General features: G+C 72.6%; 54 protein-coding genes and 4 tRNA genes (2 of these 58 cut by a window edge). 34 read left to right on the top strand and 24 right to left on the bottom strand.

All coding sequences use genetic code 11. The features are described from left to right. The 4 genes from SCAB_RS17950 to SCAB_RS17935 form a co-directional block, all read left to right on the top strand. Positions 1-773, top strand: the 3' portion of a protein-coding gene (locus tag SCAB_RS17950; RefSeq protein ID WP_013001494.1) for a polyprenyl synthetase family protein. It extends 238 nt beyond the left edge of the window; only the last 773 of its 1,011 coding nucleotides appear in the window; its start codon lies beyond the left edge, outside the window; its stop codon occupies positions 771-773. A 1,287-nt stretch (positions 774-2,060) separates the two neighbouring features. Further along, positions 2,061-3,443 (top strand): LolA family protein, encoded by a 1,383-nt coding sequence (locus SCAB_RS17945; RefSeq protein WP_013001493.1) that lies wholly within the window; start codon positions 2,061-2,063, stop codon positions 3,441-3,443. A 69-nt stretch (positions 3,444-3,512) separates the two neighbouring features. Continuing rightward, positions 3,513-4,460, top strand: a complete 948-nt coding sequence (locus SCAB_RS17940; RefSeq protein ID WP_013001492.1) for an ABC transporter ATP-binding protein — start codon at positions 3,513-3,515, stop codon at positions 4,458-4,460. Then, positions 4,447-5,433 carry an ABC transporter permease gene (locus SCAB_RS17935; RefSeq protein WP_106437268.1) on the top strand — a complete coding sequence of 329 codons (987 nt, stop codon included), beginning with the start codon at positions 4,447-4,449 and terminating at the stop codon, positions 5,431-5,433. The genes SCAB_RS17940 and SCAB_RS17935 overlap by 14 nt, the downstream gene beginning before the upstream one ends. 7 nt (positions 5,434-5,440) lie before the next feature. On the opposite strand, the gene SCAB_RS17930 is transcribed toward SCAB_RS17935, so the two are convergent. The 10 genes from SCAB_RS17930 to SCAB_RS17885 all read right to left on the bottom strand — a co-directional run bounded on the left by SCAB_RS17930 (position 5,441) and on the right by SCAB_RS17885 (position 15,380). After that, positions 5,441-6,043: a flavodoxin family protein gene (locus SCAB_RS17930; protein WP_013001490.1), complete on the bottom strand. Its 603-nt coding sequence runs from the start codon at positions 6,041-6,043 to the stop codon at positions 5,441-5,443. 200 nt (positions 6,044-6,243) lie between these two features. Continuing rightward, positions 6,244-6,795 (bottom strand): NUDIX domain-containing protein, encoded by a 552-nt coding sequence (locus SCAB_RS17925; RefSeq protein WP_013001489.1) that lies wholly within the window; start codon positions 6,793-6,795, stop codon positions 6,244-6,246. Then, a complete protein-coding gene (locus SCAB_RS17920; protein WP_013001488.1) occupies positions 6,792-7,997 on the bottom strand; it encodes an amidase in 1,206 nt (401 codons plus the stop codon). The genes SCAB_RS17925 and SCAB_RS17920 overlap by 4 nt, the downstream gene beginning before the upstream one ends. A gap of 184 nt (positions 7,998-8,181) precedes the next feature. After that, a complete protein-coding gene (locus tag SCAB_RS17915; RefSeq protein WP_013001487.1) occupies positions 8,182-9,660 on the bottom strand; it encodes an ATP/GTP-binding protein in 1,479 nt (492 codons plus the stop codon). After that, positions 9,657-11,150, bottom strand: a complete 1,494-nt coding sequence (locus SCAB_RS17910; RefSeq protein ID WP_013001486.1) for an SCO6880 family protein — start codon at positions 11,148-11,150, stop codon at positions 9,657-9,659. Before SCAB_RS17910 ends, SCAB_RS17915 begins: the two co-directional genes overlap by 4 nt. Before the next feature lie 115 nt (positions 11,151-11,265). Beyond that, positions 11,266-12,450, bottom strand: a complete 1,185-nt coding sequence (locus SCAB_RS17905) for a hypothetical protein (RefSeq protein WP_013001485.1) — start codon at positions 12,448-12,450, stop codon at positions 11,266-11,268. Between the two features lies 1 nt (position 12,451). Further along, the gene (locus tag SCAB_RS17900; protein WP_013001484.1) at positions 12,452-13,240 is read right to left on the bottom strand and encodes a hypothetical protein; all 789 of its coding nucleotides are present in this window, start codon (positions 13,238-13,240) and stop codon (positions 12,452-12,454) included. Positions 13,241-13,271: 31 nt separating this feature from the next. After that, entirely contained in the window at positions 13,272-13,568 is a 297-nt protein-coding gene (locus SCAB_RS17895) for a hypothetical protein (RefSeq protein ID WP_013001483.1), read from the bottom strand. 1,009 nt (positions 13,569-14,577) lie between these two features. Further along, a complete protein-coding gene (locus SCAB_RS17890) occupies positions 14,578-14,838 on the bottom strand; it encodes a hypothetical protein (protein WP_013001481.1) in 261 nt (86 codons plus the stop codon). Beyond that, a complete protein-coding gene (locus SCAB_RS17885; protein ID WP_013001480.1) occupies positions 14,835-15,380 on the bottom strand; it encodes a DUF6668 family protein in 546 nt (181 codons plus the stop codon). The genes SCAB_RS17890 and SCAB_RS17885 overlap by 4 nt, the downstream gene beginning before the upstream one ends. Before the next feature lie 277 nt (positions 15,381-15,657). On the opposite strand from SCAB_RS17885, the gene SCAB_RS17880 reads away from it, so the two are divergent. The 4 genes from SCAB_RS17880 (at position 15,658) to SCAB_RS17865 (ending at position 20,473) form a co-directional block, all read left to right on the top strand. Continuing rightward, positions 15,658-16,692: a peptidoglycan DD-metalloendopeptidase family protein gene (locus SCAB_RS17880; protein ID WP_013001479.1), complete on the top strand. Its 1,035-nt coding sequence runs from the start codon at positions 15,658-15,660 to the stop codon at positions 16,690-16,692. A gap of 122 nt (positions 16,693-16,814) precedes the next feature. Further along, a complete protein-coding gene (locus tag SCAB_RS17875) occupies positions 16,815-17,594 on the top strand; it encodes a hypothetical protein (RefSeq protein ID WP_037723914.1) in 780 nt (259 codons plus the stop codon). Between the two features lie 7 nt (positions 17,595-17,601). Then, complete coding sequence (locus SCAB_RS48510; protein ID WP_013001477.1) at positions 17,602-19,752, top strand: hypothetical protein; 2,151 nt, start codon at positions 17,602-17,604, stop codon at positions 19,750-19,752. A gap of 73 nt (positions 19,753-19,825) precedes the next feature. Continuing rightward, positions 19,826-20,473, top strand: coding sequence for a hypothetical protein (locus SCAB_RS17865; protein ID WP_013001476.1), 648 nt, complete (start codon positions 19,826-19,828; stop codon positions 20,471-20,473). Between the two features lie 156 nt (positions 20,474-20,629). On the opposite strand, the gene SCAB_RS17860 is transcribed toward SCAB_RS17865, so the two are convergent. From SCAB_RS17860 to SCAB_RS17850, 3 genes are all read right to left on the bottom strand, one after another. After that, a complete protein-coding gene (locus SCAB_RS17860; RefSeq protein ID WP_041669334.1) occupies positions 20,630-21,589 on the bottom strand; it encodes a M28 family metallopeptidase in 960 nt (319 codons plus the stop codon). Positions 21,590-21,706: 117 nt separating this feature from the next. Then, entirely contained in the window at positions 21,707-22,666 is a 960-nt protein-coding gene (gene rarD / locus SCAB_RS17855) for an EamA family transporter RarD (protein ID WP_013001474.1), read from the bottom strand. A gap of 143 nt (positions 22,667-22,809) precedes the next feature. After that, positions 22,810-23,664 (bottom strand): SDR family oxidoreductase, encoded by an 855-nt coding sequence (locus SCAB_RS17850; protein ID WP_013001473.1) that lies wholly within the window; start codon positions 23,662-23,664, stop codon positions 22,810-22,812. Between the two features lie 115 nt (positions 23,665-23,779). Here SCAB_RS17850 and SCAB_RS17845 point away from each other — a divergent pair, with 115 nt between their 5' ends. Beyond that, positions 23,780-24,184 carry a winged helix-turn-helix transcriptional regulator gene (locus SCAB_RS17845; RefSeq protein ID WP_037723909.1) on the top strand — a complete coding sequence of 135 codons (405 nt, stop codon included), beginning with the start codon at positions 23,780-23,782 and terminating at the stop codon, positions 24,182-24,184. A 49-nt stretch (positions 24,185-24,233) separates the two neighbouring features. Here SCAB_RS17845 and SCAB_RS17840 read toward each other — a convergent pair whose 3' ends face one another. The 5 genes from SCAB_RS17840 to SCAB_RS17820 form a co-directional block, all read right to left on the bottom strand. Continuing rightward, entirely contained in the window at positions 24,234-25,295 is a 1,062-nt protein-coding gene (locus tag SCAB_RS17840) for a 2-oxoacid:ferredoxin oxidoreductase subunit beta (RefSeq protein ID WP_013001471.1), read from the bottom strand. Continuing rightward, on the bottom strand, positions 25,288-27,225 hold the full coding sequence (locus tag SCAB_RS17835; RefSeq protein ID WP_013001470.1) for a 2-oxoacid:acceptor oxidoreductase subunit alpha: 1,938 nt from the start codon (positions 27,223-27,225) through the stop codon (positions 25,288-25,290). Before SCAB_RS17835 ends, SCAB_RS17840 begins: the two co-directional genes overlap by 8 nt. Positions 27,226-27,541: 316 nt before the next feature. Continuing rightward, the gene (locus tag SCAB_RS17830) at positions 27,542-28,201 is read right to left on the bottom strand and encodes a response regulator transcription factor (protein ID WP_037726489.1); all 660 of its coding nucleotides are present in this window, start codon (positions 28,199-28,201) and stop codon (positions 27,542-27,544) included. Positions 28,202-28,553: 352 nt separating this feature from the next. Then, a complete protein-coding gene (locus tag SCAB_RS17825; protein WP_037726490.1) occupies positions 28,554-29,885 on the bottom strand; it encodes a sensor histidine kinase in 1,332 nt (443 codons plus the stop codon). 201 nt (positions 29,886-30,086) lie between these two features. Continuing rightward, positions 30,087-31,307 (bottom strand): sensor histidine kinase, encoded by a 1,221-nt coding sequence (locus SCAB_RS17820; protein ID WP_041669331.1) that lies wholly within the window; start codon positions 31,305-31,307, stop codon positions 30,087-30,089. Between the two features lie 289 nt (positions 31,308-31,596). Between SCAB_RS17820 and SCAB_RS17815 the strand changes: the two genes are divergently transcribed. The 12 genes from SCAB_RS17815 to SCAB_RS17760 all read left to right on the top strand — a co-directional run bounded on the left by SCAB_RS17815 (position 31,597) and on the right by SCAB_RS17760 (position 43,437). Further along, positions 31,597-32,016: an NADH-quinone oxidoreductase subunit A gene (locus SCAB_RS17815; RefSeq protein ID WP_013001466.1), complete on the top strand. Its 420-nt coding sequence runs from the start codon at positions 31,597-31,599 to the stop codon at positions 32,014-32,016. After that, positions 32,007-32,687 (top strand): NADH-quinone oxidoreductase subunit B, encoded by a 681-nt coding sequence (locus SCAB_RS17810; RefSeq protein WP_013001465.1) that lies wholly within the window; start codon positions 32,007-32,009, stop codon positions 32,685-32,687. Before SCAB_RS17815 ends, SCAB_RS17810 begins: the two co-directional genes overlap by 10 nt. Continuing rightward, positions 32,684-34,231, top strand: a complete 1,548-nt coding sequence (locus SCAB_RS17805) for an NADH-quinone oxidoreductase subunit C (RefSeq protein ID WP_013001464.1) — start codon at positions 32,684-32,686, stop codon at positions 34,229-34,231. Before SCAB_RS17810 ends, SCAB_RS17805 begins: the two co-directional genes overlap by 4 nt. Then, positions 34,228-35,196: a complex I subunit 1/NuoH family protein gene (locus SCAB_RS17800; RefSeq protein WP_013001463.1), complete on the top strand. Its 969-nt coding sequence runs from the start codon at positions 34,228-34,230 to the stop codon at positions 35,194-35,196. The genes SCAB_RS17805 and SCAB_RS17800 overlap by 4 nt, the downstream gene beginning before the upstream one ends. Positions 35,197-35,198: 2 nt before the next feature. Next, positions 35,199-35,777: a NuoI/complex I 23 kDa subunit family protein gene (locus tag SCAB_RS17795; RefSeq protein WP_013001462.1), complete on the top strand. Its 579-nt coding sequence runs from the start codon at positions 35,199-35,201 to the stop codon at positions 35,775-35,777. Then, positions 35,774-36,427, top strand: coding sequence for an NADH-quinone oxidoreductase subunit J family protein (locus SCAB_RS17790; protein ID WP_013001461.1), 654 nt, complete (start codon positions 35,774-35,776; stop codon positions 36,425-36,427). The genes SCAB_RS17795 and SCAB_RS17790 overlap by 4 nt, the downstream gene beginning before the upstream one ends. Beyond that, on the top strand, positions 36,427-36,840 hold the full coding sequence (gene nuoK, locus SCAB_RS17785) for an NADH-quinone oxidoreductase subunit NuoK (RefSeq protein ID WP_013001460.1): 414 nt from the start codon (positions 36,427-36,429) through the stop codon (positions 36,838-36,840). The genes SCAB_RS17790 and nuoK overlap by 1 nt, the downstream gene beginning before the upstream one ends. Then, entirely contained in the window at positions 36,837-38,831 is a 1,995-nt protein-coding gene (locus SCAB_RS17780) for an NADH-quinone oxidoreductase subunit 5 family protein (RefSeq protein ID WP_013001459.1), read from the top strand. Before nuoK ends, SCAB_RS17780 begins: the two co-directional genes overlap by 4 nt. A gap of 6 nt (positions 38,832-38,837) precedes the next feature. After that, the gene (locus SCAB_RS17775; protein WP_013001458.1) at positions 38,838-40,421 is read left to right on the top strand and encodes a complex I subunit 4 family protein; all 1,584 of its coding nucleotides are present in this window, start codon (positions 38,838-38,840) and stop codon (positions 40,419-40,421) included. Beyond that, complete coding sequence (locus SCAB_RS17770; RefSeq protein ID WP_013001457.1) at positions 40,418-42,004, top strand: NADH-quinone oxidoreductase subunit N; 1,587 nt, start codon at positions 40,418-40,420, stop codon at positions 42,002-42,004. The genes SCAB_RS17775 and SCAB_RS17770 overlap by 4 nt, the downstream gene beginning before the upstream one ends. Positions 42,005-42,178: 174 nt before the next feature. Further along, complete coding sequence (gene htpX / locus SCAB_RS17765) at positions 42,179-43,042, top strand: zinc metalloprotease HtpX (protein ID WP_013001456.1); 864 nt, start codon at positions 42,179-42,181, stop codon at positions 43,040-43,042. Then, the gene (locus SCAB_RS17760; RefSeq protein WP_013001455.1) at positions 43,039-43,437 is read left to right on the top strand and encodes a YccF domain-containing protein; all 399 of its coding nucleotides are present in this window, start codon (positions 43,039-43,041) and stop codon (positions 43,435-43,437) included. Before htpX ends, SCAB_RS17760 begins: the two co-directional genes overlap by 4 nt. 39 nt (positions 43,438-43,476) lie before the next feature. On the opposite strand, the gene SCAB_RS17755 is transcribed toward SCAB_RS17760, so the two are convergent. Then, entirely contained in the window at positions 43,477-44,733 is a 1,257-nt protein-coding gene (locus SCAB_RS17755; RefSeq protein WP_037725103.1) for an APC family permease, read from the bottom strand. Positions 44,734-44,885: 152 nt separating this feature from the next. Between SCAB_RS17755 and SCAB_RS17750 the strand changes: the two genes are divergently transcribed. Next, positions 44,886-45,152: a GlsB/YeaQ/YmgE family stress response membrane protein gene (locus SCAB_RS17750; RefSeq protein ID WP_020113843.1), complete on the top strand. Its 267-nt coding sequence runs from the start codon at positions 44,886-44,888 to the stop codon at positions 45,150-45,152. 52 nt (positions 45,153-45,204) lie between these two features. On the opposite strand, the gene SCAB_RS17745 is transcribed toward SCAB_RS17750, so the two are convergent. Continuing rightward, positions 45,205-45,693, bottom strand: coding sequence for a YajQ family cyclic di-GMP-binding protein (locus tag SCAB_RS17745; protein ID WP_013001452.1), 489 nt, complete (start codon positions 45,691-45,693; stop codon positions 45,205-45,207). Positions 45,694-45,860: 167 nt separating this feature from the next. On the opposite strand from SCAB_RS17745, the gene SCAB_RS17740 reads away from it, so the two are divergent. Together SCAB_RS17740 and SCAB_RS17735 are read left to right on the top strand one after the other, a co-directional pair. Beyond that, positions 45,861-45,942, top strand: a tRNA-Tyr gene (locus tag SCAB_RS17740). A gap of 101 nt (positions 45,943-46,043) precedes the next feature. Further along, positions 46,044-46,250: a hypothetical protein gene (locus tag SCAB_RS17735; protein WP_037725104.1), complete on the top strand. Its 207-nt coding sequence runs from the start codon at positions 46,044-46,046 to the stop codon at positions 46,248-46,250. Positions 46,251-46,275: 25 nt separating this feature from the next. Here the strand turns inward: SCAB_RS17735 and SCAB_RS17730 are convergent, their stop codons facing one another. Beyond that, the gene (locus SCAB_RS17730; protein WP_013001450.1) at positions 46,276-46,932 is read right to left on the bottom strand and encodes an SDR family oxidoreductase; all 657 of its coding nucleotides are present in this window, start codon (positions 46,930-46,932) and stop codon (positions 46,276-46,278) included. Between the two features lie 120 nt (positions 46,933-47,052). On the opposite strand from SCAB_RS17730, the gene SCAB_RS17725 reads away from it, so the two are divergent. Further along, positions 47,053-48,081 (top strand): hypothetical protein, encoded by a 1,029-nt coding sequence (locus SCAB_RS17725; protein ID WP_013001449.1) that lies wholly within the window; start codon positions 47,053-47,055, stop codon positions 48,079-48,081. A gap of 131 nt (positions 48,082-48,212) precedes the next feature. Here the strand turns inward: SCAB_RS17725 and SCAB_RS17720 are convergent, their stop codons facing one another. After that, the gene (locus tag SCAB_RS17720; RefSeq protein ID WP_013001448.1) at positions 48,213-49,490 is read right to left on the bottom strand and encodes an amidohydrolase family protein; all 1,278 of its coding nucleotides are present in this window, start codon (positions 49,488-49,490) and stop codon (positions 48,213-48,215) included. A 306-nt stretch (positions 49,491-49,796) separates the two neighbouring features. Between SCAB_RS17720 and SCAB_RS17715 the strand changes: the two genes are divergently transcribed. The 6 genes from SCAB_RS17715 (at position 49,797) to SCAB_RS17690 (ending at position 52,412) form a co-directional block, all read left to right on the top strand. Further along, positions 49,797-49,869 (top strand) — tRNA-Thr (locus tag SCAB_RS17715). A gap of 46 nt (positions 49,870-49,915) precedes the next feature. Continuing rightward, positions 49,916-49,988: transfer RNA gene (locus SCAB_RS17710), tRNA-Met, on the top strand. 91 nt (positions 49,989-50,079) lie between these two features. Next, the gene (rpmG, locus tag SCAB_RS17705; protein ID WP_003948671.1) at positions 50,080-50,244 is read left to right on the top strand and encodes a 50S ribosomal protein L33; all 165 of its coding nucleotides are present in this window, start codon (positions 50,080-50,082) and stop codon (positions 50,242-50,244) included. Positions 50,245-50,393: 149 nt separating this feature from the next. Beyond that, positions 50,394-50,846 (top strand): MaoC family dehydratase N-terminal domain-containing protein, encoded by a 453-nt coding sequence (locus tag SCAB_RS17700; protein WP_013001447.1) that lies wholly within the window; start codon positions 50,394-50,396, stop codon positions 50,844-50,846. 7 nt (positions 50,847-50,853) lie between these two features. Next, a complete protein-coding gene (locus tag SCAB_RS17695; RefSeq protein ID WP_013001446.1) occupies positions 50,854-51,282 on the top strand; it encodes a MaoC family dehydratase in 429 nt (142 codons plus the stop codon). Between the two features lie 74 nt (positions 51,283-51,356). Further along, the gene (locus SCAB_RS17690; protein ID WP_013001445.1) at positions 51,357-52,412 is read left to right on the top strand and encodes a UDP-N-acetylmuramate dehydrogenase; all 1,056 of its coding nucleotides are present in this window, start codon (positions 51,357-51,359) and stop codon (positions 52,410-52,412) included. A gap of 9 nt (positions 52,413-52,421) precedes the next feature. Here the strand turns inward: SCAB_RS17690 and SCAB_RS17685 are convergent, their stop codons facing one another. Further along, a complete protein-coding gene (locus SCAB_RS17685) occupies positions 52,422-53,465 on the bottom strand; it encodes an adenosine deaminase (RefSeq protein ID WP_013001444.1) in 1,044 nt (347 codons plus the stop codon). 120 nt (positions 53,466-53,585) lie between these two features. After that, on the bottom strand, positions 53,586-54,812 hold the full coding sequence (locus SCAB_RS17680; RefSeq protein ID WP_013001443.1) for a pyridoxal phosphate-dependent aminotransferase: 1,227 nt from the start codon (positions 54,810-54,812) through the stop codon (positions 53,586-53,588). Between the two features lie 251 nt (positions 54,813-55,063). Between SCAB_RS17680 and SCAB_RS17675 the strand changes: the two genes are divergently transcribed. The 3 genes from SCAB_RS17675 to nusG form a co-directional block, all read left to right on the top strand. Then, a tRNA-Trp gene (locus SCAB_RS17675) sits at positions 55,064-55,136 on the top strand. Positions 55,137-55,250: 114 nt separating this feature from the next. Next, the gene (gene secE, locus SCAB_RS17670) at positions 55,251-55,541 is read left to right on the top strand and encodes a preprotein translocase subunit SecE (RefSeq protein WP_013001442.1); all 291 of its coding nucleotides are present in this window, start codon (positions 55,251-55,253) and stop codon (positions 55,539-55,541) included. 77 nt (positions 55,542-55,618) lie between these two features. Continuing rightward, on the top strand, positions 55,619-56,182 hold the 5' portion of the coding sequence (gene nusG / locus SCAB_RS17665) for a transcription termination/antitermination protein NusG (protein WP_013001441.1). The gene runs 321 nt beyond the window's last position; 564 of the gene's 885 nt are visible here — the first part of the coding sequence; its start codon is at positions 55,619-55,621; its stop codon lies beyond the right edge, outside the window.

The raw sequence follows: 56,182 nt of genomic DNA, 5'->3' as shown, positions 1-56,182 counted from the left end.
CGGTGGTGGTCGAGCTGACCCATCTCGCCACGCTGTACCACGACGACGTGATGGACGAGGCCGAGGTCCGCCGGGGCGTGCCGAGCGCCAACGCCCGCTGGGACAACTCCCTCGCCGTCCTCACCGGCGACTTCCTCTTCGCCCGCGCCTCGCACGTCCTCGCCGACCTCGGTCCCGATGCCGTCCGTATCCAGGCCGAGGCGTTCGAGCGGCTGGTCACCGGGCAGATCCTGGAGACCGCCGGGCCGCGCGACGGGCGCGACCCGATCGACCACTACCTCGACGTGCTCGGCGGCAAGACCGGCTCGCTGGTCGCGGTCGCCGGACGGCTCGGCGCGCTGATGGCGGGCGCCGACGAGACCGTGGTCGACGTGCTGACCCAGTACGGGGAACGCCTCGGGGTGGCCTTCCAGCTCGCGGACGACGTGCTCGATGTCGCCTCCGACTCCCACGAGTCCGGCAAGACGCCCGGCACGGACCTCCGGGAGCATGTGCCGACCATGCCGGTGCTGCGGCTGCGCGAGCGGGCGGGGCGGCTGGGGCTGCCGGAGGACATCGCCCTGTGCGAACTGCTCGACTCCGACCTGACCGACGACGCCCGCCTCGCCGAGGCCCTGTCCCGCCTCCGCGTCCACCCCGCGCTGGAGCAGGCCCGCCGCGACACGGTCCGCTACGCCGAGGAGGCCCGGTCCGCCCTGTCGCCGCTCCCGGAGTGCGACGCGAAAGCGGCCCTGGTGGAACTGTGCGACGCGGTGGTGCACCGGGCGGGTTAGCCCCGCCGCAGGTCACCGCGCCGGTTGGCCCCGCTGCGGGTCACGGGGCGGGTTGGCCTCGCTGTGGGTCACGGGGCGGGTTGGCCCCGCTGCGGGTCACGGGGCGGGTTGGCCCCGCTGTGGGTCACGGGGCGGGTTGGCCTCGCTGCCGGCCTGCGCGAAGGCGGGGCCTGTCGCGGCCGGCTCCGGTGGGGTGCGGCGGTCGTCGCCGGTCCCCGGTCCCGGTTCGCGGTATGGGCGGTGGCCGGGCGCCCGGACCCGTACCGGTCGGCCGCCGGCTGCCGACGCTCCTGACGGACGTCCGCGGTTGACCACCCCAGGCTCCCGGCCGCCCGGCGTTCCGGTCGCCGACGGTCCCAGAGATGTTTGCGGTTGGCCAGCCGGGCTCCTGGTCGCAAGGCGTTCCGGTCGCCGACGGGCCCGAGAGACGTGCGCGGTTGACCACGCCGGGCCCCTGGTCGCACGGCGTTCCGGCCGCCCGGTCCCTGTGCCTTCTGTCTTCCGGCGGGATCGGTCTCCCTACCCTCCGACCCTTCGACCCTCCGGCAGCCTCGGCCTTTCCGCCCCTTGGCCGCCCGAGTCCCTCCGCCCCTGGTCGCCCGAGAAGCTCCGCCCCTGGTCGCCCGAGTCCCTCCGCCCCCGGGCCGCCCGAATCCCTCCGCCCCTGGTCGCCCGAGATCCTCTGCCCCCTGGTCGCCCGAGTCCCTCCGCCCCCGGCCGCCGCAGTCCTCCGGCCTCGCCGGGTCGGCTGCCCTGCCCGCCTCTCCCGCGCAGAAGGACGCCGCCTCAGTCCTCCAGACGCACCCGCCGGAGCGCGTCCCGGGCCCGGCCCCGCCTCTCCCCGCGGCGCGAGGCGCGCGTCCGGCGACGGCATCGCGCACACCTCCCGGCGGCCCGGCCCGGCCCGGCATCGGCACCCAACCCCCGGCGGGCCCGCACCCGTCGTAGGCCCGGCGGCGCCCCTGACCGGTCCAGGCCCGCTGCCCCTCCCCCCGAGCACCCGTACCCGCACCCGCCACCGCACCCGTGCGGCACGGCAGGCGTCGGCCGGGGCCGTCGGGGTACTCCGACCACACCCCCGCGGCCGTCTGCCCCGCACGACCCCTACGGGTCGGGTGGACGTTCGGACGCGTTGTGTCATCCCGTAGCAGTACGCCGAGTTGAGCCCGGAGTCTGACGCTTCTCCCCGGCCGATTTGGTCAGATGGGTATCACCACTCCTCACCGATTCGGGTGAGAATGGCGGCTCCGAGAAGATGCCGCCGCCGACGACGGAGGTAAGGCACACATGGCACCGTACGAAACCGACGACAGCGCCCGGTCCGGCGACGCCGCCGTGCTCGCGGCCGAGGCCGAGGAGACGCGCTCGGCACGGCGACGCAAGGCCGCGCGGTACGTCGTCCCGGTCACCGTGCTGGGCGTCGCCGCCGCGACCATCGGGCTCGTCCCGGCCTTCGCCGGCTCCGGTGACCCCGATCTGCCGAAGATCAGCGCGCAGGAACTCATCGAGAAGATCGCAGCCTCGGACGTCGAGCAGGTGTCCGGCACGGTGAAGATCACCACGGACCTCGGCCTGCCCGACCTGGGCGGCCTCGCGGAGGGCCTCGTCTCGCAGGCCGCGCCCTCCGGCGGGGACGGCGCGGACGGCGGCTCGGCCGCCGACCCCTCCGCCAAGCTCCTCGAACTCGCCGCCGGCACCCACACGTTGCGGGTCGCCACCGACGGTCCCGACAAGCAGAAGCTGTCGCTGCTGGACGACGCCGCCGAGTACAGCGTCATCCACAACGGCGACGACCTGTGGGCGTACGACAGCGCCTCGAACGAGGTGTACCACGCGACCGACGCCGGCGAGGGCAAGGACCGGCGCGGGCCCAAGGGCGCCCCCGACGCCTCCGAGGACGTGTCGGGCACGCCGCAGCAGCTCGCCGAGGAAGCCCTCAAGGCCGTGGACGACACCACGTCCGTGACCGTCGACGGGACCGCTCGGGTCGCCGGGCGGGACGCGTACAAGCTGGTGATCGAGCCGAAGCAGTCCGGATCGACGGTCGGGGCGATCTCGATCGCGGTCGACGCGAAGACGGGGCTGCCGCTGAAGTTCACGCTCACCCCGGCGAGCGGCGGCTCGGCCGTCGTGGACGCGGGCTTCACGAAGGTCGACTTCGGTAAGCCGAGCGCCTCGACGTTCGATTTCACCCCGCCGAAGGGCGCCAAGGTCACCGAGGCCGACGAGGCGGGCAAGCAGGGCGATCACGTGTCCGGCTTCGGCGACTCGCTGTTCGGGGAGCCCGGCAAGGGCGAGGGGTTCAAGGACGGGAAGAACACCGAGTCCCGCAAGGAGGGCAAGGGCCCCCGTGACTCCGGGAAGGGATCCGAGGACGAGTTCGCGAGCGGGCCCGACGGGTTCAAGACGATCGGCAAGGGCTGGAGCACCATCGCCGTGTTCGGTGACGGCGCCGAGGGCGGCGGTATGCCCACCGGTGGCGAGTCCTCCGGCGACGCCGATGCCGACGGCTTCCTGAACTCCCTCGGCGACCCGGTCAAGGGCGAGTTCGGCTCGGGTACGGTCTTCAAGACGCGGCTGATCAACGTCCTGTTCACCGACGACGGCACGGTGTACGCGGGTGCCGTCACCAAGGACGCGCTGGTGAAGGCGGCCGACGCGGCGAAGTAGCGATGCCGGCCGGTGGGCCGGAGCGGCGACACCGCCGCTCCGGCCCACCGGCCGTACCCGAGGGGAGCCATGACCGACGCAGCCATCCACACCCAGGGGCTGACCAAGACCTTCCGCGGCGGCCAGGTGGCCGTGGACCACCTGGAGCTGACGGTGCCCGGCGGCAGCGTCTTCGGCTTCCTCGGCCCGAACGGCTCGGGCAAGACCACCACCATCCGCATGCTGATGGGCCTGATCGAGCCGACCTCGGGCACGGCCCGGGTCCTCGGCCTGCCCATGCCCCGCTCCACCCGGACGGTGCTCCCGCACGTGGGCGCCCTCATCGAGGGCCCCGCGCTCTACGGCTTCCTCTCCGGCCGAGACAACCTGCTGCGCTACGACTCCGCCGACCCCACCGCCGACCCGCGCACCCGGAGCGCACGGGTCGCCGCCGCGCTCGACCGGGTGGGGCTCGCGGCCGCCGCCGGCAAGAAGGCGAAGGCGTACTCGCTGGGCATGAAGCAACGCCTCGGCCTCGCGGCGGCGCTGCTCCAGCCGCGCCGCCTCCTCGTCCTGGACGAGCCGACCAACGGCCTCGACCCGCAGGGGATGCGCGAGATCCGCTCACTGGTACGGGAGCTGGCGTCCGACGGCACCACCGTCTTCCTCTCCTCGCACCTGCTCGACGAGATCGAGCAGGTGTGCACCCACGCCGCCGTCATGGCCCGCGGCCGGCTCGTCGTCCAGGGCCCGGTGAGCGACCTGGCCGCGGGCGCGCGCGGCCGTCTCGTCGTCCTCACCCCCGACACTGCGGACGCGGCCCGGGTGCTGAAGGAACAGGGGATCGCGGACGTGGTGGTGGCCGAGGCGGAAGGCCGGGTGACGGCGGAACCGCCCCCGCCCGGCCGTGACCTCGCCGAACTGACCGCGGCGCTGGTCGCCGCGGGCGTCCGCGTCCGCGGCTTCGCCCTCGAACGCGCCTCCCTGGAGGACGCGTTCGTGGCACTCACGGGGGAGGGTTTCGATGTCGCGGGCTGACACACCGGCCGACACGCCGGCCGACACGCCGACCGACACGTCCGGGGAGACGGAACCGAGGGAGACATCCGTGGCCGAGGCCCGGCCGGAGACCTCCGCACAGGCCGCCGTACCCGCGCGCACCCCCGGCCTCCTCTGGACCTTCGGGCTGTTCCGCAGCGAGTTGCTGACCACCTTCCGCCGCTGGCGGACGATCGCGCTGCTGGGTGTGCTCGCGGCGGTGCCGGTCCTGGTCGGCATCGCGGTGCGGATCGAGACGGGAGACGGATCCTCGGCGGGCGGCGGCCCGGACGGCGGTGGCGGGCCGGCGTTCATCGCGCAGATCACCAACAACGGGCTGTTCCTGGTGTTCACGGCCCTGGCCGCGACCCTCCCCTTCTTCCTGCCGATGGCCGTGGGCGTGATCGCCGGGGACGCGATCGCGGGCGAGGCGAACGCGGGCACCCTGCGCTATCTGCTGGTCTCACCGGCCGGCCGCACCCGGCTGCTGCTCACCAAGTACGCGACGGTCATGACGTTCTGCCTGGTCGCGACCCTGGTCGTGGCCGTCTCCGCGCTGACGGTCGGGGCGCTGCTGTTCCCGCTCGGTGACCTGACGACGATCTCCGGCACGAGCATCGGCTTCTCCGAGGGCCTGCTGCGGGCGCTGCTGATCGCCCTGGCGGTGGCCGCCTCGCTGACCGGGGTGGCGGCCCTCGGCCTGTTCGTCTCCACCCTCACCAACAGCGGTATCGCCGCGATGGCCACCACGGTCGGGCTCCTCATCACCGTCCAGATCCTCGACCAGATCCCCCAGCTCGACGCCCTCCACCCGTACTTCTTCTCCCACTACTGGCTCTCCTTCGCCGACCTCATGCGCGAGCCGGTCTACTGGGACGACCTCCAGCGCAACCTCGGCCTCCAGGCCCTGTACGCGGCGGTGTTCGGCTCGGCGGCGTGGGCGAGGTTCACGGCGAAGGACATCACCGCCTGACACCGCCTCAGGCGACGGCGGCTTCCGTGTCGTAGGGGAAGCGGGCGTACGGCGGCTCGTCGGGCCCGGTGAAGAACGTCTTCGCGCGGGTGAGGGCCGCCGTGTCGCGGAGCACGTCACCGGGCTTGCTGCCGTTGCCCAGCAGGACTCCGCCGAACCGCATGCCCAGGTACGCGGCGGAGTGGTTGAGCGTGCCCACGAGCGGCTCGGCGACCTCCTCCTCTTCGTGCGCGAGCGCGGTGACACCCCACAGGGTGCGGCCGGCCATCGTCGCCTTGAAGTCGACCCCGGGCGTGCGCAGCCACCCCGCCCAGTGGTCGAGGTACCGCTTGACCTGGGCGGACACGGAGTACCAGTACAACGGCGACACGATCACGAGGTCCGTGGCGGCGAGCGTGGCGTCCAGCAGCAGAGCCCTGTTGTCGCCCCGCGGCCGTACGTGGTCGCTGTCGTGCCGCAGATCGGCGAAGTCGGGCAGCGGGTGCGCCGCGAGGTCCAGCCAGTGCTGCTCGACTCCCTCCGGCAGCTGCTCGGCGGCCGCGCGGGCCAGCATTTCGGAGTTGCCGTCCGACCGGCTGCTGCCGAGGACGAACAGGAAACGTCGGGTCATGGGGTCCCCCTGGGGCGGTGCGCGGGTCGGTCGCGCACGACGACTACATGCATGGACAATATATGCACATGCATGAGATGTCGAGGAAGGGCGAGGGGAAGGGCGGGGCGAGGGGACAGGGGAGGGAGGGCAGAAGAAGGAGAGGCAGAAGAAGGAGAGATGCAGAGGTGCGGGGCTCGCACGTCCGGCCGGCGGGGCTCTCACGGCCGAGCGTCGAAGCCCGTGCCCGGCGACTCCAGCAACAGGGCCATGACACCGACGAGCGTGGCGCTGCTGACGATCTCCCGGCGGGTGATGAGGCCCGGCACGTCGGCCAGGGCGATCCACTCCAGGCGATCGGACTCGTTGCGTTCCGTGGGCTCGCCGACGCGCCGGGCGTCGTCGGTGCGGAACACGAAGTGCCGGGTGTCGGTGACGCCGGCCGCCGGCTCGGCGTAGGCCAGTTCCCGCAGTGACCCCGGCCGCCAGCCGGTCTCCTCCTCCAGCTCCCGCGCCGCCGCCTCCTCGGGACGTTCGCCGTCCTCGACCAGGCCCATGGGCAGCTCCCAGGCCCAGGTGTCCGTGACGAAACGGTGGCGCCACATCATCAGGACCCGCCGCCGGGCGTCGACGGCCGCGGTGACGGCGAGGTCCCGCAGCCGGACCACGTGGTAGTCGCCGCGGGTGCCGTCGGGCTGCTCGACGTCCAGCGAGCGCAAGCGCACCCAGGGGGTGTCGTGGATCACGTGCTCACCGTGGACGGTCCATCTCATGCCGGGTCTCCCGCTCTCGGTCCGGGGTGGTCCCGGACGGCTTCGGCGGCTTGCGCCACCCGCAGCAACAGTGCCTCTTCGTTGTGCCGTGCCACCAGCTGCAGTCCGATCGGGCAGCCGTCGGCGCCGAACCCGGCGGGAATGCTCGTGGCGGGGTGCCCGCTGAGGTTGAACGCCCAGGTCAGGGCCGTGGAGTAGCGGTCACCGGGGCCCTCGTGACCGTGGGGCGCGTTGGGTGTGGTGGGGGTGAGGATCAGGTCGGACTCGGTGAGCAGCGCGGCGAGCCGCCGGTCGTTCTCGGCGCGCAGTTCCCGGGCGGCCCGGAGGGCGGCGGTGCCGGCGTCGGACGCCGGAGCGGAGCGCAGGGCCGACCAGGCGGGGGCGGGGTCCTCCAGGCGCGGCGGCGCGCTCGGGCGCACGAGCCGGACGAGACCGGCCTCCGCGAGGCGGAGCGCCGCGCGGTGGGCGACGGCGGCGGGTCCGGGATCGGTGTCGGCGAACCCGAGGTCGGCCGACCAGACGGCGGTGGGCTGCCCGTACTCGCCCTCGGCGGTCTCACCCGCCACGCACCGCCAGTACGCCGCCGCGTCCGAGGCGTGGCGGGCGAGGACGCCGGGGGCCGCGAGGCCGGTGCGGTCGGGGGAGGGGAGGCGGCCGTTGGTGGCCTTCAGGCCGACGACGCCGCACCAGGCGGCCGGGATGCGGACCGACCCGGCGCCGTCCGTGCCGGTCGCCATCGGGACCAGGCCCGCGGCCACCGCCGCCGCGGACCCGGCGGAGGAGCCGCCCGGCGTCCGGTCGGCCCGCCAGGGGTTGACGGTCCGGCCGCCGGCCCCGAGCCCCCAGGTCTGCCAGGGGGTGCCGGGGCCGGGCACGGAGGTCGCCCCCACGGGCACACACCCGGCCGCGACCAGCACCCGCGCCGCCCGCAGCCCGCCCCGCCCCTTCACCCCGATCGGCACCCCGGCCAACGGCAACCACTCACCACGGGCGACCCGCGCGTCCACCTCCGCGGCCCACCGCAGCGCGTCCTCGGCCCATACCTCGGCGAACGCGCAGAGCGTCGGCTCGGCCCGCTCGATCCGGGTGAGCGCGTCGGCGACGACATCGACGGCGCGCAGTTCGCGGGCCCGCACCCCTTCGGCGGTCCGTACGGCCGAGAGCGGCGGGGCGCCGTCGTGCGCGGTCACGGGCGTGGTCACCGGCCCGGTCCGGCCTGAGTGGGCGGCTTCGGCGGGTGGGGGAGCTGGACACGGGCCTGGGCGGAGGGCCCGGCCGCCGGGTTGGCCGTACCGGGGCCGACACCTCCGTTCCCGGCCCCGGTACGCGTACGGTCGGTCGGGTCCGCCGACCAGACCACCCGCCCTTGAACCCGCACCCCCGCATTCATGGGCGCCCGGCCTTCGAAAGCCTCGGCGTCCATCGCGTGTTCGTGTTGTGCAGTTCCCTCTCCGTGTCGGTGATCGACACCTTGATCGGGATGCCCGGCCGCCCGCCCACCTTGATCAGGAAGCGCCCGCGCCCCGGCGGCTCCTCGTTGCCACCGGTGCTCGCCCAGCCCGGCGGCGAGGACCACGACGACACGAGGTCGATCTCCCGTTCCGACAGGCCGACGATCTCGCCGAGTTCCCTCATCTCCGAACGGGGAAGACCGGCGCACACCACCATCCCGGCCCGCTCCACGAAGCCACGCGCCTTCGCCCGGTCGGCCGCACTGCCCAGCGCCTCCGCGTCCTTGAGGGTGTGGGTGATCTTCGCGTCGCCGAGGCCGAGGGAGCGGTTCAGGCGGGTGAGGGCGTCGATGCGTTCCACGATGCCGGAGGCGGCCCGCAGCGGGCGCCACAGCTCGTCCAGCACCGTGAAGAACCAGCGTTGCGGAGCCAGCCCCGCGTCCGCGAGGGCGTGGGCCGCGGCGACCGTGCCGAGACCGTCCGACCAGGCGGCCAGCATCGCCGCGGCCGTGAGCTGCGTGTCCGCCTCACCGATGCGGGAGATGTCGACGCACACGGCCGGCGAGGCCGGGTCGATGCGGGTGGAGGTCTCGGAGGCGAAGGTGTCGCCGAGAGGGCCGTCCAACACGCCCAGCAGTGAGCGGTGCAGCGGGTCCACCGCCTCCTGGTAACGGGTCATGTTCCCCCGGTCCAGGGTGACCGCGCGGACCCGGTCCGGGCCCTCGTCCAGGACCTTCAGCAGGTCGGGCAGGAGCGGGGCGCGCCCCGGCTTGGCCCGCTCGGTCAGATGGTGCAGGCAGGCCGAGAGCACGGACTGCTCGTGGTCGTCCATGGGGCGGCCCCGGACGATCGTGATCAGCGCCGCGACCATGTTCAGGACCCGCCCGTGCGCCTCCGCCGCCAGCACCCGGCCCCGTTCGCCGCCGATGCGCAGCGCCGCTTCGCCCATCGCACCGGGGTCGAGGACGTTGATGCCGCCCACCCCGCGTCCGATGGAGATCACCTGGCCGCCGAGCGCCCGTACGGTGTCGGCGTAGTCGGGCTTGAGGTCGCCGAGGACCAGCGGCGTGATGCCGGTCGCCGCCATGCCGATCAGCATGCGGTTGACCAGGGTGGACTTGCCGAGGCCCGGCATGCCGAGCATGAAGAGGGACGGGTTGGAGATGTAACGGGCGCGGGTGAACCAGGAGATGGGGTCACCGCAGACCGTGGCGCCCGTGTGCAGGTGCTGGCCCAGCGGCACCCCGGTCATGGGGGCGCCGGAGCCCGCGGCGAACGGCCACAGACCGCACGCCTGGACCGTCGTCGCCCTCCACATCGCCGGCGGGTCGACATGGCCGACCTGGCCGCCGCCGGGGCCGAACCACCCGCGCGGGGGCGCGGTCTGAGGACGTACAGCAGCGCGCTTGCTCACAGCGCCTCCCGGAGCTGGTACGGAACGAGGGTGTGCTCCCACGGCAGCAGGCCGACGGGGAGCGTGCAGGTGAACGCCGAGGCCTGCATACGGTCGGCGGGGCGCATCAGGATGCGGGACGACGCCTGGAGGTTGCGTACGGTGATCGCCGCGTCCGGGAGCTGCTCCTCGCTGTCGACGGTCACCGTCACCATCAGCGAGAACTCCACGAGCCCGGCGCCCGCCGCCTCCTCGGCGGCCGTCTGCTCGGCCGCCTGCATCTCGGAGCTGGCCCGGGCCTGGACCAGCCCCCGCTTGGAGCCGGCCATGAAGTGCGCGGTACGCCGGTCGGCCTCGACGATGCGGGCCGAAGTCGCCGGGTCGATGGGCCGGTAGACGAGCGAGACCCGCTTGCGGCGCGTGCCCGAGGCCGGCTCCAGCAGGCCCCGCAGCACGCTGGACCGGACCGTGCCGCGCGGCGCCAGTGTCAGCATCCATGTCCGCGAGACACCCGAGTCGTGCTTGTACGCCTGCACCGACTCCACGGCGGCCGCCGGGCCCGCGTCCGCCCAGTCGAGGCCGGTCGTGGACTGTTCGCCCCGCGCGCTCAGCACGTCCGGGGCCACCGCGGGGTCGTACGCCACGCGGACGATCTCCGAGAGCCGCTCGGCGGACAGCGGGTAGGCGGAGCCGCCGCCGGCCGCGACCAGGCCGGACAGCAGACCCGGCAGCCGCATCGACAGGTCGGTGATGACGTCCTGGACGTCCCGCTTGGGGCCGCCGGTGGGGCCGTAGGTGAGAGCGATGTACGTGTGCATCTCCGAGGAGGCGGAGGGGTAGCGCGCGACGACCTCCTCCATCACCGCGCGGGCCGCCGCCGGGGCGTCCGGCGCGATGCGCGGCAGGACCTCGGCGGCCAGCCGGGTCCCGGTGTCGGGCGCCGTCTCCACGACGACCTGGGCGCCGCGCAGGCCGGGCTCGTGGGAGAGCCGGGCGAGCCAGTCGCCCCAGGACGCCACCCAGATGTCGACCTGCTCGGGGTCGACCAGCGAACCGCCGTCCGGCTCGCAGGCCAGGACCACCGTGCAGAGGTTGCGGCCGGGGTGGTGGAGCACGCCGAAGGCGCGGTTGTAGGCGTCCCGGCCCTCGTACATCCTGGTGCGGGCCAGCAGGCCGGGCGGGTGGTGGCGGCCGCCGGGCCTCTTGGAGAGCGGGCCGGAGACGTAGGTGGTCGAGCCGTTCGCCTTGCGCCTGAGCCAACCGATACGCACCGCGACCACCTGGTAGATGTTGCGGCCGTCCACCGTGCGCAGCGCGAGCGGCGCGAGGAAGAGGCCGAGGGGGATGAGGACGAGGATCGCGGCCGACAGCGAGACCAGCGAGGCGAGGAGCGCGACCAGGAGCCCGCCGAAGGCGACGACGGTGCCGAGGAGGCCGAGGGGGCCGAGGCCGGGGCGGCGGGGCCTGCGCCAGTTTCCGTAGGTGGGACGCGTGAGGGCGTCGGTGGACATGGGGTTTCCTTCTTCCGGCTGAGGTCGCTGGGTCGAGTGCCTACGAGCTCGGGTGGATCTGTGTCGGTCGTGGCCGCGGGCCACCCCGCGCCCCGTCGGGGGCGCGGGGCCCGGCCTACTGGTTGTGGCCCTTCATCCCGTCGTTGTCGTCGAGGGAGCCGGCGACCTCGGACGCCGCCTGCATCCCGGTCTGGACGACGACCTTGGCGGCCTGCACCGCGACGGCCGCACCCGCCGTGGCCGCGCCCGCGGCCGCTGTTCCGGCGGCCGCTCCGGCGCCTCCGGCGGCGCCACCGGCCCCGCCCGCCGAGGAACCCGCGCCCGCCGAGGGCGAGCCCTGGGGGCCCGCGGAACCGCCGGCCCCGCCACCCCCACCGCCTCCGCCGGAGGCCCCCGCGATGCTGACGGCGCCCGACGCCATGTTGTTGGCGGCGCCCATGGCGACCGTGCCGCCGGAGGTGCCGCCCAGGGCGGCCGTGGCGGGGACGATCAGTTTGAGGAGGGCCGGCAGCGCGAACACCGCCATGATCAGCATGCCCATGCCCGCGATGATCGCGTTCAGGTCCTTGGTGCCCTTGGTCATCGCGGTGGCCGAGTAGATGATCAGGGCCGCCGCCGGCTTGTAGAGCAGCCAGGCGGCGAGCCAACCGACGTGCTTCTTCCACCAGCCCTCGCCCCACCCGGTCATCGAGGAGACGGCGGCCAGCGGCAACGTGCCGACCAGCATGATCAGGACGCCGATGCGGATGTACATCAGCACGATCTGCACGAAGCTCGACAGCATCACCAGCAGACCGAAGATCAGGACCAGGCCGGGCTGATTGAGCGTCAGTACCCCCAGCATCGTGGAGGCGCTGTCACCGAGTCGGGACCGCGCGTACACGTCCTTGGCGTACGCGTCCGACGCCGCCATCAGGGCCGTGACCACGGGGACCGAGGCCGCGCCGACGAGGATGACCTTCCACATCCCCATGAACGCCTGCTTCATGGACTGGCCCTTGCGGTCCACCGCCATGCGGATCGCGGCGATCAGCAGCGAGGCCACCGCCACATAGGCGACGATCCAGTTGACCTCGGCCGTGATCTGGCCGATGGGACTGCCCGCGGCCGCTTGGCCGTGGCCTCCGCCGTTGCCCGCCGGGTCCGGCACGTCGACGCTCAGCCAGACGCCGTTGAGGGCCTTGAGCACCTCCGCCGCGCCGTCGCCGATCGCTTTGGCGAAGACGACCACGGCACCCTCGGTGAACTGCTTGCCTCCCTCTTCGATCACGCAGTCGTAGAGCTTCCAGGAGCAGGCCATCTCACGCCTCCCAGGTGACGAAGCCGTCGGTGCCGCTGACCTGCGACACCCCGCTGTAGACCGTGCCGTCGGGGTCGGGGCTGAGCTTCCAGTCGCCGTCCTGCCAGCGCATGGTCACCGAGGCGGAGCCGAAGCCGCCGTCGCCCATGCCGCGCACCAGGACCATCACGGTCGCCCGCGTCTCGTCGTACGACAGGACGGTGAAGCCGGCGTAGCCACCGGCGTCCGGCGAGCCCGTGGTGGACTTGTCGGCCTCCTGGGAGCGGCTCGCGACCAGCGCGTCGCGGCCCGCTCCCGGTACGACCTGCTGCCTCACGACCTTGCGCCAGCCGTCGTAGCTGAGGTGGTCCGTGATGGAGTGGGCCGCCATGACGGCGCCCATCGGGGTGTGCGCGAAGCAGGACCAGACCGGCCCGTCGTACTTCAGCGGGCCCGCCGCCTTCGAGACCGGGACCAGACCCGTGCCGTTGGCCTTCCAGCGGAAGTCGCCCGGCGCCTCGGTCGGCTTGGCCTGATCGCGGTCGTCGGTGCGGCAGCCCGCGGGCCGCGTGTCCGAACCGCCCTTCTTCGAGCCGGACTTGCCGCCCGGGGGCGAGGCCGAGGTCGGCGCGGGGTCCGGGTCACCGGACGCGCCGGCCGGCCCCTGCCCGCCGTCGCCCGTCACCGCGAAGAGGACCGCGAGGACGAGCAGCACCACCAGGAACCCGGCCGACAGGATCCAGCCCCGCTGCTGCCAGAACGGCTGCTCCCACTCTCCGCTGCCCCCGTGGGCCCGGCCGGAGTTCAGCATCGTCGCTCCCCCTTTCGACGTGCTCGGACGGCTAGAAGACGAAGTTCACGAGCGGGCCTGCGGTGGCGACCAGGACACAGCCGCCGAGGACCATGCCCAGCCGGCCCACGTGTTCCGAGCCCTCACCGCGGCGCATGGAGATCGCCATCATCGCGCCGGTGATCAGCACCCCCGCGACGCCCGCTGCGGTGCCGGCCCAGGCCACGATGCCGAGCACGGTGTCGACCTTGCCGGTGAGTTCGGCGGGGGCGTCGCGGTTGGGGTTGGGCACTGTGCCGTCGGCCAGGTAGAGGGACTGATGCGCTTTGGCGGCTATCGCGTGCAGCATGGTTTCTCCCCGTGGTCTCGATCGGCCCGCCGTTGGGCGGCGGTCCGACGTCGACCGATGTGAGCGGATGGGACATTGGGTGCTTCCGGGACCGGCACGACGTGCCCGGGTTCCCGGCCGCCCTGTGAGCTTGGCGACTCCCGTGGGGCGAAACCAAGCGATGTGGTGATCCAGCACTAGCCGGTGACGTGCTCGTGACAGACGGGAACCTCTCGTCATGTCCGAGACGGTGACGTGTCGTCAGAAAGGGTTGGACCTGCGGAGAAGCGGAGTGCTTCGCACCGGTGTTCGTCTTCGACGCGCTTCACATACGGCAACGGCACGCCGGTTCACGAGGAACAGATGGGCCGTCGCCCTTGCCCTGCCTGCGGGCCTGCCGGGCGTGCGCTCGCGGTCCGTCGGGTGTGTGTTGGCGGGTCAGTCGGGTCTGCGCTCGCGGTCCGTCGGGCTTGCTGTGCGCCTGCCGCCGGGGGCCTCGTCCACGGCCTGCTGGGCGTGCGTCCGTGTGCCGCCGGGCGCGTTGTCCACGGCCCGCTGGGGCCCGGCGCGGGGGCCGTCGGTGTGCTGTGCGCATTGCCCGCGGCCCGTCGGGCGTGCGTCCGCGTGCCGCCGGGTGCCTTGGCCGCGTGTCCGCCGGATGCGCGCTCGCGGTCCGGCGGGCGACCTGCTCACGGTCCATCAGGCGTGCGCATTGAGTGTGCCGGGCGTCCTGCCGTGGCCTGTGGGGCGTTCCGTCACGGCCTGCCGGGTGCCTTGTCCATGGTCTGCCGGGCGGTCGCTCACGGCCCGTCGGGCGTACGTCCGCGTGCCGCCGGGCGGTTTGTCGGCGGTCTGCCGGGCGCCCTGCTGGCGGACCATCAGGCATGCATTCCACGTGCCGGGCGTGCGCTCACGGTCCGTCGGGTGCGCCCCGCCCGCGGGCCGGGCAGGGCGTCCGGCCGCGGTCTGCCGGGCGCCCTCTTCGCGGTCGGCCCGGGCGTGTCGGCCGTGTGCTGTGTCCGTGCGTCGCCTACATCACGAACGCCACGATCGGGCCCGCCGTCGCCCCGATGACACAGGCGCCCAGCACCATGACGAACTGGCTGAGGTGCTCGTCGCCCTCCCCGGACCGCAGGGAGATGGCCATCCGCGATCCGACGAGCAGCAGCCCGCACACCCCGGCCGCGGTCACCAGCCAGGCGAGGATGCTCAGTACGTAGTTCAGCTGGTTGGTGACCGCCGCCGGAGGCCCGGCCAGGGTGCCGGCGACGTCGTACACGGTGCTGCTCATGGGGTCCTCCCGGTCAGTCGGGCCAGTGCCGCGCTCTCCCGAGGCGGGGGGCCGGTGAGATCTCCGGTGCGCCAGGCGGGCACCCACGGCACGCGGTAGACGTCGATGACGGAACCGATCACCTTCATCCGCTGCACGAGCGGCCGGGGCAGCCGGCCGGGCGCGTCCGCGACCAGCACGATCGCGTCCAGGTCCAGTCCGGGCGGTGCGTCGCCCCGCCGGAAGATGTCCAGGGTGTGCGAGACCGCGTCGAGCCCGGCCGCGTGCGTGCGCCCCACCAGGAGGACCGACGCCGGCTCGCCCTCTTCGGGGCGCGGCCAGTTGCGGCCCGTGTCATGGCCGCCGAAGACCGCCGCGAGGGTGGTGGACCCGGCACCCCCGTGCGTGGCGACCCAGGAGAACCGCCGCGTGCTCGCGGCCGCCCGGGACGGCGGGTCCTGCGGCCGCGCCTCCGGTTCCCCGACCGGACCGCGCACCCAGATTTCCGGCCCGGCCGCCTGTCCCGTGCCCGGCTGCATCACCGCATCACCGCTCTCCACCACTCCCCGTTTCCACCGCTGATCCCAGCAGTCTTCCTGAGTTGCGGCGTGCCCGTCGCACCCCGGTGCGGTGCCCGCCGCCGGTTCCGTGTCCGGCGAGCCGCCCACCACCGATCTTCACGGCGTACGGACGGCTTGGGAATCGGGGCGTGAGTTCCTGCGACGAGCCTGTGACGCACCGGTGACGCGCGGAACGAGGGGGAGCGGCGAGACTCGTCGACAGGGACTCAAGTGGCAGGAGCATGACTGGACTTCGCCACTGCGGCGCTGAGGGGAGCAGATGTCCAACGGGGGAGGGTCCGTCACGACCTGGGTCGTCGGCGGCTGCGTGGCGGCCGTGCTGATGCCGGTGGTGATGATGGTCGCGGTGAGCGGGGGCGGTGAGGCCGAGGCCGAGGAACAGGGCGGTGGCGGCGGCCTCAAGGCCGGTCAGGTACCGGCGGAGTACGTGCCCTGGGTGCTTAAGGCGGGCGCCATGTGCGACGTCATCAAGCCGGCCGTGATCGCCGCGCAGATCGAGGCCGAGTCGGGATGGAACCCGAACGCCAGGTCCCCGGTCGGCGCCGAGGGACTGAGCCAGTTCATGCCCGGCACCTGGCCGAGCTGGGGCAAGGACGACGATGGCAACGGCCGGGTCTCCCCGTACGACCCCGGCGACGCGATCATGGCCCAGGGCCGCTACGACTGTGCCCTCGCCCGGCAGGTCCAGGGTTACAAGGACAGCGGCCAGGCGACCGGCGAGACCCTCGACCTGGCGCTCGCCGCGTACAACGCCGGGCCGGGCGCCGTGCAGAAGTACGGCGGCATCCCGCCCTACACCGAGACCCGCAACTACGTCGTCCGCATCAAGTCACTGATCTCCAAGTACGAGTCGGTGGACGACCCGCCGGGCAAGCTCCCGGACGGCAAGGAGATGGCCATGCCGGTCGCCGGCAACCCGCCCGTGACCTCTCCGTACGGCTGGCGCATGCACCCCATCCTCGGGGTCCGCAAGCTGCACACCGGTACCGACTTCGGCGTCGCCGAGGGCAAGCCGGTCCTCGCCGCTCGCGACGGCGTGGTCACCTTCGCGGGCTGGACCAACGGTTACGGCAACCGCGTCGTCATCTCCCACGGCACCATCGACGGCGACCGCATCTCCACGACCTACAACCACATGCTCGGCGGCCTGAGCGTCAGCGCCGGCGACAAGGTGAAGGTCGGCCAACGGGTCGGCCTGGTCGGCTCGACGGGCTACTCCACGGGCGCCCACCTCCACTTCGAGGTGATGCGGAACGACGCGTACGTGGATCCGGCGCCCTGGCTGGGGTTGTAGTGCGCACGCGGGAGACGCGGGAGACGCGGGACATCCGGGGGACATGGGCCACGCGAGCACGGCGCTCGTGGTGGACGACGCGATCGGCGAGGAAGGACACTGAGGTGAGGAGGGGGACGAGGGTGAACGCGAAGCACGAGGCGCATGGCGGGCGCGCGGGGCGTGACGAGCGCACCGGGTGGCACGCGACCGCGCCCGCGACCGGGGGACGCGACGGCGCGCGCAGGGCGTGCGCGGCGGTGCTCGCGACGGTGACCGGTGTGGCGGTCCTCGCCGCTTGCGGCCTGGAGGACCACCGTGAGACGGCGGGCGGCGGCACGGCCACGTCCGCCCCGCCCTTCACCCCCAAGGCGCCCCTGCCTTCCGGCCGGCCGCTCGGCCCGGACGCGCATGTCCCGCGCCCCACCGGGGTCGACGGCACCGACGCGACCGCCGTCGCGGAGGCATGGGTGCAGGTCGCGTACGGCCACGACACGAAGTACGACACCGGCCCGCGCGACGCCGTCCTGCGCTCCGCCCGCTGGTTCACCGCCGCCAGGGCGAAGGCCGAGCGCTCGTACCGGCCCGCGAGCGGCGCCGGTGAGCAGTGGAACTCCTGGGCCGCGCACGAGGCGTGGACGACCGTCGACGTGGAGGCGGACGACGACGGCGACGCGCCCGCCGACTCGGCCCGGGACGCCTACCGCGCCCTCTTCGTCGACGGCACGGCGCACGGCCGTGACGGCTGGACGGGAACCGGGCCGCAGGCCACGGTGTACGTGAAGCTGGTCCGCCCGGGCAAGGGCGAGCCATGGCGGGTGGACGGTGTGCGTACGGTGGAGGCAGCGGTCTCGGCACCGGACCCGTCAGGCTCCGACTCCGCCGCCCCGTCCACGACTTCTCCTTCTGCCCGACCCGAGTGAGGGAACGATGACTCGACTCAGCCGCGAACAGAAGCGGGAACTCAAGCGCACGGGACGCGCGCCGGCCGGGCTCACCCCGATCGACGTACGCGTCTCCGCCGAGACCGGTGCGACGGTCGGGGGCATGCCGGTGCCGCCGGCCGCCGGGGAGAGCCTGCAGAACGCCGCCCTCGACTACCTCCACCGCCTGGCCCTCGCCACCGGCCATCCCGTCCTCGCCACGGTCCACGACGAACGCATCGGCTACGTGGTCCTCCTCCAGGTCCACGTCGACGGCTCCAGCCACTACGCCGGAGAACCCGTGCGGGTGGGCGAGCCACGGGGGTACGTGGGAGCGGCCGGGCCCGCGCCCGGTACGGCCCCGGCGCCGCACCCCGGCGAGGCGACGCCCCGCTGGGCGGCCCCGGAGGCGTTCGAGCAGCCGGCGCCCGCGCCGGGCCCTCGTCGCGACAGGTCGACCCATGTCCTGCGCGCGGTGCCCGAGTCGGCAGCCGCCGAGTCGCAGCCGCCGGCCCCCGCGCACCAGGTCCCGCCGGAGCCGCGCCGGCAGCCGGAGCCGACGCCGCACGGCCAGGCGCAGCCTCAGGCACACGCGCAGCCACAGGTCCAGCCCCAGCCGCAGCCACAGGCCGAGAGCCGGCAGCGTCACGAGGTACGGCCGGAGGCACGGGCCGAGTGGCAGCAGCACCCGGACGTACGGGCGGAGGCCCAGGCTCCGCCGCAGGCCGCGGCCCCGCCGCAGTGGCAGGCTCAGGCCGGCCCGGAGCCGTCGGGGTACCCCGGCCCGGGGCCGCGGCCGTCGGTCCCCGCACAGCCGAAGCGGGAACCCAGAACGCTTCCGCTCGCGGCGGCGAAGCCCGCCCCCGCGCCCCCGCACGTGCCGGAGCCGGCCGCCGCCGAGGCGACGCCGGAGGCGCCCTCGGCGCAGCCCATGGCTCCGCAGCCGAAGCGGGAGCCCCGGACGATGCCGCTCACGGCGGCGAAGGAGAAGCGGGAAGAGCAGGCGCAGCCCGCGCCGGGCAAGGTGGCGCCGTCGACGTTCGTGCTGCGCGCGGTACCGGAACCGACGGAGGGCCCCCTGGCCCGCCCGCAGGCCCGGCCACCTCGCACGCCGGACCTCCCGCCGACCCCGCCGGGCGGCGCGTCCGACCCGGGCGGCACCCCGCAGGCACCCGGGCCCGCCCCCGCGACCGGTACCGTCTCGCCGCCGACGGGCGAGTTCGGCCCGCTCCTGGACGCGGAGATGTCTCCCGCCCCGGCCTCCCCGTCGTGGCACCCGGACCAGGCCGCCGTCCCGCCGGCCCCGGCCTCCCTGGAGCCGCAGCCCTGGCCGCCGGCCCCGGTCGGCGAACCCGCCCCGGAGCAGACCTACGACCCGTCCGTGCCCATGGACTCCGTGCCCGTGGACTCCCTGCCGGACGCCGGGCCTGCCTCGCTGGAGCCCCAGCCCTGGCCGCCGACTCCGCCTCCGCAGCCGCCCCGCGCGACGGCGACCGCGCCGGCCCCGGAGCCCGCGCCTCCCACGCCGCTCCTGCCGGAGGAGTCCGCGACGGACGCCTACTCCGCTCCCGAGTGGGCGGTGCTGGAGGAGGACAGCGACCCGAAGCCCGCGCCGGTCCGGGAGTTCGACGCGGTGGCCGAGGCGGTGCTGGACACGCCGGAGGAGGACGGCGGGGCGGCATCACCGTTCGCCGAGCCCATGTCCCGCATCAACGAGGCGGTGAAGCTGGGCCGTATTCAGGAGGCCGCGGAGATGGCCGAGCAGACCGTCGCCCAGGCGAACGCCGCGCTGGGCCCACTCCACCCCGAGGTGCTGAAGCTCCGTGAGCTGACCGCCTACATCGCCTACCTGGCCGGTGACGCCCTCCGCTCCTTCCACGTCTCGCTCGACCTGGCGGGAGTGCGCCACCGTCTGCGCGACGAGCGGGCCGCGTACGGCAACATCCAGAGCGCGGCGGCCGCCTGGCGCGCGGTCCGTGACCCGCTCCAGGGACTGCACCTGGGCCGGGACCTGATCGCCGTCTGGACCGACCTCGCCGCCGAAGAGGGGCCCGCCGCCGACGACCTGGAACAGCTGGAGAAGGCCCGCACCAGGATGACCCGCCTTACCGAACGGGCCCGCGCCCTCGACTCGGCCCCGTACGCCCATGGTCAGTGACCTGGGAGGACACCGTCCGGACAGAGGACCGGCCGGTACCCCGACCGGGGGACCGGCCGGGGCCGGCGCCCGCTTGCGACGCACCGTCCCTGCCCGCACCCCGGAGACGCCGGGCGACCCGGTCACAGGCCGGGGCGCCCGGGCGGCACGGCTGCGCTCCCCGTACCGGTCGTCCTCCGCCCCCTCCGCGCCCCGCCCCCGGGTCGAGGTCACCTTCAACGAGCTGACCGGCACCATGAGCTGGCGCACCCTCGACCGGGCGGCGCCCGCGTCCGGCGGCGCCCAGGACAGCACCGCGCGCACCCCGGGCATCGCGCATCGCCGTACGCCCGGGACCGCTCCCTGGAGCGCCCGCGCCGCGGCCCTGCGCTCCGCCGGTGTGGACCCGTCCCGGGCTCCCGCCATGGGTGCCGCCCCGATCCCGACGCACCCCGCCGCCGTACGGTCCGCCCTGAGTGTCGACGTGGCCGCGCTCACCCCTGAGGCCGGGCGGAGCCATCTGGCCCGGCTCGGTGCCCTGCGTTCCGAGGCGGCGGCCGGACTCGCCCATGGCGCGGGGATGCCCACGGCGGTCGCGTCCCGCCTCCGGTCGACGAGCGCCACCCCGGCCCACACCCACGCTCTCACCGCACACCACACCTCGGCCGCGATCCGCCCGCCGGCCGTCGCACCCACCCGTCCGCGCACCCCCGACGCCCCCACGCACCGGCCGGGACGCTGACCCGCCCGACGCCCGACGCCCGACGCCCGACGCCCGACGCCCGACGCCCGACGCCCGCGCGCACCCACCGCCCCGCCCGGGACCGGCCACGGCGCTCCCCGCCGACCGGCCGACCCCGGGCCTGCACCACCGGGAATCCAGGACCCCAGGCGCTGCCTACTCCGACAGCTCCCACACCGCGTACGCCGCCGCGTCGCTGTTCCGGTCGAGCGCCGTGTCGTTGATGTTCGACGTGTTGTCGCAGGACGAGTGGTAGCAGCGGTCGAACGCCTGGCCGGACGTACCGCCCCACTTGGTGGCCTGCGCGGCGGTCTTCGTGCGGCTGGCTCCGGTGAAGAGGCCGCCGACGGGGACGCCCGCGCTCTTGAACGGCGCGTGGTCGGAGCGGCCGTCGCCCTCGGTCTCGATCTCGGTCGGGACGCCGATCCCGGTGAAGTAGTCCTTGAAGGTCTGCTCGATGACCCGGTCGTCGTCGTAGACGAAGTACCCGGGGTTCGGCGAGCCGATCATGTCGAAGTTGAGGTAGCCGCTGATGCGGGCCCGGTTCGCCGAGGACAGGTTGTTGACGTAGTAGCGGGAGCCGACGAGACCCAGCTCCTCCGCGCCCCACCAGGCGAACCGCAGGTGCTTCGTGGGCTGGTAGTTCGCGCGGGCCACGGCCAGCGCGGTCTCCAGCACGGCGGCGGAGCCCGAGCCGTTGTCGTTGATACCGGCACCCGACGTGACGCTGTCCAGATGTGAACCGGCCATGACAACCTGATTCGTGTCGCCGCCGGGCCAGTCCGCGATCAGGTTGTAGCCGGTGCGGCCGCCGGACGTGAAGGACTGCGTGGTGGTGACGAAGCCCGCCGCGTCGAGCTTGCCCTTCACGTAGTTCAGTGACGCGGTGTAGCCGGCGCGGCCGTGGGCTCTGTTGCCGCCGTTGGCCGTGGCGATGGACTGGAACTGGGACAGGTGGGCCTTGACGTTGGCCAGGGGGAGGTCGGGAGCGGCGAGCGCCGCGGCGGGGGCGGGCACGGGCGCCGCCCCGGCTATGGACCCGGTGGTGAACAGCGTGGCCACCGCGACGGCGGCGGCGAGGGTGGCGCGGCGTGCGGCTGGAACGGAGAGCTTCATAGTGGGGGCTCCGGATTCCATGGAATCACCCTGGACGCACTGTTGATGTGTCCATGGCGAAACCGGTGAATGAGGTGCCTGGATGGTGCGGGCGGGACTGACTCTCCGTCAAGGGTGCTATTTGGCCAGCGGGGTTCGCGCCTCGGCCACCTCGGCGACGGCGGTCAGCTCCTCCAGCCGCCGCCGCGCCGCCCGGGCCGTCCGCAGTGCGTCCCAGGTCAGCAGCGACAGCGCCAGCCACACCAGCGCGAAACCGGCCCACCGCTCGGGCGGCATCGCCTCGCGGAAGTAGACAACGCCCAGCAGGAACTGGAACACCGGCGCCAGGTACTGCAGCAGTCCCAGCGTGGACAGCGGCACCCGGATCGCGGCCGCCCCGAAGCAGACGAGCGGCAGCGCGGTCACCAGTCCGGTCGCGGCCAGGAGCAGGGCGTGCCCCGTCCCGTGCGCGCCGAAGGTGGCGTCCTGGCGGGAGCCCAGCCACAGCAGATAGGCCAGCGCGGGCAGGAACTGGATCGCGGTCTCCGCGGCGAGCGACTCGACGCCGCCCAGGTTGACCTTCTTCTTCACCAGCCCGTACGTGGCGAAGGAGAAGGCGAGGCAGAGGGAGATCCACGGAGGCCGTCCGTACCCGACGGTGAGCACGAGGACGGCCGCGAAGCCCACGCCGACCGCCGTCCACTGCACGGGCCGCAGCCGTTCCTTCAGCAGCAGGACGCCGATGGCGATGGTGACGAGCGGGTTGATGAAGTACCCGAGGGAGGCCTCGACCACCTGGTGGGCGTTGACCGCCCAGATGTACACGCCCCAGTTGACGGTGATCACCGCCGCCGCGACCGCGACCAGGGCCAGCTTGCGCGGCTGCCGCAGCAGCTCACCGGCCCAGGACCAGCGCCGCAGCACCAGCAGGGCGACGCCGACGACCGCGAGGGACCAGACCATGCGGTGGGCGAGTATCTCCACCGCCCCGGAGGGCTTCAGCAGCGGCCAGAACAGCGGGACGATCCCCCACATTCCGTACGCGGCGAAGCCGTTCAGCAGCCCTGTCCGGTGTTCGCCCCTCGACTGCGCCGCCACGGCCCCTCCTTCTCACCGGCCGCACCACCGCGACCCAGCCCTCACGAAGGTAACGCCGAGCACCCCCGACTGTCATGCCCGTATCGGCATACGGTCATGACAGTCGGGGGTGGCCCCGAGGCGGGCGGTGGCCGCCCCGGCGGTCAGCCCTTCAGGGCCGTCGCGATCGAGTCCGCGAGCGGGGTGGTGGGGCGGCCGATGAGGCGGGAGAGGTCGCCGGAGGAGATGGCCAGCTCGCCCTTCTCGATGGACGCGTCCACGCCCGCGAGAACGGCGGCGAAGCCCTCGGGGAGGCCGGCGCCGGTGAGGATGCCGACCAGCGCGTCGGCGGGCACGGGGTTGTTCGCTATCTCCTTGCCCGTCTGCGCGCTCAGCTCGGCCGCGTACTCGGCGAAGCTCCAGGCGATGTCGCCGCCCAGCTCGTACGTCTGGTTCTCGTGGCCCTCACCGGTGAGTACGGTGACCGCGGCGGCGGCGTAGTCCGCGCGGGGCGCGGAGGAGACCCGGCCCTCGCCGGCGGCGTGCGTGACGGCGTTGTACTGCAGCACCGGCGCGAGCTGCTCGGTGTAGTTCTCGTGGTACCAGCCGTTGCGCAGCAGGGCGTACGGCAGACCGGAGGCGAGCAGCGCCTCCTCGGTGGCCCGGTGGTCGTCCGCGAGGGCGGCCGTCAGGCTGCCGGGCGCGCTGGTGTAGGCGAGGAGCGCGACCCCGGCCGCCTTGGCGGCGTCGATCACGACCCGGTGCTGGGCGGTGCGGTCCTTGTCGACCTCGCTGCTGGAGATCAGCAGCACCTTGTCACCGGCGGCGAAGACGCCGTCGAAGGTCTCGGGGGCGCTGTAGTCGGCGACGGCGATCTTCACGCCGCGCGCCGCGAACCCGGCGGCCTTCTCCTCGCTGCGGACGACGGCCGTGATCTGCTCGGCCGGAACCTTCTCCAGCAGCCCCTCGACGACGAACTTGCCGAGGTGTCCGGTCGCTCCGGTGACGACGATGCTCATGGTGAAACTCCTCCAGGGGGGCGGGTACGCCACTAACCCTAGGGAGTGCGCTAACTCTGCGAAAGTACCCACTTTGAAGTAAGGTACTGGCATGGCCGTAAGTAATGTACGTGTGATGTCGACGCAGCCCGCGATCACGGACGGGCCGAACGGCGGCGAGGGGATGTGCCCCCACCGCCTCGTCCTGGAGCACGTCACGAGCCGCTGGGGTGTCCTCGTCCTGATCTCGCTCCTGGAGCGGCCCTACCGCTTCGGCGAGCTGCGCCGGGCCATCGGCCGGGTCAGCGAGAAGATGCTGACCCAGACCCTCCAGACCCTGGAGCGCGACGGCCTCGTCCATCGCGACGCCAAGCCCGTCATCCCGCCCCGTGTCGACTACTCCCTCACCGACCTCGGCCGCGAGGCGGCCGAACAGGTCCGCGCCCTCGCGAGCTGGACGCAGGAGCGCATGGACCAGGTGCAGGCGGCCCGCCGGACGTACGACGAGGCGCGCCGGGCGTACGACAGGGCCCGGGCCTGAACCAGACCCGGGCCCCACGCTCGCGAGGTCGGCCGTCAGCCGTTCATGCTCAGCCCACGACCGTCCAGGTGTCCCCGCCCGCCAGCAGTGCCGACAGGTCGCCCTTGCCGAACTGCTCGATGGCGGAGTCGAGTTGGTCGGCCATCTGGGTGTCGTAGACGGGCCGCCGGACGGACCGCAGGACCCCGATCGGGGTGTGGTGGAGGGTGTCCGGGTCGGCGAGCCGCGACAGCGCGAACGCGGTCGTCGGGGACGCCGCGTGCGCGTCGTGGACCAGGACCCGCGACTCGTTCTCCGGTGTGACGGTGACGATCCGCAGGTCACCGGTCGCCTCGTCCCGGACGACCCCTCGAGACCGGTCCGCCCCGAACCGGATCTGCTCGCCGTGCTCCAGCCGGATCACGGCCTCCTCCGCCTGCTGCCGGTCCTTGAGGACCTCGAAGGCGTTGTCGTTGAAGATGTTGCAGTTCTGGTAGATCTCCACCAGGGCCGTACCGGGGTGCTCCGCGGCCTGACGCAGCACCTCCGTCAGGTGCTTGCGGTCGGAGTCGACCGTCCGCGCCACGAACGACGCCTCCGCGCCGAGCGCGAGCGACACCGGGTTGAAGGGCGCGTCCAGCGACCCCATCGGCGTCGACTTGGTGATCTTCCCGACCTCGGAGGTGGGGGAGTACTGCCCCTTGGTCAGGCCGTAGATGCGGTTGTTGAAGAGCAGGATCTTCAGGTTCACGTTGCGCCGCAGGGCGTGGATGAGGTGGTTGCCGCCGATGGAGAGGGCGTCGCCGTCACCGGTCACCACCCAGACCGACAGGTCGCGCCGCGAGGTGGCGAGCCCGGTCGCGATGGCCGGTGCCCGCCCGTGGATCGAGTGCATCCCGTACGTGTCCATGTAGTACGGGAAACGGGACGAGCAGCCGATGCCCGAGACGAAGACGATGTTCTCCTTCGCCAGGCCCAGTTCGGGCATGAAGCCCTGCACGGCGGCGAGGATCGCGTAGTCACCGCAGCCGGGGCACCAGCGCACCTCCTGGTCGGACTTGAAGTCCTTCATGGACTGCCGCGCCGTGGCCTTGGGGACCAGCTGCAGCAGCTCGTTGCCGATGTCAGCCATCGATGGCCTCCTTGAGAGCCGTGGCGAGCTGCTCCGCCTTGAACGGCATACCGTTCACCTGGTTGTACGAGTGGGCGTCGACCAGGTACTTCGCCCGGATCAGCGTGGCGAGCTGGCCGAGGTTCATCTCGGGGATCACCACCTTGTCGTAACGCCTCAGCACCGCACCCAGATTCCGCGGGAAGGGGTTGAGATGCCGCAGATGGGCCTGGGCGATGGACTCCCCGGCCGTGCGCAGCCGCCGTACCGCCGCCGTGATCGGCCCGTACGTCGAGCCCCAGCCCAGCACCAGGGTCCGGGCCTCGTGCGGGTCGTCGACCTCGACGTCGGGGACGTCGATGCCGTCGATCTTCGCCTGCCGGGTCCGCACCATGAAGTCGTGGTTGGCCGGGTCGTACGAGATGTTGCCCGTGCCGTCCTGCTTCTCGATGCCGCCGATCCGGTGTTCGAGCCCCGGCGTGCCCGGGATCGCCCAGGGACGGGCGAGGGTCTCCGGGTCGCGCTTGTAGGGCCAGAAGACCTCGGTGCCGTCGTCGAGGGTGTGATTGGGGCCCTGGGTGAACTGCACGGTCAGGTCCGGCAGTTCGTCCGTCTCCGGGATGCGCCAGGGTTCGCTGCCGTTGGCCAGGTAACCGTCCGACAGCAGGAAGACGGGCGTGCGGTACGTCAGCGCGATCCGTGCCGCCTCGATGGCCGCGTCGAAACAGTCGGCCGGGGTGCGGGGCGCGACGACCGGCACCGGCGCCTCGCCGTTCCTGCCGTACATCGCCTGCAGCAGATCCGCCTGCTCGGTCTTGGTCGGCAGGCCGGTGGAGGGCCCGCCGCGCTGGATGTCGATGACGAGCAGCGGCAGTTCGAGCGAGACCGCGAGCCCGATGGTCTCCGACTTCAGTGCCACGCCCGGACCGGAGGTGGTGGTGACGGCGAGGGAACCCCCGAACGCGGCCCCCAGCGCGGCCCCGATGCCCGCGATCTCGTCCTCGGCCTGGAAGGTCCGCACGCCGAAGTTCTTGTGCCTGCTCAACTCGTGCAGGATGTCCGAGGCCGGCGTGATCGGGTACGAGCCCAGGTAGAGCGGCAGATCAGCCTGCCGGGAGGCCGCGATCAGCCCGTACGACAGTGCCAGGTTCCCGGAGATGTTCCGGTAGGTGCCGACGGGGAAGGCGGCGGCGGCCGGCGCGACCTCGTAGCTGACCGCGAAGTCCTCGGTGGTCTCGCCGAAGTTCCAGCCGGCGCGGAAGGCGGCGAGGTTGGCGGCCGCGATCTCGGGCTTCTTGGCGAACTTGGCGGCCAGGAACTTCTCGGTGCCCTCGGTCGGCCGGTGGTACATCCAGGACAGCAGGCCGAGCGCGAACATGTTCTTGCTGCGCTCGGCCTCCTTGCGGCTGAGGTCGAAGGACTTGAGCGCCTCGACGGTCAGGGCGGTCAGCGGCACCGGATGGACGCTGTAGCCGTCCATCGACCCGTCCTCCAGCGGGCTGGTCGCGTAACCGACCTTCTGCATCGCCCGCTTGGTGAACTCGTCCGTGTTGACGATGATCTCCGCGCCGCGCGGCACGTCACCGAGATTCGCCTTCAGGGCGGCCGGATTCATGGCGACGAGCACGTTGGGCGCGTCGCCGGGGGTGAGGATGTCGTGGTCGGCGAAGTGCAGCTGGAAGCTGGAGACGCCGGGCAGGGTGCCGGCGGGGGCGCGGATCTCGGCGGGGAAGTTCGGCAGGGTGGAGAGATCGTTCCCGAACGACGCCGTCTCGGAGGTGAAACGGTCACCCGTGAGCTGCATCCCGTCACCGGAATCCCCGGCGAACCGGATGATCACCCGATCGAGTCGGCGGACGTCCTTCGTCCCGGCCGGTTTGCGCTGTTCTCTCAGTTCTCCCAGAGCGGCCTCGTCGGCCTGCTCCGCTGGGCTGCTGACCTGGCTGGTCACTGAACTGGACCTCCCTCGGGGCGGCTGTCCGGGAACGGCCGTCCCGCCGGCCCTCCCAAGAACAACATTACGTCGGCAAGGGTGACCTTCCCTGGCTCTTTCGCCCGATGGACGTTGTTTCGCCGTCGCCCGGCGCCCTGACTTGTCATGTTTTACCCGTCCGTGTCACTTCCTCCGAGGACGCGCACAGCCCGGCGGGCGGTTCTCGGTCCGGACGGCGACGGGCGAGTGGCACGGGCCCGCGTCACCGCCTCGTGCGTCGCGTCCCGCGTGGCCGCCCCGGCTGCCCCCTCCTGTCTGACACGGTGTCAGAGGATCATGAGTTGAGGTAGGTGAGCACCGCCAGCACCCGGCGGTGGTCCCCGTCGCTCTGCGACAGCCCCAGCTTCAGGAAGATGTTGCTGACGTGCTTCTCGACGGCTCCGTCGCTCACGACCAGCTGCCGGGCGACCGCCGAGTTGGTCCGCCCCTCCGCCATCAGCCCCAGCACCTCACGCTCCCTGGGGGTGAGCCCCGCGAGCACGTGCTGCTTCCGGCTCCGCCCGAGCAGCTGCGCGACCACCTCCGGGTCCAGCGCGGTGCCGCCCCGCGCCACCCGGACCACCGCGTCCACGAACTCCCGGACCTCGGCCACCCGGTCCTTCAGCAGATAGCCGACGCCGCGACTGGACCCCGCGAGCAGTTCGGTGGCGTAGCGCTCCTCCACGTACTGGGACAGGACGAGCACCCCCAGCTCCGGATGCTGCTTCCGCAGCTGCACGGCGGCCCGTACGCCTTCGTCGGTGTGCGTCGGAGGCATCCGTACGTCCGCCACGACCACGTCCGGCAGGTCTCCCTGCGCCGCGAACTCCGTGATCGTCTTGATCAGGGCGTTCCCGTCCCCGACCCCCGCCACGACGTCGTGCCCACGGTCGGTCAGCAGCCGCGTCAGCCCTTCGCGCAACAGCACCGAATCCTCGGCGATGACCACCCGCACCCTGTCCTCCACGTCTCGTCCCCCCACGACACCCGCCGCCGGCCGACCCGTGTTCCGGGCCCGCCCCGTACGACAGCCCCCAGCATTTCAGCATCGGGACGCCGGGGCTCCGTCGAGAGCAGGGATTCAGGTCAGGAACACCGGGCAACTGGCCGAATGCCGCCGCCCCGGAGGGGAGGACACGCAAGCGCGCCCAGGGGCGGACACCCCTGGACGCGCTTGCGTGCTTTCCCCGCCGCCGTCCCGCCTCGCCTCCGTCAGGCCGCCCCCACTTCCCTCAGGCCCCCCACTTCCCTCAGGCCCCCGTCCCCTTCAGGCCCCCGTCCCCTTCAGATTCAGGCCCCCGTCCCCTTCAGACCGCCCGCCACGGCAGCTCCGCCGTCACGCGGGTCGGGCCGCCGGCCGGGGAGTCGACGACCAGGATGCCGTCGACCGCACCGATCCGTTCGGCGAGGCCCGCGAGGCCGGAGCCGCTGCCGGTGTCGGCGCCGCCCACGCCGTCGTCGGCGACCTGGAGCATCAGCCGGTTCTCGACCTTCCACACGTCCACCGTCGCCCGCGAGGCCCCCGCGTGCTTGCTGACGTTCTGCAGCAGCTCGGAGACGGTGAAGTACGCGATGCCCTCGATCGCCGGCACCGGCCGCGCCGGCAGGTCCACGTCCACCACCACCGGCACCGTGCACCGCGACGCCACCGACGAGAGCGCCGCGTCGAGGCCCCGGTCCGTCAGCACGGCGGGATGGATGCCCCGCGCGAGGTCCCGCAGTTCCTGGAGCGCCGTCTTCACCTCACCGTGCGCCGAGTCCACCATCACCGCCGCCGCCCGCGGGTCCTCCGCCAGCTTCTCCTTCGCCAGCCCCAGATCCATCGCCAGCGCCACCAGCCGGGCCTGCGCCCCGTCGTGCAGATCGCGCTCGATCCGCCGCAGATCGGCGGCCGCCGTGTCGACCACGACGCCCCGGTCCGACTCCAGCTCCACGACCCGCGCCCCCAGCCGCGACGGGCCGAGCAGCGCACCCACCATCACCCGGTCGACCGTCGTCAGCCCCCGCACGATCCACGGCGAGGCCATCGTGAAGAGCAGCCCGACCAGCGCGGTCATGGTCACCTCGAACGGGTTGTCGAGATACACGGAGTGCGTCTCGTCCCCGTACAGCTGCAGCCCGTCCTGCCCGGCCCACACGGGGAACACCCAGAACCACAGGGGATACGTCAGCATCGCCCACCCGTACGTCCAGAAGGTCACCGCCACGACGAACGAGAACACCGACCACGGGAACTGGATCACCGCGTACAGCAGCTGCCGCCACGACGACCCGCTGCGCAGCACGGCGCCCATCCACGCCATCGCCCCGCGCCCCTTCGGGCGCAGCGGCTCCGGCGCGGACACCTCCGCCCCGAGCAGGGCCCGCGCCCGCGCACGCTCCAGCGCGCCGAACCCCCGGCACCCGGCCAGCCCCGCCGCCAGCACCGGGACCCCGAGGAACGTGACGAGCAGCCCCGCGCCGACCGACACCATCGTCACGGCGTACGTGAACAGCAGGATCCCGACCGGCAGCCCGAGCAGCACGTACCCGAACTCCCGCCAGCTGCGCGCCTCGACCGGCGCCCGCAACCCGGCCGGCAGCCGGTGCCGCCGCTCCTCGCCCCAACTCCCGTACCCGTCCCCGTACTCCATGGCCATCACCGTCGCCCGCCCTCGCTTGTCCCGCAGTCCCGATGTCGTACCTCCACCCTCCTCGCCCCCGCCCGCCGGAACCATGGAGCGCGTCGGCCTCTCGTTGCGGGGGTTTTCCCCACCCTCCCGGACCCGCTCATGCCGAAGGGGCGCCCACGACCGGTCGTGGGCGCCCCTTCGGCATGAGCGGGTCCTAGCAGGTCCGGGTCACCGCCCCCGCCAGGGCAGTTCCGCGGTCACCGTCGTGGGCCCGCCCACCGGCGACTCGATCACGAACACGCCGTCGACCGCGTCGAGCCGCTCCGCCAGCCCCGCGATCCCGCTCCCCCCGTCGAGCCGCGCGCCCCCGCGCCCGTCGTCCCACACCTGGATCAGCAGCCGGTCGTCGGACCGCCAGACATCCACCGAGGCGGCCTTCGCCCCGCTGTGCTTGCTGATGTTCTGCAGCAGCTCGGACACCGTGAAGTACGCGATGCCCTCGATCGCGGCGGCCGGCCGTGCCGCCAGGTCGACGCTCACCTTCACCGGCGCGGCGCAGCGCGAGGCGACCGAGGAGAGCGCCGCGTCGAGCCCCCGGTCCGTCAGCACGGCGGGATGGATGCCCCGCGCGAGGTCCCGCAGCTCCTGCAGCGCCAGCTTCACCTCCCCGTGCGCCTCCTCCACCATCGTGGCGGCCGCGTCGGGGTCCTCCAGCAGCTTCTCCTTGGCCAGCCCGAGCCCCATCGCCAGGTTCACCAGCCGGGCCTGCGCCCCGTCGTGCAGATCGCGTTCGATCCGCCGCATGTCGGCCGCGGCCGTGTCGACCACCACCCCCCGGTCGGACTCCAGCTCCGCGATCCGCCGCTCCAGCTCGTCGGACGGCGACAGCAGCGACCGCACCATCGCCCGGTCCACGTTCGTCAGCCCCCGCACGATGAACGGCAGCACCGGCCACGCCACGAACAGCCCCGTAAGGGTGATGACGAACGTTGCGACGGCCCACGGCATCCGGATCAGCTCGTACAGCATCGAACGCCAGCCGACGGGATCCTTCACGCTCATCCACACCTGCGCGACGAACCCCTCGTCCGCCCGCCGGCCCTTGCCCCGGAACGGCAGCGGACTCGGCTCGTCCACCCGTACCTTCAGCAGCCCCCGCGCCCGCATCCGCTCCAGCCGTCCCAGCTGCCGGGCCCCCATCAGCGCGGCGGCGAGCAGCGGAAAACCGATCACCGTCAACGTCAGGAAGGCACTGGTGAACAGCACCGTCGTCACGTACACGAACCCGAGCAGCGCGCAGGGCAGGTTCGCCAGCAGATGCGCGATCTCCCGCCACGTCTGTCCCCCGAAGGCGAACCGCGCCGGCGGCAACGGCTCCGACGGCGTCTGACGGGAGGGCAGCGGACGACCGGACGGCCGTCCGGAGCCGGAGGTTGGGGATGCGGTCATGCCCTCCACCCTGCCCGCCCGCTCAGGCTCCGCGCCATGAGGCGGACCGCCCCGGCCGCCCTGGGGAAAACCCCACCCCACCCCGTGCTGTGCCATCCCGCCACTCTCTCCCCACGCGTCGTCCCGCCCGGCCGGCCCGGCACCCGGGAGCACCGACCCGTGACGGGCTGCTTACGGTCTCTTTAGCAGGGCCTAGACTCCCGTGCGTACAGATCGTCGAACAGCGAAGCACGTACGGCGTCCGCAACACGTCCGTACGAATCGCCTGGCCAGGGAGCGAGGGACGGACGTGCCGGAACCGACCGCCGCCGTAGCGGCGCAGCCGACCGTCGCCGTCGCGGCGGACTACTTCCAGTCCTACTCGGTGGTCGGGCTGCTCGCCGCGGTCGGCGTGCTCTTCGTCGCCGTCGCCTTCGGCGCGGGACGCCTGCTGCGCCCCGAGGTCCCCACCCGCGAGAAGCTCCTGACGTACGAGTGCGGCGTCGACCCCGTGGGCGAGGGCTGGGCCCACACCCAGGTCCGCTACTACGTCTACGCCTTCCTCTACGTCATCTTCGCCATCGACTCGATCTTCCTCTTCCCCTGGGCGACGGTCTTCGCGGATCCCGGCTACGGCGCGACGACCCTCGTCGAGATGTTCGTCTTCCTCGGTTTCCTCGCCGTGGGCCTGCTCTACGCCTACAAGAAGGGCGTCCTGACGTGGACGTGACCCCAGAAACGAACCCCTCGCAGGCGGCGGACGCCCCGGGACCCGTCCTTCTGCCGGAGCCGAAGCGGCTGGGCGCCCTCGCCCGTCTCGCCCCGGAGCCGATGAAGGTGATCCTCAACTGGGGCCGCCGCTACTCCCTCTGGGTCTTCAACTTCGGCCTCGCCTGCTGCGCGATCGAGTTCATCGCCGCGTCCATGGCCCGCCACGACTTCATCCGCCTCGGCGTGATCCCGTTCGCGCCGGGCCCGCGCCAGGCCGACCTGATGGTGGTGTCGGGCACGGTCACGGACAAGATGGCCCCGGCGGTGAAGCGCCTGTACGAACAGATGCCGGAACCGAAGTACGTCATCTCCTTCGGCGCCTGCAGCAACTGCGGCGGCCCCTACTGGGACTCGTACTCCGTCACCAAGGGCGTCGACCAGATCATCCCCGTCGACGTCTACGTCCCCGGCTGCCCGCCCCGCCCCGAGGCCCTGCTCCAGGGCATCCTGAAACTCCAGGAGAAGATCGCCCGGGAGTCCCTGAGGGAGCGGTACGGCACCGGTGGCGGCCCCGCCGCGGAGGCCGGCCCGTCGACGGCGGCCCTGCAGAGCGGCCTGGTGCGGCCGCCCGCCCCCGCGGCCGGCACCGAAACGGCCACCGGCGGCACCACCGAAGTGGGGGACAAGTGACCGGCTGGCTGCCCGCCCCCGCCGAGGAACTCTTCGGCCCGGAGGCCACCGCCGAGGAGTCGTACGGCGTCCTCACCGTGGACGTCCCGTCCGCCTCCTGGACCGAGGCGCTGCGCACGGCCCGCTCCACCCTGGGCTGCACCTACTTCGACTGGCTGAGCGCGGTCGACGAACCGGGCACGGGCTTCCGGGTGGCGGCGCACGTGGTGGCGCTGGCCCCGGTCCGCCGCCTGCTCCTGCGCACCACGGTCCCCCACGAGTCCCCGGTCCTGCCGACCGCCGTCGGCATCTACGCCGGCGCGGCCTGGCACGAACGCGAGACCCACGAGATGTTCGGCGTCCGCTTCGAGGGCCACCCCGCCCTGGACCACCTGCTCCTCCCCGAGAACTTCGAGGGGCACCCCCTGCGCAAGGACTTCGTCCTCGCCGCCCGCGTGGCCAAGGCATGGCCCGGGGCGAAGGAGCCGGGGGAGCCTGCGGCGGGCGCGGCGCACGGTGGGCCGAAACGCCGCCAGATGCTTCCCCCCGGTGTGCCCGACCCCAACGAATGGGGCCCCCTCAAGGGCCAGCTCCCCCCGGCCCCGGCCCGCCCCGCCCGGGGCACCGCCCGCCCCGCCGCCGACCGCCCGCCCCGGCGCACCCGCACCGCGGCCGAGGGCTCGGCCGGCCAGACGGCCGCCGCTCCGGCTCCGGACGCTCCGGGTACGCCGACCGCCCCGCGTCGCGCCCGCTCGGCGGCCGAGGGTTCGGCCGGCCAGAGGGCTGCCGCTCCGGCTCCGGACGCTCCGAGTACGCCGGCCGCCCCGCGTCGCGCCCGCTCGGCGGCCGAGGGTTCGGTCGGCCAGAGGGCTGCCGGCCCGGCCCCGGACGCGAGCGACAGCCCCACGCCCCCGCGCCGTACGCGCGGCGCGAGCGAGGGGTCCGCCACACAGCGCGCCGAGTCTCCTGGGACCGGGCCCGACGCGACCGAGCCCGACCCGACCGGGCCCGACGCGACCGAGGTCCGGCCCGCCTCCGACCCTCAGCCCGCCTCCGACCCTCAGCCCTCCTCCGGCGCCGAGGCCGCCCCCGGCGCCGAGGCTGCCCCCGCCGAGCGGACGTCTCCCGTCGAGCGGACGTCTCCCACCGGGCCCGCGCCGCAGCCCCGCTCCTCCCGGCCCGCCCCGCGCAGCGCGGACGCCCCCTGGCACCACGCCCGCCCGGCCTTCGACGACCCCCAGCCCACCAGGCAGCCCGACTCCGAGCCGCAGCCCGAGGCGCAGCCCGAGCCCGCAGCGCAGCCCGACCCCGAGCCGCAGCCCGAGCTCGCGGGACAGTCGGACCCCGAGCGCAACCCCGAGCCCGAGGCCCGGCCCGAGCCCGAGGCCCGGCCCGAGCCCGAGCCCGAGGCCCGGCCCGAGCCCAAGGCCCGGCCCGAGCCGCCCGGCCCCGCCACCGACGACGCGCCCCACGACAGCGCGGACCACGGGGACAAAGGCACCCCCGCCGACGTCACCCCCCGCGACACCCCTGACCCCGAACCCCCCACGGGAGGCTCGCAGTGAACGACGCATCGGACGTCGCCCTGCGACTCCTCGTCGTCTTCGTCGTCTTCCTCACCTTCCCGCTGATCATCGGCCAGACCGAGCACAAGGTGATGGCCCACATGCAGGGCCGCCTCGGCCCCATGTACGCCGGCGGCTTCCACGGTTGGGCCCAGCTCGTCGCGGACGGCGTGAAGTTCGCCCAGAAGGAAGACATCGTCCCGGCCGGAGCCGACCGCCGTGTCTTCCAGCTCGCCCCGGCCGTGGCCCTCCTGCCGTACCTGCTCGTCCTCCTCGCCATCCCGGTCGGCCCCGGCGAGGGCGCCGTCGGCGAGGTCATCGACGCCGGCGTCTTCTTCGTCCTCGCGGTGATGGGCGTCGGCGTCCTCGGTTCGCTCATGGCCGGGTGGGCCTCCGCCAACAAGTTCTCCCTCCTCGGCGGCCTGCGCACCGCCGCACAGCTCCTCGCGTACGAACTCCCGATGCTGCTCACCGCCGCCTCGGTGGCGATGGCGGCCGGCACGGTCTCCCTCGTCGGCATCGTGGACGCCTTCGAGTGGTGGTGGCTCCCCTGGCAGATCGTCGGCGCGATCGTCTTCTTCGTCGCCGGCCTCGCCGAACTCCAGCGCCCGCCCTTCGACATGCCCGTCGCCGACTCGGAGATCATCTTCGGCGCCTACACCGAGTACACCGGCCTCCGTTTCGCCCTGTTCCTCCTCGCCGAGTACGCCGGCATCGTCGTCCTGTGCGGCCTGACCACCGTCCTCTTCCTCGGCGGCTGGCACGGTCCCTGGGGCGCCGACGGGCTCGGCTGGGTGTGGACCCTCCTGAAGACCGCCGTCCTCGCCTTCGTGGTCATCTGGCTCCGCGTGACCTACCCCCGGCTGCGCGAGGACCAGCTCCAGAAGCTCTCCTGGACCCTGCTCGTCCCCCTCTCCCTGGCCCAGATCGCCCTCACCGGCGTCGTCAAGGTGGTGATCCGGTAACCATGGCCCCCCTTCCCGGCAGTGGTCTGGCCAAGGGCCTGGCCGTCACCCTCCGCACGATGACGAGGAAGACCGTCACCGCGCAGTACCCGGACGTCCAGCCCGAACTCCCGCCCCGCACCCGCGGCGTCATCGGGCTCTTCGAGGAGAACTGCACGGTCTGCATGCTGTGCGCCCGCGAGTGCCCGGACTGGTGCATCTACATCGACTCCCACAAGGAGACGGTCCCGCCCTCGGCCCCCGGCGGCCGTGAACGCAGCCGCAACGTCCTCGACCGCTTCGCCATCGACTTCTCCCTCTGCATGTACTGCGGTATCTGCATCGAGGTCTGCCCCTTCGACGCCCTCTTCTGGTCCCCGGAGTTCGAGTACGCCGAGACCGACATCCACGAGCTGACCCACGAGCGCGACAAGCTCCGCGAGTGGATGTGGACCGTCCCCTCCCCACCGCCCCTGGACCCCTCGGCCGAGGAACCCAAGGAACTGGCCGCCGCACGCAAGACCGCCGAGAAACTGGCGGCCACCCAGGCCGCCGAGACGGAACAAGCCGCCCCGACCGAGCCACCGGAGGGAGACGCGTGAGCCTCGCCGCCGCCGTCACCACGACGGACCCCGCCCTGGCCGCCTCCGCCCTGGCCGCCGTGGAGACCCGCGGTTTCCTCTCCCCGACCGGCGTCGAGATCGCCTTCCTCCTCGTGGGCCTGGTCACCTTCGGCGCCGCGCTCGTCACCGTCACCACCCGGCAGCTCGTGCACGCCGCCCTGTGGCTGGTGGTGGCGCTCGGCGGGCTCGCCGTCGAGTACCTCCTGCTCACCGCCGAGTTCATCGCCTGGGTGCAGGTCCTCATCTACGTCGGTTCCGTCGTCGTCCTCCTCCTCTTCGGACTGATGCTCACCAAGGCCCCCATCGGCCGCTCCCCGGACGCCGACTCCGGCAACCGCTGGGCCGCCCTCACCGTGGCCGTCGCCGCGGCCGCCGCCCTCGTCTGGGTCGTCGTCGACGCCTTCCGCACCACCTGGATCGACCTCGACGGCCCGGCCGCCGGCTCCACCGAGGCCACCGGCGAGAGCCTCTTCCAGAACTGGGTCCTCCCCTTCGAGGCCCTCTCCGTCCTTCTGCTGGCCGCCCTGGTCGGCGCGATCGTCCTCTCCCGCAAGGCGAAGGCCGGCACGCCTCCCACGACCCCGGCGACCGCCGAGGTCCCCGGATCCGCCGACGGAGGTGCCCGCTGATGCACCTCGCCTACCCGGCCGTCCTCTCCGCCCTCCTCTTCTGCACCGGTCTCTACGGCGTCCTCGCCCGCCGCAACGCGATCCTCGTCCTGATGTCGGTCGAGCTGATGCTCAACGCCGTCAACCTCAACCTCGTCGCCTTCGACGTCTGGCTGAGCAAGGCCGCCGAGGAGACCCTCCACTCCGGCCAGGCCCTGACCCTGTTCACGATCACCATCGCCGCCGCCGAGATCGGCATCGGCCTGGCGATCGTGCTCGCCGTCCACCGCAACCGCGGCACCGCCGACATCGACAAGCTCCGCGACACCGCCGAGGGCCACGAGCCCGTCGGCCCCGAAGACCCCGCCGGCCCGGCCGAGGACGAGGAACCCGGCCGCCCCGAGCGGAGCGAGAAGGCTGAGGCCACCACGTGAGCACGACCACCCTCGCCGTCCTCGTCCCCCTCCTCCCGTTCCTCGGCGCCGCCGCCGGCCTGCTCCTCGGCCGCACCGCCCCCGGCTTCGTCCGCCCCCTCGCCGTACTCCCCACCCTCACGGCCTTCGCCCTGGCCGCGCTGGTCGCCGTACGCCAGGGCGGTGACGCCGCGGTCGACGCGGCCACCCGGCTCACCCCGACCGGCTCGGTCCCCATCGACCTCGCCCTGCACATCGACGGCTTCGCCGCGCTCGTCGCCGTCCTGGTCGGCCTCGTCGCCACCTGTGTGCAGATCTACTCCACGGGCTACCTCCGCGACGACCCGCGCTACCCCTCCTACGCCGCCCTCGTCTCCCTCTTCACCTCCGCGATGCTCCTCGTCGTCTACTCGGGCGACCTGATGGTGCTCCTGGTCGGCTGGGAGATCATGGGCATCTGCTCCTACTTCCTGGTCGGCCACTACTGGGAGACCCCGGAGGCCCGCGCCGCGTCCCTCAAGGCCTTCCTGGTCACCAAGCTCGGCGACGTCCCCTTCCTGATCGGTCTGTTCGCCCTCGCCACCGACGCCGGGTCGTTCCGCATCACCCGGATCCTGGCGACCGTCGCCGAAGGCGGCCTCGACCACCCGACGCCGATCGCCCTGCTGCTCCTGGCCGGCGTCGCGGGCAAGTCGGCGCAGTTCCCGCTCCACACCTGGCTGCCCGACGCGATGGCGGGCCCGACCCCCGTCTCCGCGCTGATCCACGCCGCGACGATGGTCGCCGCCGGTGTCTACTTCGTCGCCCGCCTCCTCCCGGTGTTCGCCGCCTCCTCGGCGGCCCTGGTCGTCCTCGCCGTCATGGCCGCGGTGACCATGACCGGCTCGGCCCTCGCCGCGCTCGCCCAGGACGACATCAAGCGCGTCCTCGCCTACTCGACGATCGGTCAGCTCGGCTACATGACCGGCGCCCTCGCCGTCGGCGACCGCGGTGCCGCCGTTTTCCACCTCATCTCCCACGGCGCCTTCAAGGCGCTGCTGTTCCTCGCGGCCGGCGTGATCATCCACGCCGCCGGCACCAACTCGCTGGCCGCCATGTCCCGCATGGGCCACCTGCGCGCCCGCGTTCCCGACGCCTACTGGACGATGACCGTGGCGCTGCTCGCGCTCGCCGCGATCCCGCCCTTCAGCGGCTTCTTCTCCAAGGAGTCCGTCCTCGGAGCCGCCGAGCACGCCGCCGGCGGCCACGCCCAGCCCGTCCCCGGCGCCGCCGGCTGGACCGTCCTCGTCGCCGGCGTCCTCACGGCCCTGCTCACCGCCGCCTACGCCACCCGGCTGTGGCTGCTCACGTTCCACGGCAAGGGCACCGAGGCCCCGGACCACGGCCGCCAGCCCCTCACGATGACCGCCGTGCTCTGGGTGCTCGCCGTCCCCTCCCTCGCCTTCGGCGCGCTCGCCTACGGCAGGCTCCCCGACTGGTTCGACGGCGACGGCCTGGCCCCCACCCTGACCACGTCCGTCCTCGGCACGGGCGCCGCCCTGATCGGCGCCCTGCTGACCTACGCGGCCTGGCGGTCCACCCGGGCCGAGGCCGCCCGCGTCCCCCTGGGAGCCGTCGCCGCCCACCCGGAGGCGGACGCCGGAACGGTCGAGGCGGAGGCCATCGCCGGCCACACCCCGGCCTACGGGGACGTGGCCTCGGCACCCGACCCGGCGGACCCGGGCCGCCGGCTGCTCGGCCCGCTGCACCGCCACGCCGCCGCCGGCTTCCACCTCGACGCCGTCTACGCGGCCCTCTTCGTCCGCCCGGTCGAGGCCGGCGCGCGTCTCGTCCGGTTCCTCGACCGCGAGGTCGTCGACACCTATGTGAACGGCGCGGGCAGCCTGTCCCGCCTGCTGGGCGCGGCCGTCCGCCGGGCCCAGACCGGCAACGTCCAGACCTATGTGAGCGCGCTGCTCGCCGGCACCGTCGTCCTGGTGGTCGCCGCCCTCGTCGTCGCCACGGGAGCGTGAGCAGGCGTGATCGATATCAACGAGTCCGTGATGCAGGTCCTTCTGGCGTTGATCGTCGTCGGCCCGCTCATCGGTGCCGCCGCCGCTCTCGTGCCGGCCCCGCCGGGGCTGAAGGGGAAGTCACCCGAGCAGGCCGTGCTCCGGCACGGGGCCACCGTGACCGGCGCGGTCCTCATCGCCGCGATCGTCCTCGCGCTCGGCTTCGACCACGACCAGCCGTCGAAGATGCAGGCCAGTACGGACATCAGCTGGATCCCCGCGCTCGACGTGCGCATCCACCTCGGCATCGACGGCATCTCCCTCCCCCTTCTGGTCCTGACCGCGCTGCTGGCCTTCCTCTGCGCGCTCTACTCCTTCTTCAAGCCGCCCACGGGCCCCTCCCCGAAGGCGTTCGTCGCCCTGGTGCTCGTCCTGGAGTCCGGCACCCTCGCGACCTTCGCCGTCCTCGATCTGCTGCTGTTCTTCCTCGCGTTCGAGACGGTGCTCATCCCGATGTACTTCCTCATCGCCCGCTGGGGCGGTGAGCAACGCACACAGGCCGCCTGGAAGTTCATCCTCTACACCCTGCTCGGTTCCGTGGTCATGCTGCTGGGCCTGCTCCTGATCGGCGTCAAGGCGGGCACATTCGACATGGTGGCACTCGCCACTGACAGTCACCCCGGGCTGACCACCACCGTGCAGGTCGTCGCCGCTCTGTCGATCGGGATCGGGCTCGCGGTCAAGACCCCGATGTGGCCGCTGCACAGCTGGCTGCCGGACGCCCACACCGCCGCCCCGACCGTCGGCTCGGTCCTGCTGGCCGGTGTCCTGCTGAAGATGGGCACCTACGGGTTCGTCCGCATCCTGCTGCCGATCACACCCGACGGGTTCCGCACCTTCGCGCCCTACCTGGCCGCCTTCGCGGTCGTCGGCATCATCTACGGCTCCCTCGCCTGCCTCGCCCTCGCCAAACAGGGCGCGAAGGGCGACCTCAAGCGCCTCATCGCGTACTCCTCCGTCGGCCACATGGGCTTCGTGCTGCTCGGCATCGCCACGATGACCCCGACCGGCGTGAACGGCGCCCTGTTCGCCAACATCGCCCACGGCCTCATCACCGGCCTGCTGTTCTTCCTGGTCGGCGCCCTCAAGGACCGCACCGGCACCACCGACCTCGACACCCTCGCGCGGGAGACCGGCGCCGCCCTCTACGGCCGTGCCCCGCGCCTCGGCGGCCTCCTCGCCTTCGCCGCCGTCGCCTCCCTCGGGCTGCCGGGACTCGCCGGGTTCTGGGGCGAGATGCTGGCCCTGTTCGGCGCGTTCGAGCCCGCTGAGGGCCTCAGCCGCCCGGCCTTCCTCACCTTCATGACGATCGCCGCGTTCGGCACCCTCCTCACCGCCGCGTACCTGCTGATCGTGGTCCGCCGGGTCTGCATGGGCGCCGCCCCGACACAGCCGCAGGAAGGGACGCGACTCGCGGACGTACAGCCGTACGAGTTCGCGGCCTGGACCCCGCTCGTCGCCCTCACCGTCCTCGCCGGCCTCTGGCCCGCGGCCCTCCTCGGTCTGACCGACCCGGCCGTGCAGCAGCTCCTCGCAGGAGGCACCCGTTGAGCCCCTTGGCCCAGCAGCCGGTCCCGGCCCACGCCCCGGTCCCCGTCCAGACCCTGGCCGAGTCCGTCGTGCAGTCGGTCGACTGGGTCGCGATCGCGCCGCCCACGATCGCCGCGGTCGTCGGCCTCGCCGTGCTCGTCGCCGACCTCTTCACCGACGACCGCAGGAAGGCCCTGCTCGGCTGGGTCTCCGTCGCGGGCCTCGCCGTCTCCCTGCTGGCCCTGCTGCCCCTCCTGGACGGCGACCGCGCCACCTTCTGCCTGACCGGCTCCCCGGACGTCTGCAGCTACACCGCCGACCGCTTCACCCTCGTCGTCCAGTTCCTCGTGCTCGGCAGCGCCCTCCTCACCGCCCTGCTGTCGTCGACGGCCCTGAACGACGACCGGAAGGCCCTGCCCGCCGGGGAGTTCTGGTTCCTGCTGCTGTCGTCCGCCGCGGGCGCGGCGCTGCTGCCCGCCTCCCGCGACCTCGCGACCCTCGTCGTCGCGCTGGAGGTCGCCTCGCTGCCCGCCTTCGCCCTCGTCGGCATCCGGCTCGGCGACAGGCGGTCCTCCGAGGCCGCCCTGAAGTTCTTCCTGTCGTCCGTCACCGCCACCGCCGTCAGCCTGCTCGGCATCAGCTTCGTCTACGCTACGACCGGCACCCTCTACCTCACCGAGATCGCCGACCGCGTCCAGGACGTCGACGGCCAGTTCCACACCCTCACTCAGGCCGGCGTCGTCCTCACCCTCATCGGCTTCGCCTTCAAGACCGCCGCGGTCCCCTTCCACTTCTGGGTCCCCGACACCTACGTCGGCGCCCCCCTGCCCGTGGCCGCCTACCTGTCGGTCGTCGGCAAGGCGGTCGGCTTCTCCGGGCTGATCCTCATCACCGTCGTCGCCCTCCCGTCGTACGCCGACATCTGGGGCCCCGCCCTCGTCGCCCTGGCCGCGCTGACCATGACCGTCGGCAACCTGGGCGCGCTCGCTCAGCGCTCCACGCGCGCGTACAGCGCGGTCCGGCTGCTCGCCTGGTCCTCCGTCGGCCAGGCGGGCTACCTGCTCGTCCCGATCGCGGCGGCCGCGTACGCCGACAACACCGAGGACGCCCGGCAGGCCGTCGGCTCCACGGTCGCGTACGCCCTGATGTACGCGGTGGTGAACCTGGGCGCCTTCGCCGTGGCCGCCCTGGTCGGCCGTACGAGGACCCTGAACCGTCTCGACGACTACCGCGGTCTGCACGCCTCCCGTCCCCTGTCCGCCCTGCTCCTGGCCTTCTTCCTGCTCTGCCTCGCGGGACTGCCGCCGGGCGTCATCGGTCTGTTCGCCAAGGTCACCGTCTTCTCGTCGGCCGTCGACGCGGGCCTCGGCTGGCTGGCCGTGGTGATGGCCGTCAACGTGGTGATCGCCCTCTTCTACTACCTCCGGTGGACGGCGCTGCTGTTCCGCGCCCGCGAGGAGGACGCCGAAGGCGCCGGCGCGGCAGCCCCGCACCGCGTCCCGGCGCCCCTGACCGCCGCCCTCGCCCTGACCGGCATCGCCGGCATCGTGCTGTCCGGCGCACCCCAGCTCGTCCTGCGTTTCGCGGGCATCGGTCTCTTCTAGGGCCCGGGCGGCCGGCCCGCCCCACCCGGACGGCCCACCGGCAGGGCCGCGCGCACAAGGGAACTAGTGCCTCCCGCCTGGCGTTGACCAGTACGGGAAGGTCCACTGAGAGGTGGAGTCGACAGCGACCAGCAAGCAAGGGGTTCCCCTGCCGCACGACTTGGAGGGCGTACCGTGCACCGCCGGCACAACGGGCTCAGGACCGCCGTACTCCTCGGGGGACTGTCCGCACTCATCATCGTCATCGGAAGCCTGTTCGGCCGTGTGGGCCTCGTCATCGCGGTCGTCGTCGCCCTCGGCACGAACGCGTACGCGTACTGGAACAGCGACAAACTGGCTCTACGCGCGATGCGTGCCCGCCCGGTCAGCGAGTTCGAGGCCCCGGCGCTGTACCGCATCGTCCGGGAACTCTCCATGCAGGCCCGGCAGCCCATGCCCCGCTTGTACATCTCCCCGACGGACGCCCCGAACGCCTTCGCGACCGGCCGCAACCCGCGCAACGCGGCCGTGTGCTGCACCGACGGCATCCTGCGCCTGCTCGACGAACGCGAGCTGCGCGGCGTCATCGGCCACGAGCTGAGCCACGTCCACAACCGGGACATCCTCATCTCGTCGGTCGCCGGCGCCCTCGCCTCCGTGATCATGTTCCTGGTGAACTTCGCCTGGCTGATCCCCATCGGCCGCTCGGACGACGACGACGGCCCCGGCCTCCTCGGCATGCTGCTGATCATGCTGCTGGGCCCGCTCGCCGCCTCCCTCATCCAGCTCGCCATCAGCCGCTCCCGGGAGTACGAGGCGGACGCCTCCGGCGCACACCTCACCGGTGATCCACTTGCTCTCGCCAGTGCTCTTCGCAAACTGGAAACAGGGACCAAACAGCTGCCGCTGCCCCCGGAGCCCCGGATCGAGACCGCGAGCCACATGATGATCGCGAACCCCTTCCGGCCCGGCCAGGGATTCTCCAAGATGTTCTCGACACATCCGCCGATGGCGGAACGCATCGCCCGACTCGAGAAGATGGCAGGTCGCCCCCAGTGAAGACCATTCTGAACATCATCTGGCTGATCCTCAGCGGCTTCTGGCTCTTCGTCGGCTACCTGTTCGCAGGGTTGCTCCTGTGCATCACGATCATCGGCATCCCGTTCGGGATCGCCTCGTTCCGCATCGGCGTCTACGCCCTGTGGCCCTTCGGGTACAGCGCCGTCGAACGCCGTGACGCGGGCGCGCCGTCCTGCGTCGGCAACATCCTGTGGCTGCTCCTCGCGGGCTGGTGGCTGGCACTGACCCACATCGTCACGGGCCTGGTGCTCTGCGTCACGATCATCGGCATCCCCTTCGGTATCGCCAACTTCAAGCTCGTGCCGGTCTCCCTGATGCCCCTGGGCCGCGAGATCGTCCGCTCCGACCAGCCCTTCGCCCAGCAGCGCTTCTAGGGCCTGTCGCCCGGCCGGGGGTGGTCCACCGCAGCGGCCCTACCCGCTGCGTCCGGCCCACCACCGCCGTACGCCGTACGCCGCCGCCCCCACGCCCAGGACGGCGGCGCCCGCGCCCACCGACGCCGCCGGCAGCGCGAACGCCAGGACGGCGCACCCCGCCAGCCCGATCACCGGCACCACGCGCGCGAGGGGCGCCGAACCCAGCGTCCAGGCCGACGCGTTGGCGATCGCGTAGTACGCCAGGACGCCGAAGGAGGAGAACCCGATCGCCCCCCGGACGTCGACGGTGGCGGCCAGTACGGCGACCACGGCACCGACGGCCAGCTCGGCGCGGTGCGGCACCTGGAAGCGCGGGTGCACGGCGGCCAGGGCGCCCGGCAGATGCCGGTCCCGGGCCATGGCGAGGGTGGTGCGGGAGACGCCCAGGATGAGTGCCAGCAGCGACCCCAGCGCGGCCACCGCGGCCCCCGCCCGCACCACGGGCACCAGCCCCGGCACCCCGGCCGCCCGCACCGCGTCGGCCAGCGGCGCGGTGGCGTGCCCCAGCCCGCCGGAGCCCAGCACCGAGAGCACCGCGACGGCGACAGCCGCGTACACGACCAGCGCGATGCCCAGCGCGAGCGGGATCGCGCGCGGGATGGTGCGCGCCGGATCCCGCACCTCCTCGCCCAGGGTCGCGATCCGCGCGTACCCGGCGAACGCGAAGAACAGCAGCCCGGCCGCCTCCAGCACCCCGCCCACGCCCCCCGAGGCGCCGCCGCCCAGCCGTCCCGCGTCCGCCTCCCCGGAACCCAGGCACACGACCACCACGGCGGCGAGGACCGCGAGCACCACCGCCACGATCACCCGCGTCAGCCACGCCGACTTCTGGACGCCGCCGTAGTTCACCGCCGTCAGCGCCACCACGGCCGCCACCGCCACGGCGTGCGCCTGCCCCGGCCACACGTACGTCCCCACGGTGAGCGCCATCGCCGCGCACGAGGCCGTCTTGCCCACGACGAACGCCCAGCCGGCCAGATACCCCCAGAACGCGCCGAGCCGCTCACGCCCGTACACGTACGTGCCGCCCGACGCCGGGTACCGGGCCGCCAGCCGCGCCGACGACATCGCGTTGCAGTACGCCACCACGGCCGCGGCCGCGAGTCCGATCAGCAGCCCCGACCCGGCCGCACGCGCGGCGGGCCCCAGCGCGGCGAAGATCCCCGCGCCGACCATCGACCCGAGGCCGACGACCACCGCGTCCCCCACCCCGAGCGTGCGGCGCAGCTCGGCGCCCGATCCGGCCTGTGTCATGCGCCGCACCCTACTGACCACCGCAACCACCGGATGGCGCGTCGGCGTCCTCCCGGACAACAGGACGGGACGACACGGTGCCCGGCCCCCGTGTGGGGGGAAACACAGCACGGCCGGCGCAGCTGTACGGCACGAAAGGGCAGGTTCACGGCATGAGCATCATCGGCTGGATCGTTCTGGGGCTGTTGGCCGGCGCCATCGCCAAACTCCTGCTGCCGGGCCGGGACCCGGGCGGCTTCATCGGCACGACCCTCATCGGGGTCGCGGGCGCGTTCATCGGCGGCTGGATCTCCGCCCGCTGGCTGGACCGCCCGATCTCCGAGAACTTCTACGACGGTGCCACCTGGGCGGCAGCGATCGGCGGCTCCCTGGTCCTGCTGATCGCCTACCGCATCCTGTTCGGCCACTCGCGCCGCTGAGCACACCCGTCGCACGCGAACCCGGGTCCGGCCCGGGTCCGCGCGCGGACGATCACCGGTAGTTGACGAACTGCACCGCGAAGTCGAAGTCCTTGCCCTTGAGGAGGCTGATCACGACCTGCAGGTCGTCACGGCTCTTGGAGCTGACGCGCAGCTCGTCGCCCTGGACCTGGGCCTTGACGCCCTTGGGGCCCTCGTCGCGAATGATCTTCGCCACCTTCTTGGCGTTCTCCTGGGAGATGCCCTCCTCGATCGACGCGAAGAGCTTGTACTCCTTGCCGGACAGCTGGGGCTCACCCGCGTCCAGCGACTTCAGGGAGATCCCGCGCTTGATCAGCTTGGACTGGAAGACGTCGAGGATGGCCTTGACCCGGTCCTCGGAGTTCGCCTCCATCAGGATCTTCTCGCCGGACCACGAGATCGAGGCGCCGACGCCCTTGAAGTCGTAGCGCTGCGAGATCTCCTTGGCGGCCTGGTTGAGGGCGTTGTCGACCTCCTGCCGCTCGACCTTCGAGACGATGTCGAAACTGGAGTCGGCCATGTCCTGTGGCTCCTTGAAATCGAGGTGTCGGGGGGCGACAAGCCTAGCCACCCCGGCCGCCGCGAGTACTGATCAATCAGGTGGCGGAGCACCCCCGGGCATCAGGTATCGTTTACGTCGTTGCCACAGAGCACCGCCGAAAAGCGGTTCGAAGGGCAGCAATCCCAGGCGGTGTGCCCGAGTGGCCAATGGGAACGGACTGTAAATCCGTCGGCTATGCCTACCCAGGTTCGAATCCTGGCGCCGCCACGTGGAGGGAAGCCCCTCCGGACTGTGCAAGCAGTCCGGAGGGGCTTCTTCGTGTGCGTGGGTGTTCCGGGAGTGTCAGTACGGCCGGGCACACTGACCGCATGTCATCGCGTCGAAGGAACTGCCCCGAGTGCCGCCGTGAGATCGCCGTCGTGGCGGGGCGGTTCGCGCGGCACGATCCGCCCGGCGCGGCCGGGGACCTGGTGTCGTGTCCCGGGTCGCGCAGGCAGGCCCTGATCGGAGCGGCCCAGCCCGCGCTCGACGGATACGTCGTGCCCGAATTCCCCGGTCAGCTGCCGCTGTTCTGAGTCCCGGGGAACACCCGCGGGTGTCTCAGTTGCCCGCCACCGACTTCACGGCCACGGACACGGGCGTCGAGCCGCTGACGAGCTCCAGGGTCAGACCGGCGGTCGCCGGGGTCTCCAGGAGTTCGGCGAGGGTGGCGGCCACGTCGTCGCGCGGGACGGGGCCGCGGCCCGTGGACGCCTCCAGGCGGACGAGGCCCGTGCCGGCGTCGTCGGTCAGCATCCCGGGGCGCAGGATCGTCCAGTCCAGCGCGTCCAGACCGCGTACGTACGCGTCGGCCTCGCCCTTGGCCCGCTGGTAGACGTCGAAGATCTCGTCGCCCTCGTGCGCCGGGTCCGCGCCCATGGACGAGACGACGAGATGACGGCGCACGCCCGCGCGTACCGCGGCGTCGGCGAACAGGACCGCGGCGCCGCGGTCGACCGTGTCCTTGCGGCCCGCCCCGCTGCCCGGTCCGGCGCCCGCCGCGAACACGGCGGCGTCCGCGCCCCGCAGATGGGCGGCGACCTCCTCGACCGACGCCGACTCCAGATCGCACAGCACCGGTTCGGCACCGGCCGCGCGCAGATCGTCCGACTGCTCGGCGCGGCGGATGATCCCCGCGACCTCGTGACCCCGTGCGGCGAGCAGTCGCTCCAGCCGCAGCGCGATCTGACCATGACCTCCGGCGATGACAATGCGCATGACTCCGACCGTACGCCCGAACGGACGCGTGCGCCGCACAACCATCCGGCCGTCCCGGGTGTCTCACCCATGTTCGCCGTGTCGGCGGACAACGGAACCACGGGGGGAAACATCACCGCCATGCGTACAGCCACGCGCAACAAGAACGTCGTACGCCGTGCCTTCACCGGTGCCGGCTGCGCGGCGGCCGTGCTCGTCACGGTGGCCGCGTGCGGCACCGTCCAGAACCTCACCGCGGGTCAGAAGGTCGACGGCGCCGTCGAACGGCTGGGCGAGCAGAAGTCGCTGGCCTTCGGGATGCGGCTCGACGCCGCCCCGAAGGACCTCACCGCGCTGATGGGCGGGGACGGCGAGGAGATGCCGCCGAAGATGACGAAGTTCCTCACCGGCCTGCGCGTCGACGTGTCGGTCACGTCGAAGAAGCCGCTGGCCGAGTCCGGTGAGAAGGACATCGCCGGAATGGGCATGAAGGTCTCCGGCCACGACGGTGTGCTCGTCGAGTACCGGGTCGTCGGCGACTACACGTACTACCGCGCCGACATGGAGGCCATGGGCGACGCGATCGGCCTTCCGTTCCCGACCGCCGACGAACTCCCCGAGAGCGAGCAGCACTTGCGGCCCGTCCTCGAAGGGGACTGGGTCAAGGTGAACAACGCCGAGCTGCGGAAGGGCACGGGGGACGGGGCCGGCTCGGGCAGCTCCGACGAGGTCGACGCCAAGACCCAGAAGAAGATGCTGGACGCCGTCCGTGGTGTCGTCGCCCGCGAGGTCGGTTTCAGGACCAGGGACAGCGGGGACGGCACCGAGGTCGTCACGGCCAAGGCCAACTTCCGCGACCTGCTCACCGGCATCGTCGACAAACTCCAGCCGCTGGAGGGCGAGCTGCCGCCGGGAGCCGAACTCCCCACGGCCAAGGACATGAAGGACGCGCCGAACAAGAACGTCGCGGTCGACTTCACCCTCAAGAACGGCGACCTGACCCGGATCGAGACCGACCTCGCCGTCCTCGCCGACGACCCCGAGGGCGCCAAGGCCCCCCTGGTGCTGACCTTCGGCAAGGCCGGTGCCATCAAGGCCCCCAAGGGCGCTTCCGAGCTCCCCCTCGACGAGTTCGGCGGCCCCTTCGGCGGCGCGCTGTTCGGCGTCTGACGCAGCAGCGTGCGAGGCGCGAGACGCGCGTGAGGAGCACAACAGCCCCCCGCGCGCGCCTCGCACGCCCGTACCCCACCCCCGCATCCGGCAACTCCCGCCCCCGCCCCCGCATTCGGCACTCCCGCCCCTCAGGACGGCTGGCCCCGCCCCTGCCGCGGCAGATCCACCGCCGCCCCCGCCCCGCCCGCCGCCGAGCCGCAGTACTCCCGTACCGCGCTGGTCCGCGCCACCACGCGCCCCCGGTGCACGACGACGCGGCTGTACCCGAGCGAGAGCACTCCCGCGAGCCGGGTGCCGCGCACCGCGAGGAGTTCGGCGGGGAAGCCGGCCTCGACGCGTACCTCGGGCAGACCCAGCCCCGCGCGCGCCACCCCGCTGACGGCGTCGTACGCCTCCTCGGGCCGCAGCCCGTACCGGGAGGCGAGCAGGAACGCGGCCTCCAGGGGGTCCCCGCGCCCGACGGGGTTCGACACGTCCCGCAGCGCCCCGCTGCCCGCCGCGACGCGCACCCCGGCCGCCCGCAGGAGCCGTACGGGGGCGGTCTCCCGGCCGTCCACGGTGCCGCAGCCGCCCTGCGGGAGACAGACGACGGTCACGCCGGCCGCCGCGAGCTGGTCGGCGGCCCGTCCGGCGGCCTGCGCCGGAAGACGGGTGAGACCGCCGCACGGGCCCAGCGTGACGCCCGGCCGCAGCCCCCCCGCCATGGCCGTGAGCCGGGCGAGGCGGGCCGGGTCGTCGCCGTCGGTGTGCAGGTCGACCGGGCAGCCGTGCTCGGAGGCGATCTCCAGGACCGCCTCCACGTACCCCGTGGGATCCGGGTCCAGGTCCGGGCAGCCGCCGACCACCGAGGCGCCCATCTTCACCGCGTCCCGCAGGATCGCGAGCCCGTCCGCGCCGGCCACCCCGGTCAGCACCCGGGGCATCGCCACCGTCGTCAGTTCCGCGAGCCCGCGCAGGGTCTGCCGCGCCCGGAGCACCGCCGCCAGCGCCTCCAGACCCTGGACGTCGCCCACGTGCACGTGCGAGCGGACGGCCGTGGCGCCGTGCCCGAGCTGCAGCAGCGCGGCCTCGGTGGCCCGGCGCTGGACGTCGTGGCCGTCGTGGGGGACCGGGCCCTCGACGTCGGCCGACAGGGCCGTGTCGCCGTGGGCGTGCGGCTCCGCGGGGGCCGGCAGGAGCAGATGGCCGCCGAGGTCCACCCGGGTGGCGGGTGTCCCGGACGCGGCGGGTCCCGCGCCCAGGCTGCCCGCCGTGCCGACCGCCTCGATCCGCCCGCCGCCCAGTCGTACGTCCACCACCCGGCCGTCGGTCAGCCGCGCCCCGCACAGCAGCAGGGAGCCTGCCTCGTCCGGGCCGGACGGCGGGCCGGAGGAGGAGGGGGACGGCTGCGGCTGGCTGTCGGGCATCGCACTCCCCGGGGGACACAAGATCACGCAGAGTGAGTCGAGCCTAGGCGGGCGGCACCTCCCCGTCGCGGAGGAGCGCAATAGTCGTACCGGTGTGCCTCTCCTGCCGGAGGAGCGCCGCGAAGCGCCGGGGCGGCCCGGTACCGACGGGGCGCGTGGGGCCCGCGTGGCCTGGGTGAACGGCACGGGAGCGGCACGGCCGACCGTTCCGGACTACGGCCGGAGCGCCGCCGGACGGCCCATGGATGCGGGCCCGGAAACGGATTTGGGCGATCGGCGGTGGGGCGTGTAATGTCTTCATCGCTCGCCCCAATAGCTCAGTCGGCAGAGCGTCTCCATGGTAAGGAGAAGGTCTACGGTTCGATTCCGTATTGGGGCTCTGGTGTGAAGGGTTCCCGTCGCAAGGCGGGAACTGATCGCATCAAAGCGGTGTAGCTCAGTCGGTAGAGCAAGCGGCTCATAATCGCTGTGTCACCGGTTCAAGTCCGGTCACCGCTACTGACGGTAGCCGATTGCGGGGTCGGTCCTTCGATCGGCTACTCTTTTATGCGTTAAACCCTGTCCCATCCGTTCGTCAAGGAGCACTCACGTGGCTGCCACCGACGTCCGCCCGAAGATCACGCTGGCCTGCGTGGAGTGCAAGGAGCGGAACTACATCACCAAGAAGAACCGGCGTAACAACCCGGACCGACTGGAGATGAAGAAGCACTGCCCGCGTTGCAACGCGCACACCGCGCACCGCGAGACGCGATAAATCAGGCTCGTACGCGAGGCCGTCCCCGAGAGATCGGGGGCGGCCTCGCGTCGTTGCACGACCCGTACCGGTCAGTACCGCCGTACCAGCCGTATCAGGGCCGCGTACCGTCCGCCCTGTCCGCCGAGCAACCAGGAGGTGCCGAGCCGATGGCGCTCGACCAGTCCTTCGTGGGGCGTTCCTACCCGCCCACCGACCCCTACGAGGTCGGCCGGGAAAAGATCCGCGAGTTCGCTGAGGCCGTGGGGGACACCAACCCCGTCTACACCGACCCGGAGGCCGCCAAGGCGCTCGGGTACGCCGATGTGATCGCCCCGCCGACCTTCGTGTTCTCGATCACCTTCAAGGCGGCCGGACAGGTCGTCCAGGACCCCCAGCTGGGCCTCGACTACAGCCGGGTGGTGCACGGCGACCAGAAGTTCGCCCACCGGCGCCCGGTGCGTGCCGGCGACCGCCTCACGGTCACCTCGACCATCGAGGCGATCAAGTCCATGGCGGGCAACGACATCCTGGACATCCGCGGCGAGGTCCACGACGAGTCCGGCGAACACGTCGTGACCGCCTGGACCAAGCTCGTGGCCCGCGCGGCCGAGGGGGCGTGAGGATCCGATGACCGCCAAGATCTCCTACGACGACGTCGAGGTCGGCACCGAACTGCCGGCGCAGACCTTCGGCGTGACCCGCGCCGCCCTGGTCCGGTACGCGGGCGCCTCCGGCGACTTCAACCCGATCCACTGGAACGAGCGGTTCGCCAAGGAGGTGGGCCTCCCGGACGTCATCGCGCACGGCATGTTCACCATGGCCGAGGCGATCCGTGTCGTCACCGACTGGACCGGCGACCCGGGCGCGGTCGTCGAGTACGGCGTCCGCTTCACCAAGCCGGTCGTCGTCCCCGACGACGACGAGGGCGCGAGCATCGAGGTCAGCGCCAAGATCGGCGCCAAGCTCGACGACAACACCGTCCGCGTCGACCTCACGGCCATGAGCGCCGGGCAGAAGGTCCTCGGCATGTCCCGGGCGGTCGTACGTCTGGCCTGACCGCCCACGCGGCATGGCCGCACCCCACGGTCCCCCGCCCCTCCCGGGTGCGGGGGTCTCGTATTCTTGAGCCCGTGCAGGAACTCCACGACGCCCCCCTCGCCCCGCTGACCACCTTCCGGCTGGGCGGGCCCGCGCGCCGGCTGATCACCGCGACCACCGACGACGAGGTGATCGCCGCCGTCCGCGAGGCCGACGACACCGGTACGCCGCTGCTCCTCATCGGAGGCGGTTCCAACCTGGTGATCGGGGACCAGGGCTTCGCCGGGACCGCGCTGGTCGTCGCCACGAAGGGCTTCGCGCTCGACGGGACACGACTGGAACTGGCCGCCGGCGAGGTGTGGACCGACGCGGTCGCCCGGACCGTCGAGGCCGGACTCGCCGGCATCGAGTGCCTGGCCGGCATCCCCGGCTCCGCCGGCGCCACTCCGATCCAGAACGTCGGGGCTTACGGCCAGGAAGTCGCCTCCACCGTCACCGAGGTCGTCGCCTACGACCGCCGCACCCGCGAGACGGTCACCGTCCCGAACACCGCGTGCGCCTTCTCGTACCGCCACAGCCGCTTCAAGGACGAGCCCGAGCGGTACGTCGTCCTGCGGGTCCGGTTCGAACTGGAGGACGCCGGCGGCCTGTCGGGGCCGGTCAAGTACGCCGAGACGGCCCGCACGCTCGGCGTCGAGCCCGGCGACCGGGTGCCCCTGGCCCGGGCCCGCGAGACCGTGCTGAAGCTGCGCGCCGGGAAGGGCATGGTCCTCGACCCCGAGGACCACGACACCTGGTCCGCCGGATCGTTCTTCACCAACCCGATCCTCGCCGACGAGGAGTTCGCCGCGTTCCACGCGCGCGTGCGGGAGCGGCTCGGTGCGGACGTCACCCCGCCCGCGTACGCCGCGGGCGACGGCCACACCAAGACCTCCGCCGCCTGGCTGATCGACAAGGCGGGCTTCACCAAGGGGTACGGCACCGGCCCCGCCCGGATCTCCACCAAGCACACCCTGGCCCTCACCAACCGGGGCGCGGCCACCACCGAGGACCTGCTGGCGCTGGCCCGCGAGGTCGTGGCCGGAGTCCGGGACGCCTTCGGCATCACCCTGGTCAACGAGCCGGTGACGGTCGGCGTCAGCCTCTGACCGGAACCGCTAGACCGCCACGGGACCGGCCAGCCAGTCGTCCACCCCGGACAGCAGCTTCGCCCGCTCGGCCTCCGGCGCCGCCGACGCCCGGATCGACTGCCGGGCCAGCTCCGCCAGTTCCGCGTCCGTGAAACCGTGGTGGTGCCGGGCGATCTCGTACTGGGCCGCGAGACGGGAGCCGAACAGCAGCGGGTCGTCCGCGCCGAGCGCCATCGGCACCCCGGCCTCGAACAGAGTGCGCAGGGGGACGTCCTGCGGCTTCTCGTAGACACCGAGCGCCACGTTCGAGGCGGGGCAGACCTCGCACGTCACGCCCCGGTCCGCGAGCCGCTTCAGCAGCCGCGGGTCCTCCGCCGCGCGCACGCCGTGCCCGATCCGCGAGGCGTGCAGATCGTCCAGACAGTCCCGCACCGAGGACGGGCCGGTCAGCTCACCGCCGTGCGGCGCCGAGAGCAGACCCCCCTCGCGCGCGATCGCGAAGGCCCGGTCGAAGTCCCTCGCCATGCCCCGGCGCTCGTCGTTGGAGAGCCCGAAGCCGACCACGCCCCGGTCCGCGTACCGCACCGCCAGCCGGGCCAGCGTGCGCGCGTCCAGCGGGTGCTTCATCCGGTTCGCGGCCACCACCACCCGCATCCCGAGCCCGGTCTCCCGCACGGTGGTGTCCACCGCGTCCAGGATGACCTCCAGCGCCGGGATCAGCCCGCCCAGCCGCGGCGCGTACGACGTCGGGTCCACCTGGATCTCCAGCCAGCCCGAACCGTCCCGCACGTCCTCCTCGGCGGCCTCCCGCACCAGCCGCTGGATGTCCTCGGGCCCTCGGACGCACGAGCGCGCCGCGTCGTACAGCCGCTGGAACCGGAACCACCCCCGCTCGTCCGTGGCCCGCAGCTTCGGCGGCTCCCCGCCGGTCAGCGCCTCGGCGAGTGCCTCGGGCAGCCGCACCCCGTACTTGTCGGCCAGTTCCAGCACGGTCGTGGGCCGCATCGACCCCGTGAAGTGCAGATGCAGATGGGCCTTGGGCAGTTCAGAGAGATCACGTACACGCTCCATCGCCCGATCCTGCCGCACGCCCCCGCCGTCCCGGTAGCGGAATCCCCGAACGTGGTCCGGCTCGCACGAACGACAGGGGGCCGCCCACCGGAATCGGTGGACGGCCCCCGGCGGCACATCTCAGTCCCGGGCCTCCGCCAGGAGCTTCTGGATGCGGGAGACACCCTCGACGAGATCCTCGTCACCCAGGGCGTACGACAGCCGCAGATAGCCGGGGGTGCCGAAGGCCTCGCCCGGGACGACCGCCACCTCGGCCTCCTCCAGGATCAGCGCGGCCAGTTCGACGGTGTCCTGCGGGCGCCTGCCCCGGATCTCCTTGCCGACCAGGTCCTTCACCGAGGGGTAGGCGTAGAACGCGCCCTCGGGCTCCGGGCAGAACACGCCGTCGATCTCGTTGAGCATCCGCACGATCGTCCGGCGGCGGCGGTCGAACGCCAGCTTCATCTCCTCGACGGCCGCCAGGTCGCCGGAGACGGCGGCCAGCGCGGCGACCTGGGCCACGTTGGAGACGTTCGACGTGGCGTGCGACTGCAGGTTGGTCGCGGCCTTCACGACGTCCTTCGGCCCGATGACCCAGCCCACGCGCCAGCCCGTCATCGCGTACGTCTTCGCGACACCGTTGACGACGATGGTCCGGTCGGCCAGCTCGGGCACGACCACCGGCAGCGAGTGGAACTCCGCGTCTCCGTAGACCAGGTGCTCGTAGATCTCGTCGGTCAGGACCCACAGGCCCTTCTCGGCGGCCCAGCGGCCGATCTCCTCGATCTGCGCGCGGGTGTAGACCGCGCCGGTCGGGTTGGAGGGGGAGACGAACAGCAGCACCTTCGTGTTCTCGGTGCGGGCCGCCTCCAGCTGTTCCACGGAGACCCGGTAGCCGGTGGTCTCGTCGGCGACCACGTCGACGGGGACACCGCCGGCGAGACGGATCGACTCCGGGTACGTCGTCCAGTACGGCGCGGGGACGATGACCTCGTCGCCCGGGTCGAGGATCGCCGCGAAGGCCTCGTAGATGGCCTGCTTGCCGCCGTTGGTCACGAGGACCTGCGAGGCGTCGACCTCGTAACCGGAGTCGCGCAGGGTCTTCGCGGCGATCGCCGCCTTCAGCTCGGGCAGACCGCCGGCCGGCGTGTACCGGTGGTACTTCGGGTTCTTGCAGGCCTCGACGGCGGCCTCGACGATGTAGTCGGGGGTCGGGAAGTCGGGCTCGCCGGCGCCGAAGCCGATCACCGGACGCCCGGCGGCCTTGAGGGCCTTGGCCTTGGCGTCCACGGCGAGGGTGGCGGACTCGGAGATCGCGCCGATGCGCGCGGAGACCCGGCGCTCGGTGGGAGGGGTTGCAGCGCTCATGGGCCCCATCGTTCCAGACCGGAAACGCGCCGCACACGCGGGTTTCACAGACTGAACAGCGACGGAACAACCGTCCGTATCCGCGGCCGGAAACGGTCGATCTTCGACGGACAACGCCCCTACGGACGCTTTCTGTTCGACGACAGCCCTCGGACCACGTATGCTCTGTCCTCGTTGGTCTTCACCGGCCGCGCCCGTCAGGTGCACACCGTGCACTCGCTCGGATGCGGTACGTTGGTGGAGAACCACAAAGGGTCGTAGCTCAATTGGTAGAGCACTGGTCTCCAAAACCAGCGGTTGGGGGTTCAAGTCCCTCCGGCCCTGCTACACACTCCTCACGCCAGGATGTGTGCGCATGTACGTACAGCAATGTTCCGCCGTGCGGCTCAGACCGGGCGCGGCACGGCCACGACCCGGACCGGAATCAGGTGAGGATGAATGACGGACGCCGTGGGCTCCATCGACACGCCTGATGCCCAGGACGAGGTGCCCGAGGACAAGAAGAAGACCCGCAAGGGCGGCAAGCGTGCCAAGAAGGGCCCGCTGAAGCGCCTCGCGGTCTTCTATCGCCAGATCATCGCGGAGCTGCGGAAGGTCGTCTGGCCGACCCGCGCCCAGCTGACGACGTACACCTCTGTGGTCATCGTCTTCGTCGTCATCATGATCGGCCTTGTCACTGTGATTGACTTCGGCCTAGACAAGGCCGCCAAGTACGTCTTCGGCGGCTGAGCCGAAAGCGAAGGGCGCCGCGACTTGGCGCCCCTTTTCGCATGTTCCACCCCCATGATCCAGGAAGAAGCAGCCACGTGTCTGACCCGAACCTGAAGGACGCCATGGAGCCTCGCGGTGAAGGTGCCGAGTCCGTGGATGACGAACTCGACATCGTCGAGGGAGCGGACTCCGAGGACGGCGTCGACGAGTTCGAGACTGCCGAGGCCGAGGCGGGGGAGCCGGCCGAGGAAGAGGCCGTGCACGACGAGGACGACACCGACGTCGAGGACTCCGACGGCTCCGACTCCGAGGACGAGGACGCCGAAGAGGCTGAAGAGGCCGTCGAGGAGGAGACCGAGCCGGTCGACCCCGTCGAGGCCCTGCGTGAGGAACTGCGGACCCTGCCGGGTGAGTGGTACGTCATCCACACGTACGCCGGTTACGAGAACCGCGTGAAGACCAACCTCGAACAGCGTGCCGTCTCGCTGAACGTCGAGGACTTCATCTTCCAGGCCGAGGTGCCGCAGGAAGAGGTCGCGCAGATCAAGAACGGCGAGCGCAAGACGATCCGCCAGAACAAGCTGCCCGGCTACGTCCTCGTCCGCATGGACCTGACGAACGAGTCCTGGGGCGTCGTCCGCAACACCCCCGGCGTCACC

The organism is Streptomyces scabiei 87.22 (assembly GCF_000091305.1).
In the GTDB taxonomy this organism is placed as follows: domain Bacteria; phylum Actinomycetota; class Actinomycetes; order Streptomycetales; family Streptomycetaceae; genus Streptomyces; species Streptomyces scabiei.
This window is presented reverse-complemented; position numbering and strand designations above follow the sequence as displayed.

What these genes read in the sequence shown, in the direction of transcription:
- SCAB_RS17735 (WP_037725104.1), top strand. Translation starts at nt 46,044, where the DNA reads ATGTCATCGCGTCGAAGGAACTGCCCCGAGTGCCGCCGTGAGATCGCC.
- SCAB_RS17850 (WP_013001473.1), bottom strand. Translation starts at nt 23,664, where the DNA reads ATGAGCATCGTCGTCACCGGAGCGACCGGACACCTCGGCAAGTTCGTC.
- SCAB_RS48510 (WP_013001477.1), top strand. Translation starts at nt 17,602, where the DNA reads ATGACTCGACTCAGCCGCGAACAGAAGCGGGAACTCAAGCGCACGGGA.
- SCAB_RS17935 (WP_106437268.1), top strand. Translation starts at nt 4,447, where the DNA reads ATGTCGCGGGCTGACACACCGGCCGACACGCCGGCCGACACGCCGACC.
- secE (WP_013001442.1), top strand. Translation starts at nt 55,251, where the DNA reads ATGACGGACGCCGTGGGCTCCATCGACACGCCTGATGCCCAGGACGAG.
- SCAB_RS17880 (WP_013001479.1), top strand. Translation starts at nt 15,658, where the DNA reads ATGTCCAACGGGGGAGGGTCCGTCACGACCTGGGTCGTCGGCGGCTGC.
- SCAB_RS17925 (WP_013001489.1), bottom strand. Translation starts at nt 6,795, where the DNA reads ATGAGATGGACCGTCCACGGTGAGCACGTGATCCACGACACCCCCTGG.
- SCAB_RS17750 (WP_020113843.1), top strand. Translation starts at nt 44,886, where the DNA reads ATGAGCATCATCGGCTGGATCGTTCTGGGGCTGTTGGCCGGCGCCATC.
- nuoK (WP_013001460.1), top strand. Translation starts at nt 36,427, where the DNA reads ATGCACCTCGCCTACCCGGCCGTCCTCTCCGCCCTCCTCTTCTGCACC.
- SCAB_RS17895 (WP_013001483.1), bottom strand. Translation starts at nt 13,568, where the DNA reads ATGCTGCACGCGATAGCCGCCAAAGCGCATCAGTCCCTCTACCTGGCC.
- SCAB_RS17755 (WP_037725103.1), bottom strand. Translation starts at nt 44,733, where the DNA reads ATGACACAGGCCGGATCGGGCGCCGAGCTGCGCCGCACGCTCGGGGTG.
- SCAB_RS17910 (WP_013001486.1), bottom strand. Translation starts at nt 11,150, where the DNA reads ATGTCCACCGACGCCCTCACGCGTCCCACCTACGGAAACTGGCGCAGG.
- SCAB_RS17930 (WP_013001490.1), bottom strand. Translation starts at nt 6,043, where the DNA reads ATGACCCGACGTTTCCTGTTCGTCCTCGGCAGCAGCCGGTCGGACGGC.
- SCAB_RS17685 (WP_013001444.1), bottom strand. Translation starts at nt 53,465, where the DNA reads ATGGAGCGTGTACGTGATCTCTCTGAACTGCCCAAGGCCCATCTGCAT.
- SCAB_RS17890 (WP_013001481.1), bottom strand. Translation starts at nt 14,838, where the DNA reads ATGAGCAGCACCGTGTACGACGTCGCCGGCACCCTGGCCGGGCCTCCG.
- SCAB_RS17900 (WP_013001484.1), bottom strand. Translation starts at nt 13,240, where the DNA reads ATGCTGAACTCCGGCCGGGCCCACGGGGGCAGCGGAGAGTGGGAGCAG.
- SCAB_RS17940 (WP_013001492.1), top strand. Translation starts at nt 3,513, where the DNA reads ATGACCGACGCAGCCATCCACACCCAGGGGCTGACCAAGACCTTCCGC.
- SCAB_RS17905 (WP_013001485.1), bottom strand. Translation starts at nt 12,450, where the DNA reads ATGGCCTGCTCCTGGAAGCTCTACGACTGCGTGATCGAAGAGGGAGGC.
- SCAB_RS17700 (WP_013001447.1), top strand. Translation starts at nt 50,394, where the DNA reads ATGGCGCTCGACCAGTCCTTCGTGGGGCGTTCCTACCCGCCCACCGAC.
- SCAB_RS17820 (WP_041669331.1), bottom strand. Translation starts at nt 31,307, where the DNA reads ATGACCGCATCCCCAACCTCCGGCTCCGGACGGCCGTCCGGTCGTCCG.
- SCAB_RS17720 (WP_013001448.1), bottom strand. Translation starts at nt 49,490, where the DNA reads ATGCCCGACAGCCAGCCGCAGCCGTCCCCCTCCTCCTCCGGCCCGCCG.
- SCAB_RS17680 (WP_013001443.1), bottom strand. Translation starts at nt 54,812, where the DNA reads ATGAGCGCTGCAACCCCTCCCACCGAGCGCCGGGTCTCCGCGCGCATC.
- SCAB_RS17725 (WP_013001449.1), top strand. Translation starts at nt 47,053, where the DNA reads ATGCGTACAGCCACGCGCAACAAGAACGTCGTACGCCGTGCCTTCACC.
- SCAB_RS17825 (WP_037726490.1), bottom strand. Translation starts at nt 29,885, where the DNA reads ATGGCCATGGAGTACGGGGACGGGTACGGGAGTTGGGGCGAGGAGCGG.
- SCAB_RS17745 (WP_013001452.1), bottom strand. Translation starts at nt 45,693, where the DNA reads ATGGCCGACTCCAGTTTCGACATCGTCTCGAAGGTCGAGCGGCAGGAG.
- SCAB_RS17795 (WP_013001462.1), top strand. Translation starts at nt 35,199, where the DNA reads ATGGCCCCCCTTCCCGGCAGTGGTCTGGCCAAGGGCCTGGCCGTCACC.
- SCAB_RS17845 (WP_037723909.1), top strand. Translation starts at nt 23,780, where the DNA reads ATGTCGACGCAGCCCGCGATCACGGACGGGCCGAACGGCGGCGAGGGG.
- SCAB_RS17695 (WP_013001446.1), top strand. Translation starts at nt 50,854, where the DNA reads ATGACCGCCAAGATCTCCTACGACGACGTCGAGGTCGGCACCGAACTG.
- SCAB_RS17730 (WP_013001450.1), bottom strand. Translation starts at nt 46,932, where the DNA reads ATGCGCATTGTCATCGCCGGAGGTCATGGTCAGATCGCGCTGCGGCTG.
- SCAB_RS17860 (WP_041669334.1), bottom strand. Translation starts at nt 21,589, where the DNA reads ATGAAGCTCTCCGTTCCAGCCGCACGCCGCGCCACCCTCGCCGCCGCC.
- SCAB_RS17840 (WP_013001471.1), bottom strand. Translation starts at nt 25,295, where the DNA reads ATGGCTGACATCGGCAACGAGCTGCTGCAGCTGGTCCCCAAGGCCACG.
- SCAB_RS17945 (WP_013001493.1), top strand. Translation starts at nt 2,061, where the DNA reads ATGGCACCGTACGAAACCGACGACAGCGCCCGGTCCGGCGACGCCGCC.